Origin of the sequence: Lentibacillus sp. L22, assembly GCF_040812445.1 — a bacterium.
GTDB lineage: Bacteria > Bacillota > Bacilli > Bacillales > Amphibacillaceae > Lentibacillus_C > Lentibacillus_C daqui.
The window spans coordinates 1-57,671 of record NZ_JBFNXI010000011.1 but is presented as its reverse complement, the minus strand read 5'-3'; the positions used below and the strand labels follow the sequence as shown (position 1 = coordinate 57,671).

Annotated in this window: 59 protein-coding genes and 1 pseudogene; 47 read left to right on the top strand and 13 right to left on the bottom strand. The window is 40.3% G+C overall.

What is annotated here, in order from left to right:
- Nucleotides 1-30: 30 nt before the first annotated feature.
- The 5 genes from uraD (at nt 31) to ABRT01_RS07660 (ending at nt 3,953) form a co-directional block, all read left to right on the top strand.
- On the top strand, nt 31-522 hold the full coding sequence (uraD, locus tag ABRT01_RS07680; protein WP_367746737.1) for a 2-oxo-4-hydroxy-4-carboxy-5-ureidoimidazoline decarboxylase: 492 nt from the start codon (nt 31-33) through the stop codon (nt 520-522).
- A 24-nt stretch (nt 523-546) separates the two neighbouring features.
- Nucleotides 547-1,521: a factor-independent urate hydroxylase gene (pucL, locus tag ABRT01_RS07675; protein WP_367746736.1), complete on the top strand. Its 975-nt coding sequence runs from the start codon at nt 547-549 to the stop codon at nt 1,519-1,521.
- Nucleotides 1,518-1,871 (top strand): hydroxyisourate hydrolase, encoded by a 354-nt coding sequence (gene uraH, locus ABRT01_RS07670; protein WP_269411765.1) that lies wholly within the window; start codon nt 1,518-1,520, stop codon nt 1,869-1,871. The genes pucL and uraH overlap by 4 nt, the downstream gene beginning before the upstream one ends.
- A gap of 249 nt (nt 1,872-2,120) precedes the next feature.
- A complete protein-coding gene (locus ABRT01_RS07665) occupies nt 2,121-3,479 on the top strand; it encodes a nucleobase:cation symporter-2 family protein (RefSeq protein ID WP_269411766.1) in 1,359 nt (452 codons plus the stop codon).
- 30 nt (nt 3,480-3,509) lie between these two features.
- On the top strand, nt 3,510-3,953 hold the full coding sequence (locus ABRT01_RS07660; RefSeq protein ID WP_367746735.1) for a nucleoside deaminase: 444 nt from the start codon (nt 3,510-3,512) through the stop codon (nt 3,951-3,953).
- Nucleotides 3,954-4,026: 73 nt separating this feature from the next.
- Here the strand turns inward: ABRT01_RS07660 and ABRT01_RS07655 are convergent, their stop codons facing one another.
- Nucleotides 4,027-5,670 (bottom strand): PucR family transcriptional regulator, encoded by a 1,644-nt coding sequence (locus ABRT01_RS07655; protein WP_269411768.1) that lies wholly within the window; start codon nt 5,668-5,670, stop codon nt 4,027-4,029.
- A 158-nt stretch (nt 5,671-5,828) separates the two neighbouring features.
- Here ABRT01_RS07655 and ABRT01_RS07650 point away from each other — a divergent pair, with 158 nt between their 5' ends.
- Together ABRT01_RS07650 and ABRT01_RS07645 are read left to right on the top strand one after the other, a co-directional pair.
- Nucleotides 5,829-6,806, top strand: a complete 978-nt coding sequence (locus tag ABRT01_RS07650; protein WP_269411769.1) for an oxamate carbamoyltransferase subunit AllH family protein — start codon at nt 5,829-5,831, stop codon at nt 6,804-6,806.
- A gap of 42 nt (nt 6,807-6,848) precedes the next feature.
- Nucleotides 6,849-8,204 carry a uracil/xanthine transporter gene (locus tag ABRT01_RS07645; protein WP_269411770.1) on the top strand — a complete coding sequence of 452 codons (1,356 nt, stop codon included), beginning with the start codon at nt 6,849-6,851 and terminating at the stop codon, nt 8,202-8,204.
- A gap of 65 nt (nt 8,205-8,269) precedes the next feature.
- Here ABRT01_RS07645 and ABRT01_RS07640 read toward each other — a convergent pair whose 3' ends face one another.
- The 3 genes from ABRT01_RS07640 to ABRT01_RS07630 form a co-directional block, all read right to left on the bottom strand.
- Complete coding sequence (locus ABRT01_RS07640; protein ID WP_269411771.1) at nt 8,270-8,836, bottom strand: DJ-1/PfpI family protein; 567 nt, start codon at nt 8,834-8,836, stop codon at nt 8,270-8,272.
- 194 nt (nt 8,837-9,030) lie between these two features.
- On the bottom strand, nt 9,031-10,917 hold the full coding sequence (locus ABRT01_RS07635) for a thioredoxin domain-containing protein (protein WP_367746734.1): 1,887 nt from the start codon (nt 10,915-10,917) through the stop codon (nt 9,031-9,033).
- A gap of 37 nt (nt 10,918-10,954) precedes the next feature.
- Nucleotides 10,955-11,116: a DUF255 domain-containing protein gene (locus ABRT01_RS07630; protein WP_367746733.1), complete on the bottom strand. Its 162-nt coding sequence runs from the start codon at nt 11,114-11,116 to the stop codon at nt 10,955-10,957.
- Between the two features lie 265 nt (nt 11,117-11,381).
- Here ABRT01_RS07630 and ABRT01_RS07625 point away from each other — a divergent pair, with 265 nt between their 5' ends.
- A complete protein-coding gene (locus ABRT01_RS07625; protein ID WP_269411772.1) occupies nt 11,382-12,137 on the top strand; it encodes an acyl-[acyl-carrier-protein] thioesterase in 756 nt (251 codons plus the stop codon).
- A 252-nt stretch (nt 12,138-12,389) separates the two neighbouring features.
- Here ABRT01_RS07625 and betA read toward each other — a convergent pair whose 3' ends face one another.
- Nucleotides 12,390-14,075, bottom strand: a complete 1,686-nt coding sequence (gene betA, locus ABRT01_RS07620; RefSeq protein ID WP_269411773.1) for a choline dehydrogenase — start codon at nt 14,073-14,075, stop codon at nt 12,390-12,392.
- A gap of 32 nt (nt 14,076-14,107) precedes the next feature.
- Nucleotides 14,108-15,577 (bottom strand): betaine-aldehyde dehydrogenase, encoded by a 1,470-nt coding sequence (gene betB, locus ABRT01_RS07615; protein ID WP_269412492.1) that lies wholly within the window; start codon nt 15,575-15,577, stop codon nt 14,108-14,110.
- A gap of 250 nt (nt 15,578-15,827) precedes the next feature.
- On the opposite strand from betB, the gene cudC reads away from it, so the two are divergent.
- Nucleotides 15,828-16,391 (top strand): choline uptake/conversion transcriptional regulator CudC, encoded by a 564-nt coding sequence (gene cudC / locus ABRT01_RS07610; RefSeq protein WP_269411774.1) that lies wholly within the window; start codon nt 15,828-15,830, stop codon nt 16,389-16,391.
- Between the two features lie 33 nt (nt 16,392-16,424).
- Nucleotides 16,425-17,318 carry a glycine betaine ABC transporter substrate-binding protein gene (locus tag ABRT01_RS07605; protein ID WP_269411775.1) on the top strand — a complete coding sequence of 298 codons (894 nt, stop codon included), beginning with the start codon at nt 16,425-16,427 and terminating at the stop codon, nt 17,316-17,318.
- A 61-nt stretch (nt 17,319-17,379) separates the two neighbouring features.
- On the opposite strand, the gene ABRT01_RS07600 is transcribed toward ABRT01_RS07605, so the two are convergent.
- Nucleotides 17,380-17,517, bottom strand: coding sequence for a hypothetical protein (locus ABRT01_RS07600; RefSeq protein WP_269411776.1), 138 nt, complete (start codon nt 17,515-17,517; stop codon nt 17,380-17,382).
- 131 nt (nt 17,518-17,648) lie between these two features.
- On the bottom strand, nt 17,649-18,065 hold the full coding sequence (locus ABRT01_RS07595; protein ID WP_269411777.1) for a YmaF family protein: 417 nt from the start codon (nt 18,063-18,065) through the stop codon (nt 17,649-17,651).
- A 222-nt stretch (nt 18,066-18,287) separates the two neighbouring features.
- Between ABRT01_RS07595 and ABRT01_RS07590 the strand changes: the two genes are divergently transcribed.
- Nucleotides 18,288-18,743, top strand: coding sequence for a flavodoxin domain-containing protein (locus tag ABRT01_RS07590; RefSeq protein WP_269411778.1), 456 nt, complete (start codon nt 18,288-18,290; stop codon nt 18,741-18,743).
- Nucleotides 18,744-18,808: 65 nt separating this feature from the next.
- Here ABRT01_RS07590 and ABRT01_RS07585 read toward each other — a convergent pair whose 3' ends face one another.
- Complete coding sequence (locus tag ABRT01_RS07585; protein WP_269411779.1) at nt 18,809-19,426, bottom strand: C39 family peptidase; 618 nt, start codon at nt 19,424-19,426, stop codon at nt 18,809-18,811.
- A gap of 298 nt (nt 19,427-19,724) precedes the next feature.
- Between ABRT01_RS07585 and ABRT01_RS07580 the strand changes: the two genes are divergently transcribed.
- Nucleotides 19,725-19,952, top strand: coding sequence for a hypothetical protein (locus ABRT01_RS07580; protein ID WP_269411780.1), 228 nt, complete (start codon nt 19,725-19,727; stop codon nt 19,950-19,952).
- A gap of 100 nt (nt 19,953-20,052) precedes the next feature.
- The gene (locus tag ABRT01_RS07575; RefSeq protein WP_269411781.1) at nt 20,053-21,006 is read left to right on the top strand and encodes a DMT family transporter; all 954 of its coding nucleotides are present in this window, start codon (nt 20,053-20,055) and stop codon (nt 21,004-21,006) included.
- Between the two features lie 59 nt (nt 21,007-21,065).
- Here the strand turns inward: ABRT01_RS07575 and ABRT01_RS07570 are convergent, their stop codons facing one another.
- The gene (locus ABRT01_RS07570; protein ID WP_367746732.1) at nt 21,066-22,400 is read right to left on the bottom strand and encodes a short-chain fatty acid transporter; all 1,335 of its coding nucleotides are present in this window, start codon (nt 22,398-22,400) and stop codon (nt 21,066-21,068) included.
- 202 nt (nt 22,401-22,602) lie between these two features.
- On the opposite strand from ABRT01_RS07570, the gene phnX reads away from it, so the two are divergent.
- The 5 genes from phnX to xsc all read left to right on the top strand — a co-directional run bounded on the left by phnX (nt 22,603) and on the right by xsc (nt 28,778).
- Entirely contained in the window at nt 22,603-23,427 is an 825-nt protein-coding gene (phnX, locus tag ABRT01_RS07565) for a phosphonoacetaldehyde hydrolase (protein WP_269411783.1), read from the top strand.
- 57 nt (nt 23,428-23,484) lie between these two features.
- Nucleotides 23,485-24,207 carry a GntR family transcriptional regulator gene (locus ABRT01_RS07560; protein ID WP_269411784.1) on the top strand — a complete coding sequence of 241 codons (723 nt, stop codon included), beginning with the start codon at nt 23,485-23,487 and terminating at the stop codon, nt 24,205-24,207.
- 405 nt (nt 24,208-24,612) lie between these two features.
- Nucleotides 24,613-25,968: an aminotransferase gene (locus tag ABRT01_RS07555; RefSeq protein ID WP_367746731.1), complete on the top strand. Its 1,356-nt coding sequence runs from the start codon at nt 24,613-24,615 to the stop codon at nt 25,966-25,968.
- A gap of 62 nt (nt 25,969-26,030) precedes the next feature.
- Nucleotides 26,031-26,969 carry a selenium metabolism-associated LysR family transcriptional regulator gene (locus ABRT01_RS07550; protein WP_269411786.1) on the top strand — a complete coding sequence of 313 codons (939 nt, stop codon included), beginning with the start codon at nt 26,031-26,033 and terminating at the stop codon, nt 26,967-26,969.
- Between the two features lie 33 nt (nt 26,970-27,002).
- Nucleotides 27,003-28,778: a sulfoacetaldehyde acetyltransferase gene (gene xsc / locus ABRT01_RS07545; protein ID WP_269411787.1), complete on the top strand. Its 1,776-nt coding sequence runs from the start codon at nt 27,003-27,005 to the stop codon at nt 28,776-28,778.
- Nucleotides 28,779-29,098: 320 nt separating this feature from the next.
- Here xsc and ABRT01_RS07540 read toward each other — a convergent pair whose 3' ends face one another.
- Complete coding sequence (locus ABRT01_RS07540) at nt 29,099-30,598, bottom strand: APC family permease (RefSeq protein WP_269411788.1); 1,500 nt, start codon at nt 30,596-30,598, stop codon at nt 29,099-29,101.
- 403 nt (nt 30,599-31,001) lie between these two features.
- Here ABRT01_RS07540 and ABRT01_RS07535 point away from each other — a divergent pair, with 403 nt between their 5' ends.
- From ABRT01_RS07535 to ABRT01_RS07465, 15 genes are all read left to right on the top strand, one after another.
- The gene (locus ABRT01_RS07535; RefSeq protein ID WP_367746730.1) at nt 31,002-31,103 is read left to right on the top strand and encodes a putative holin-like toxin; all 102 of its coding nucleotides are present in this window, start codon (nt 31,002-31,004) and stop codon (nt 31,101-31,103) included.
- Between the two features lie 376 nt (nt 31,104-31,479).
- Nucleotides 31,480-32,694 (top strand): CynX/NimT family MFS transporter, encoded by a 1,215-nt coding sequence (locus ABRT01_RS07530; protein WP_439649452.1) that lies wholly within the window; start codon nt 31,480-31,482, stop codon nt 32,692-32,694.
- 101 nt (nt 32,695-32,795) lie between these two features.
- Nucleotides 32,796-32,960 (top strand): hypothetical protein, encoded by a 165-nt coding sequence (locus ABRT01_RS07525; protein ID WP_269411790.1) that lies wholly within the window; start codon nt 32,796-32,798, stop codon nt 32,958-32,960.
- Nucleotides 32,961-33,247: 287 nt separating this feature from the next.
- A complete protein-coding gene (gene pxpB / locus ABRT01_RS07520; RefSeq protein ID WP_269411791.1) occupies nt 33,248-33,979 on the top strand; it encodes a 5-oxoprolinase subunit PxpB in 732 nt (243 codons plus the stop codon).
- Nucleotides 33,980-34,036: 57 nt separating this feature from the next.
- Nucleotides 34,037-34,789 carry a LamB/YcsF family protein gene (locus tag ABRT01_RS07515; protein WP_439649437.1) on the top strand — a complete coding sequence of 251 codons (753 nt, stop codon included), beginning with the start codon at nt 34,037-34,039 and terminating at the stop codon, nt 34,787-34,789.
- A gap of 27 nt (nt 34,790-34,816) precedes the next feature.
- On the top strand, nt 34,817-35,770 hold the full coding sequence (locus ABRT01_RS07510) for a 5-oxoprolinase subunit C family protein (protein ID WP_269411793.1): 954 nt from the start codon (nt 34,817-34,819) through the stop codon (nt 35,768-35,770).
- A complete protein-coding gene (locus tag ABRT01_RS07505; protein WP_269411794.1) occupies nt 35,767-36,336 on the top strand; it encodes a nucleotidyltransferase family protein in 570 nt (189 codons plus the stop codon). The genes ABRT01_RS07510 and ABRT01_RS07505 overlap by 4 nt, the downstream gene beginning before the upstream one ends.
- 49 nt (nt 36,337-36,385) lie before the next feature.
- A complete protein-coding gene (locus ABRT01_RS07500) occupies nt 36,386-36,880 on the top strand; it encodes a DUF1648 domain-containing protein (RefSeq protein WP_269411795.1) in 495 nt (164 codons plus the stop codon).
- Between the two features lie 189 nt (nt 36,881-37,069).
- Nucleotides 37,070-37,810, top strand: coding sequence for a Cof-type HAD-IIB family hydrolase (locus ABRT01_RS07495; protein WP_269411796.1), 741 nt, complete (start codon nt 37,070-37,072; stop codon nt 37,808-37,810).
- A gap of 206 nt (nt 37,811-38,016) precedes the next feature.
- Nucleotides 38,017-38,202, top strand: coding sequence for a cold-shock protein (locus ABRT01_RS07490; protein WP_269411797.1), 186 nt, complete (start codon nt 38,017-38,019; stop codon nt 38,200-38,202).
- A gap of 363 nt (nt 38,203-38,565) precedes the next feature.
- Complete coding sequence (exaC, locus tag ABRT01_RS07485; protein ID WP_269411798.1) at nt 38,566-40,089, top strand: acetaldehyde dehydrogenase ExaC; 1,524 nt, start codon at nt 38,566-38,568, stop codon at nt 40,087-40,089.
- A gap of 72 nt (nt 40,090-40,161) precedes the next feature.
- The gene (locus tag ABRT01_RS07480; protein ID WP_269411799.1) at nt 40,162-40,515 is read left to right on the top strand and encodes a DUF779 domain-containing protein; all 354 of its coding nucleotides are present in this window, start codon (nt 40,162-40,164) and stop codon (nt 40,513-40,515) included.
- A 123-nt stretch (nt 40,516-40,638) separates the two neighbouring features.
- The gene (locus ABRT01_RS07475) at nt 40,639-41,679 is read left to right on the top strand and encodes a hypothetical protein (protein WP_269411800.1); all 1,041 of its coding nucleotides are present in this window, start codon (nt 40,639-40,641) and stop codon (nt 41,677-41,679) included.
- Nucleotides 41,680-41,855: 176 nt separating this feature from the next.
- Nucleotides 41,856-42,320, top strand: a complete 465-nt coding sequence (locus tag ABRT01_RS07470) for an IDEAL domain-containing protein (RefSeq protein ID WP_269412493.1) — start codon at nt 41,856-41,858, stop codon at nt 42,318-42,320.
- Between the two features lie 143 nt (nt 42,321-42,463).
- A complete protein-coding gene (locus ABRT01_RS07465; protein ID WP_269411801.1) occupies nt 42,464-42,901 on the top strand; it encodes an IDEAL domain-containing protein in 438 nt (145 codons plus the stop codon).
- Between the two features lie 119 nt (nt 42,902-43,020).
- Here ABRT01_RS07465 and ABRT01_RS07460 read toward each other — a convergent pair whose 3' ends face one another.
- Nucleotides 43,021-45,060 carry a penicillin-binding transpeptidase domain-containing protein gene (locus ABRT01_RS07460; protein WP_367746729.1) on the bottom strand — a complete coding sequence of 680 codons (2,040 nt, stop codon included), beginning with the start codon at nt 45,058-45,060 and terminating at the stop codon, nt 43,021-43,023.
- A gap of 329 nt (nt 45,061-45,389) precedes the next feature.
- Here ABRT01_RS07460 and ABRT01_RS07455 point away from each other — a divergent pair, with 329 nt between their 5' ends.
- From ABRT01_RS07455 to nagB, 4 genes are all read left to right on the top strand, one after another.
- Complete coding sequence (locus ABRT01_RS07455) at nt 45,390-45,515, top strand: anti-repressor SinI family protein (RefSeq protein ID WP_269411803.1); 126 nt, start codon at nt 45,390-45,392, stop codon at nt 45,513-45,515.
- A 79-nt stretch (nt 45,516-45,594) separates the two neighbouring features.
- Nucleotides 45,595-45,927: a helix-turn-helix domain-containing protein gene (locus ABRT01_RS07450; RefSeq protein WP_269411804.1), complete on the top strand. Its 333-nt coding sequence runs from the start codon at nt 45,595-45,597 to the stop codon at nt 45,925-45,927.
- A gap of 847 nt (nt 45,928-46,774) precedes the next feature.
- A complete protein-coding gene (nagA, locus tag ABRT01_RS07445; protein WP_367746728.1) occupies nt 46,775-47,959 on the top strand; it encodes an N-acetylglucosamine-6-phosphate deacetylase in 1,185 nt (394 codons plus the stop codon).
- Nucleotides 47,959-48,687 carry a glucosamine-6-phosphate deaminase gene (nagB, locus tag ABRT01_RS07440; protein ID WP_367746727.1) on the top strand — a complete coding sequence of 243 codons (729 nt, stop codon included), beginning with the start codon at nt 47,959-47,961 and terminating at the stop codon, nt 48,685-48,687. The genes nagA and nagB overlap by 1 nt, the downstream gene beginning before the upstream one ends.
- Nucleotides 48,688-48,940: 253 nt before the next feature.
- Here the strand turns inward: nagB and ABRT01_RS07435 are convergent, their stop codons facing one another.
- On the bottom strand, nt 48,941-49,573 hold the full coding sequence (locus ABRT01_RS07435; RefSeq protein ID WP_367746726.1) for a YigZ family protein: 633 nt from the start codon (nt 49,571-49,573) through the stop codon (nt 48,941-48,943).
- Between the two features lie 179 nt (nt 49,574-49,752).
- Between ABRT01_RS07435 and ABRT01_RS07430 the strand changes: the two genes are divergently transcribed.
- The 10 genes and pseudogenes from ABRT01_RS07430 (at nt 49,753) to ABRT01_RS07385 (ending at nt 57,434) form a co-directional block, all read left to right on the top strand.
- Nucleotides 49,753-50,892, top strand: a complete 1,140-nt coding sequence (locus ABRT01_RS07430) for a sensor histidine kinase (protein WP_367746725.1) — start codon at nt 49,753-49,755, stop codon at nt 50,890-50,892.
- A 132-nt stretch (nt 50,893-51,024) separates the two neighbouring features.
- Nucleotides 51,025-51,717 (top strand): response regulator, encoded by a 693-nt coding sequence (locus ABRT01_RS07425; RefSeq protein ID WP_269411810.1) that lies wholly within the window; start codon nt 51,025-51,027, stop codon nt 51,715-51,717.
- A gap of 157 nt (nt 51,718-51,874) precedes the next feature.
- Nucleotides 51,875-52,717 (top strand): DegV family protein, encoded by an 843-nt coding sequence (locus tag ABRT01_RS07420; RefSeq protein ID WP_367746724.1) that lies wholly within the window; start codon nt 51,875-51,877, stop codon nt 52,715-52,717.
- A gap of 326 nt (nt 52,718-53,043) precedes the next feature.
- Entirely contained in the window at nt 53,044-54,444 is a 1,401-nt protein-coding gene (locus ABRT01_RS07415; protein ID WP_367746723.1) for an ATP-dependent helicase ComFA, read from the top strand.
- The gene (locus ABRT01_RS07410; protein ID WP_367746722.1) at nt 54,444-55,127 is read left to right on the top strand and encodes a ComF family protein; all 684 of its coding nucleotides are present in this window, start codon (nt 54,444-54,446) and stop codon (nt 55,125-55,127) included. Before ABRT01_RS07415 ends, ABRT01_RS07410 begins: the two co-directional genes overlap by 1 nt.
- A 62-nt stretch (nt 55,128-55,189) precedes the next feature.
- Nucleotides 55,190-55,438, top strand: coding sequence for a flagellar biosynthesis anti-sigma factor FlgM (locus ABRT01_RS07405; RefSeq protein WP_367746721.1), 249 nt, complete (start codon nt 55,190-55,192; stop codon nt 55,436-55,438).
- 267 nt (nt 55,439-55,705) lie between these two features.
- Entirely contained in the window at nt 55,706-55,918 is a 213-nt protein-coding gene (gene fliD / locus ABRT01_RS07400; protein WP_269411816.1) for a flagellar filament capping protein FliD, read from the top strand.
- A 49-nt stretch (nt 55,919-55,967) separates the two neighbouring features.
- A pseudogene (locus tag ABRT01_RS07395) lies at nt 55,968-56,108 on the top strand (flagellar export chaperone FliS); the annotation flags it as partial.
- A gap of 218 nt (nt 56,109-56,326) precedes the next feature.
- Nucleotides 56,327-56,890 (top strand): ribosome hibernation-promoting factor, HPF/YfiA family, encoded by a 564-nt coding sequence (gene hpf, locus ABRT01_RS07390; protein ID WP_269411817.1) that lies wholly within the window; start codon nt 56,327-56,329, stop codon nt 56,888-56,890.
- 382 nt (nt 56,891-57,272) lie between these two features.
- Entirely contained in the window at nt 57,273-57,434 is a 162-nt protein-coding gene (locus ABRT01_RS07385) for a hypothetical protein (RefSeq protein ID WP_269411818.1), read from the top strand.
- The last annotated feature ends 237 nt before the right edge of the window (nt 57,435-57,671 follow it).

Sequence of the window (57,671 nt, the reverse complement as noted above, 5' to 3'; positions counted from 1 at the left end):
CCGGACAGTAAGTTGAAAGGAATGATAGCGATGTCATTGGATTTGAACGACATTAACAATCTGGATAAACCTGCTTTTGTGCATAAGCTTGGGTTTGTCTTTGAGCATTCACCATGGGTAGCAGATGCTGCCTGGTATCATCGCCCTTTTTCATCACTAACAGAACTTCATCAAGCAATGATATCAGCTGTTGAACATGCCGAATGGAGTAAAAAACTAGATTTAATAGAAGCACATCCCGATTTGGCTGGTAAAGTTCACATGACAAAGGAATCACAAAAGGAGCAAAGCAGTGCTGGTCTTGATCAGCTTTCAGAAGCAGAAAGCAAGGAGTTCCTGGAACTTAATAAAGCATATACAGAGAAATTTAGGATTCCTTTTATTGTAGCTGTAAAAGAAAATACAAAAGATGAAATAAAGCATGCCTTAAAGGAACGGTTGATGAATAATCGTGAAACTGAAATAAATACAGCGCTTCAGGAAATATATAAAATTGCTCGTTACAGGTTAGAGGATATCTAATAATAAAACTGGGAGGTTTTTATGATGGCAAACGAAAGAATGATGCATTATGGAAAAAAGGACGTATTTGTATACCGGACGTATGCAAAACCATTGACAGCAGATCCGATTCCGGAGTCCAATTTTACGAAAAGAGACAACATAATTTTTGGTGTAGATGTTCAGGTGGCTCTATATGGGGATTTTCTCCATAATTACATTGAAGGTGATAATACGAATCTTGTGGCAACCGATTCAATGAAAAACTTTATTCAACGCCAGGCTGGTGAATTTGAATATTCCACCATTGATGGATTTCTGGCGGAGATTGCCAAAAGATTTATTGCCAAATATCCACAAATCAATCAAGTTGTGATTAGCGGCCAGGAAGTGCCATTTGGACCGGTAAATGTTGCCAAAGAGAATGGTATTGAAGAGAGCGGTATTGTGCTGCGTCCTTCTCATACGGAACGTGCAAGGGCTACTGTTACTGTAAAGCGTACTGGTAATGGGGCAGAGATAGTAGATTATGCAAGTGGTATTCAGGACATTCACCTCATTAAAATAACTGGCAATTCATTTTACGGATATGTTCAAGATGAATATACACAGTTGCCAGAGGAAAAGGACCGAAATTTGTTCATCTATGTTGATATAGACTGGACGTACAACGATGTTAGCGACGGAACCTCTCTTGATGCAGTCAATCATGTGCCGGCAGAGCAAGTAAGAGACATAGCGGCGTCCGTATTTCACGATTTGCAAAATAACTCGATTCAGCATTTGGTCTATCATATTGGACTGCAAATTCTGGAACGTTTTCCACAACTAAATGATGTTAAATTTTATACCAATAACCGTACATGGTTAAAAGTGGTAGAAAATATAAGTGATTCGGAAGGCAAAGTGTACACAGAGCCACCTCTTCCATATGGATATCAAGCTTTCTCAGTTACCCGTGAAGATCTTAAAGAAGCAAAAGTAAACCGTAAGCATAAGCAAAGCAGTGTTCATGTATGAGTTTAAGTACACATGTGCTTGATACAGTTAAAGGTGGCCCTGCCAAAGGAATGAAAATTGAATTATGGCGGCTTATCTCACAGGCTAATCGTAAACTGGTTTGCGAAATGAAAACAAATAGTGATGGACGCGTTGATACCCCTTTGTTAACGGAGGAAGAGTCCGAGCCAGGTGAATATGAGCTTGTTTTCTATACGGCGGATTATTTTCGGGAACAAGGAGTAAAATTGCATGCGCCACCTTTTTTGGACAAAATTCCAATCCGTTTTGGCATAGCGGATCATAACAGTCATTATCATGTGCCTTTACTGGTTACACCGTGGAGTTATAGTACCTATCGGGGAAGCTGATAGCATTATAAGTCCTGATTGGAACAAAGGGGGACAGCTTGCCTCTCCAGTATTTTGGAATCTCTTACAATTGATGAGGTGGCATGTCCTCCCACTCCTGACAATGAAAGCGCTTCATGTTATTGCACAAGAGGAGTTAGGTAAAACATAGAAAATAGCTTGCTCACAATAGGACAAGCAATTCGGATGATCTGTGAGATATCTCTTTTGGAAATGAAGTTTTACTCTAAACAATGAGGAGCGTTAATAATGAGCGATGTTAATGAAAAACTAGGCTTTGGAAAATCAGCTGTATTAGGTTTTCAACATGTTGCCGTCATGTATGGCGGTGCGGTAGTAGTGCCAATTCTTATTGGTTCAGCCATTGGCCTTACGCAGGATCAACTAGTCTACTTGATATCGTTTGATCTGTTCACATGCGGTATTGCCACTCTTATCCAGGCACTTGGATTTGGCCGGCATGTTGGAGTCAAGCTACCGGCGTTGATGGCTATTTCGTTTATTGTCGTTGGTCCAGCAATATCAATTGGCAAAGTATATAGTATAACGGGGATATTGGGTGCAGTTATTGCTTCGGGTATCATCGTGACTATACTATCGCAATTTGCCCAAAAACTTGTACGTTATTTTCCGCCAATTGTTACAGGATCAGTTGTATTAATCATCGGTATAACATTGATGCCTGTTGCAATGGAAAATGCTGCCGGTGGAGCTGGAGCAGCTGACTTTGGAAGTTTTAAAAATATTGGTACCGCCTTGTTTACCTTTATTAGTTTTCTGCTGATTAATCATTTTTGTAAAGGATTTATCAAGTCCATCGCAATATTGCTGTCTTTATTCATTGGAACGGTTTTTGCCTATTTCCTTGGAATGGTGGACATCTCTGTTTTCGGAGAGGCTTCATGGGTTAATGCTATTCAGCCCTTTTTCTTTGGACTCCCCACTTTCCATCTATCGGCGATTATCACAATGACATTGATTGCAATTATCATCATGGTGGAAAGCACCGGTGTATTTTTTGCCCTTGGTGAAGTTTCAAACAAGAAAATTGACGGACATGATGTAAAAATTGGCCTTAGGGCAGAAGGTATCGGTACGATCATTAGTGGTATTTTTAATTCCTTTAATCACTCCACCTTCTCGCAAAATGTCGGACTGGTTTTACTTACAAAGGTTACAAGCAGATACGTGGTCGCAGCAGGAGGTCTGATTTTAGTTATCATTGGTTTGGTGCCCAAAGTAGCAGCGATTACTACAATGATTCCATCGGCGGTACTAGGCGGTGCAATGATACCAATGTTTGGCATGCTTATTTCCGCATCATTGCAAATGATGGCAAAAGATGATTTGTCCAAGACATCCAATCAATTGATTGTTGGGGTTGGTGTCGGAATCGGAATTGCAGTGGATGGTGCTGCAAAAGCCTTTGCACAATTTCCAGAGACGATAAGCATGATTTTGGAAACCGGACCGGCCATGGGGGCAATCGCTTGCTTTATTTTAAACTGGTGGTTCAATGGACCTACTGATAACAATGCGAAAAATGAACAAGTAAATAATAGGTTAGAAAGAACATCTAAAGAAGCCGCTTCAGTTGTTAATTCTTAAAAATATTAGTTTTAGTCCATGGAGGTTATGATGAAAATTTTTATGGAAAGAGCTGTCCAATTAGCCTTGGAAAATGTTCGAGATGGTGGACAACCGTTTGGCGCGGTACTTGTGCAAAATAATAAAGTTATTGCAGAAGGTGTGAATACACTGCACAAGACATTTGATATCACGGGTCATGCAGAACTTAGTGCTATCCGTAAAGTACAGCGTGAGCAAAAGACAAACGATCTGTCAGATTTCATCATGTATGCCAGCGGTGAGCCATGTGCGATGTGCCTTACAGCAATGTATTTTACCGGTATTAGAGAGATATATTATTGTTCCTCGCTTGCTGATGCAGTGCATAAAGGGTTCCCGCAATCTGAAGTAATGACTGATCAAGATCTTAAGAAACTAAAGGATTCCATGATTTGTATGCCAGTAACCGAAAAAATAGAAGATCCTATTAAGCTTTGGGTTGAACATTTGTAGTACCTGGAAACCGCATGAAAACCTTTGATCAGTTTTCATGCGGTTCTTGAGGTAATAAGTGTAGTAAAAGTGGTTATTTATCTTCTTTAAGAATGGTTCCGATGATTAAAGAAACACGTATACGCAAGGAGTCATCCGGATCCTGGAAAGAACAATTAAGGAGTTCCTCAGCTTTTTTAATCCGGTATTTTACCGTGTTACGGTGAACAAATAGTTTTCGGGATGTCTCTGATATTTCACATTGGCAATCCAAGTAAACCTCTATTGTCTTTACCAGCTCCTGGTCGTCTTTTGTATTTGGATATGCAAGCATTTTAAACGTGTTCTCATAAAGTGCTTGTAAATCTTTGCGAGGAATGATGTTTAATAACTCTTTTACCTCTTTGGTTTTGTAAAAATTGATAAATCCTTTCTTTTTTAACAAATATCCATTTTTAATGGCTTCAACAGCTTCTTGATAGGCTACAGGAATGTCATTTAGTCGCTGGATTTGATTGCTGATCCCGAATGAAATGGAGAATTCCTCTTGTATGTTGTCCCGGGCAACCTCGATGAAATCTTTGATTCTATTCATTACGGACTCCGTGTATTCGGGAAATTGAAGCAACATAACAAAGAATTTCCCTCTGGTAAAAATAGTTGCGTTTAAGTTGGCGTTCATTAATTCATCCTCCAGCTGATCATAGATGCTGTTATGGAGTTCTGCAATGTTTTTTTTATTAGGGCGCAATGTTTCGTAATTTTCTCCTTCCGTATCAATTGCACATACAATGCAAATACTTTCCATGTCAGTTTTTAACCCATAATAGTTGGCTCTGCTAATAATTTCTTTCTCTGACTGAATTTTCTCTTCAATCAAGTCGGCAAAAAAATTGTTTTTTAATAATCGGGAATTCTCATTTATTGCCTGTTCCTTGATCATCGTAAACGAAAGAACGTTACCTGCTTGTTCGATTGCTATTTGTGAAGATGGATAAGGTAGTGTCGTATAATCAATAATGATCAGCATGCTTGGGTATTTCCGTTTTGTTTGTACCGGAAAAGAAGTTACAGATTGCTCTGCCAAAACAGAGGTTGTAAATGTAGCCCCTTCACGTATATTATCAATATCCTGTTTAACAGTCTGAATAATTTCTTTTTCGGCGATCTTCATCGAATCCTTTTGAAAATCATAGCTGTGGGATATGAAATCGCCTCGGTGGTTTAATAAAATAACCGGACGTTCCAAAAAATGTCCAAGCTGGCCAATTAGTGCCTGCAGATTATATTCTCTAAACATCATGTCGGAAAATTCTCTTTGAATATGAAGTGCATAGTAAAGTTGTTCTGCTTCATGATTGTTTAAAAAGTTTAATATATGTCGTGAAACATCACCAAGTGTATATTGCAACGGCAAATCAATAAGAGGGAATGATAGATTATCAGCCAAGAGTTTTACTTCATCAGGCAGTTCCTTTAAAAATCGTTTAACTTTCATTACCATACCAGAACAATTTAGGGCGTGCATTTGTTTAATTAACTCACACAATTTTTGAGGGTTATCTTTAAACGGATACGCGGTTGTCAGCAGCAAGTGATTTTTGTCCAAAAATTGAATAACGTCAGGAGTATCGGAAATATTAACAAACTGCACATGCCTGGTAAGCCCCCGATGTCCCGCCAAAACGGTGCTATCTTTCATCCCTTCCAAAATAAACAGGTCATTAAGCGCTTTCATTTTATCCTCCAAATAAAAGTTTTTTAAAACATCAAACTAATTATACTATATCGTTAATATAGTTAAAAGTAAACAAAAAGCTACTCGCATTTTATCTGTTGTAGCTAATGACGCAGATTTTGCGTTTCACTATACTATGATTAAAGGTGTGAACTTGTATGAAAAAAAATCAATCTATCGTATCTGTAAAGAGATTAAAAGCATGTATGCTAAGTTCCGGAATTTATGATATTCTTGAATACAAAGTGGCGGGAAAGGTTCATAGTGTATTTGCAACAAGTTTTAATTTGATTTTTGCAGACCAATTGATCCATATCGGCCCGATGAAGCATGGCATCGCACCATTTGGTATTGGTGTGGATTTGCAAAGGTTGCAAAGGTTGACTCGTCGTATTAGCCAAGGCCAGGTGGTAAGATGGGATCAAAATCTTAATAGCATTGTTTTCGCGGATCAGAGTCTTTTGCTTGAATCTGCTAAAGTTATTCACAACTCGCTGATCATAAACCAACTTAATCAGGTAGTACTAGATAGAAATGTAGCGTTTGCAGCACAAAAATTATTTGAACAGGAATGGCAAACAGGTATTGTAAGTGACCATAAAGCAATAAAGAAGATATTTACCAATTTTCTATTCCCGAAAGTCCCCAATGTAAAGGAGTCAACGTTACAGCCAATGCATGATTTATTACGGCTTGCCGGTGACGATCATTTAATTAATGCAGATACGGTCTTTCATTATTGGATTGGCAGAGGACCAGGTCTGACTCCAAGCGGAGATGATATGATAACTGGTATATGTGCGGGGCTACACATTTTTAATCAGTCAGATAGTATTTTCAGTCGTAAATTAAAACATTTTTTGGTGGAACATGGAAAACAAAAGACAACAAAGATTAGTCTGGAATACTTGTTTTATGCAGCTGAAAACCAATTCCACTCCCATCTGATTTATTTATGTAAAAGGCTTGTACAATCAGATGTAAATAAGCTTATAAATGCAATGGAAATCATGCGGCAAATAGGTCATACTTCCGGAACAGATACGTTAATTGGTATATTATTAGGAATAAAGGCCATACGTTGGAAAAAAACGTTTGCGAGAACCATTGATGTTACAAACAATGAAGATCATTAGGAACAAAATCATTTTCCGAATATGAAAAGGTCGGTGGAGGTCATGGACGGACTATTAAAATCTAGCAATTGGTTATCGGGCTTACAGTGGCTCTTTTTTATTTTTACCAATATTGTTGTCATACCAATTACGGTTGGGGCGGCATTTGAACTCCCACAAGAAAAAACGGCTGGTCTGCTGCAACTATCATTTGTCATAACAGGAATCGCATGTATAGTTCAAGGTTTATTTGGTCATAAACGTGCAATTATGGAAGGGAATTCAGGACTTTGGTGGGGGGTGATTTTGACACTTTGTTCCACCGCAGTTGCCCAAGGAATGCCTTTACCTGTCTTGGGTGGCAGTCTGACAGTTGGTGTAATCATCTCCGGAATTCTGACTATTATCATTGGCATTACAGGACTCGGACCATATCTTGCCAAGTTATTTAACCCGGGTGTTATGGGCGTGTTTATGTTTTTATTCGGTGTAAAATTAATCGGGATATTTTTAAAAGGAATGCTGGGAATCCCATTCGGTAATGATGCGGATTCGGCAACCATTGATTTGTCCATCTCGCTATTATCTATTATTATTGCGATTATTGTAACGATCATCAGTATTAAAGCATCGCCATCTGTTAGACGCTATGCACTACTAATTGGGATCATCGTTGGCTGGATTGTATATAATCTAACATTTGGCCAACAAAATACAGTTGAACAATCAGGGTCAGCCGGAATTGAACTATTCCCGCTCGGAAAGCCTGCATTCGATGTGGGTGTGATCATTACTGCGGTTATCGCCGGGCTATTAAATACCGCTAATACATTTGGAGCACTTAAAGGAACCGACAGCATGTATGGTGAGGAAACAACAAAAGGGCAATATCGCCGCTCGTTTACGATTACCGGTATTTTTACAGGCATTGCTGGTGTGCTTGGACTTGTCCCATACGCTCCATATGTGTCGTCTATCGGGTTCTTGAGCCAAACCGGAGTTACTAAACGATTGCCATTTATTCTCGGTGGTTTCATGTTCTTTGTGATGGGGATTATTCCTCCAATCGGACACTTTTTTTCATTATTGCCATTGAGTATTGGGAGTGCTGTATTATTTGTTTCATATTTGCAGTTGTTAAACTCGTCATGGGATTTTTTCAAACAAGTTAAGTTCAATACACTTAATGTCTACCGCTCAGCAATCCCGCTATTTGTCGGAATTATTATTATGACACTGCCATTATCCTATTTTGACTCCCTGCCAGACTTTATCCGGCCAGTAATTAGCAGTGGACTTCTGGTAGGAATTATCCTGGCCTTGATACTGGAAAATGTATTTAAATGGGATCGCATTGGAGAAGTGGGGCGCGTGGACGATTCTTCCCATGTCTCACCAAAACTTGGTAATAGCCAATAAAAGCGCGGAATAAAAAAGAAAGAGGCGTCCAGATTAGGAACGCCTCTTTCCTTTTTTTGAGAAATTTATACTTCAACGTTCGCCTGATTCACTTGTTTAACAAACTCCTTCATCAATCCGGGGAGATCAGGCCAGGCATGACCGGAGACAAGGTTTCCATCCGTATGCAATGGCTTCTCAACATAACTGCCACCAGCCGCTTCAACTTCCGGTTTGCAAGCAATATAGGCTGTCATTTCTCTTCCTTTCAGATATTCCTTAACAGTGGTTAGAACCATGCTGGCATGGCAGACAGCCGCTATCGGTTTGTTGGTTTCAAAAAAGTGGCTAACAATTCCGGGAACATGTTCATTCAATCGGATATGTTCTGGTGCTCGTCCTCCCGGTATAATCAGTCCATCATAGTCTGCTGGATTAATATCTGCAAAGGTAGCACTCGCTTCAATTAGGTAGCCTTCTTTTTCGGTATATGTTTCCCAGCCGATAAAATCATGTACAACCGTATGCAATTGCTTTTTACTGGCAGCTGCAATTGTCGGTTCATACCCTTCCTCCAGACAACGGAAATATGGATAGTAAATTTCCAATGCCTCTACTGCATCACCTGCAAGTATCAAAATCTTTTTTGCCATGTATAAAACCCTCCTTCAAATGTGATTAAATATACTATTCGACCCGCGGATGGAATAGTCCTTCTCATGTAAGGAAATTGTAACAGTGCCGGGCACCCGCACTAATGTGAATATTCAAAACTGTACAGGTGCCAGGTACCTAAACAAATGACAGCTGAATCATCAAAATAGAGTTTATTGGGGGCAGAGAAATCCTACCCCCGTCCATATATCATCTTTAGGGCTTTTTCGATGTCTGTTGTTGGCTGTTGACAGGCGAAATTTTCACATACATAAATTGTTGTCTGATTATCAATTTTTTTATACGCAGCGGCAAATGGAGCAACGGAAGATAACTCTTCTGCGGATTCACCGACAAGTACACTGATATCCGGTAAAAACTGGCCATGCAGCTCAGTTAACAGTTCCTGCCTAGCTGGATCATTCCCTTTACCAACCACAACTACTTCTTTTGTTGGTTGTTCCGTTAACAGAAGACTTTGCAAGAAAAAGGTACTACCTGGTGCATAATGGTTGATATCGTTAAAAAAGATAGCATACATTTCCTCTGTCTTTTCTTGATATTCCATTTCTCCGGTTAAGGATGCTAAACGAACAAGCATGACTGCTGCGACACTATTGCCTGATGGGAGTGCTCCATCGTAAATTTCCTTTTCCCTCGAAATTAGTTCTTCACTGTCATGACCGTTAAAGAAAAAACCACCATTTTTATGGTCCCAAAATAGGTCAATCATTTCATTGGCAAGCGCTTTGGCTTTTTTCAAGGCATCCAATGAAAATGTTGCATCATACTGCTCCAAGTAAGCCCATAGCAAAAAGGCGTAATCATCAATGTAGGCAAGATATCTTACTTCTTCATCCCGATAGCGTGCCATTAAACGATTATCACGAAAAAGATTGGACTCGATAAAACGTAATGCTTTTTCTGCAGCAGCAAGGTACTTTTCCTGCTTGAAAACCTTTCCCGCTTTCGCCAAGGCAGCAATCATGAGTGCATTCCATGATGTTAAAATTTTATCGTCAACATGTGGGTAAACTCGTTTTTCCCGGGATTGTAATAATGCTTTCCGTGCCTTTTCCAATTCTTCTTGTAAAGTCGTTGGGGTTAGTCCAAATTCATCAGCAAAACTGGAACTATTAGTATGAATTAGATTTGGAATATTTTTTCCTTCAAAATTTCCATACGGTGTCAAATTGTAGATGGTCGCATATAAATCACCCAGTTCTTCACCAAGGATTTCGAATACTTCTTCATAATCCCACACATAATATTTTCCTTCTTCACCCTCCGAATCAGCGTCGATTGCCGAATAGAATGCCCCCTCAGAACTGGTCATTTCCCGCATAACAAACGTAATGATTTGCTCAGCTACCTGCCTATAAAAAGGGTCATCCGTAATCTGATAGCATTCGGTAAAAGCCATTAATAATAAAGCATTATCATACAACATCTTTTCAAAATGGGGAACCAGCCAAGCTCTGTCGGTCGAATAACGGGCAAAACCAAACCCAACATGGTCGTAAATTCCCCCGTCTGCCATGGCGTGTAATGTTTTCTCCACCATTTCCAAGGCAGTGGTGTCATCATCGAAGTGATATTTTCTTAATAGAAATAATAAGTTCTGTGGAGCGGGAAATTTCGGTGCCGAACCAAATCCGCCGTACTCCGGATCAAAAAGCTTACCAAGTTGATTGACCGCTTCCTTGACACTATTCAATGTCAGCCGATTGTTGCTTTTGGTTGCGACAGTTTGTGCTAATGCATCTGTTACGCTTTTGATTACCTCATGGATATGGTTAGGATCACTTGTATATTTTTTATAAAGCTGGGTGAGTGCGTCCGTTAGTCCGGGCATCCCATGTTTACTTTTTTTTGGAAAATAGGTTCCAGCGTAGAATGGGATTTTGTCCGGTGTCATAAAAATCGTAAGCGGCCAGCCACCTTGTCCCGTCATCATTTGGCATACTTTCATATAAACGGCATCCACATCCGGGCGCTCTTCCCGGTCAACTTTGATGGCAATATAATGGTCGTTTAATAAGCGGGCAACTTCCTCATCTTCAAAGGATTCGTGCGCCATGACGTGACACCAATGACATGTGCATTAGGACCACCAACTAGCTATACCCAATAGATAAGAAGATGGGTTTACCTTCTCGTTTCGCTTTTGCAAATGCTTCGTCACTCCACGCAAACCAATTTACAGGGTTATACGCATGTTGTAATAGATAGGGTGACTTTTCTGCGATTAATCTATTGGGCTCTCTGTTAGTTGTCATGAGGCATCACCTTCTTTCTTAAAGTTATTTACCACTACTTTACCACAAATCACCCACCGAAATGTATCATAGCAAAATTTTTATTTTCTAAATGACGTAATGTTATAATAACTTTAGTTTAAAAAACTTGTTTATTTCATCAAACAGCCGATCGCTTGTAATTAATTGGCTTCAGTTTGCTTCGACTGAATGGATTCATATTTACTACAAATCACATAACATTTGCTATCATATAGACAAGACTTATTATAGGGAGAGAAATAAAATGGAAGCTGTCACAGTGTTCAAAGAGAATTATCATGTCGATTTACGGGATGTTGATTTTAAAAAGCAACTAAAGCTTAGTACGTTGTTTAGCTATTTTCAGGATGTTGCCAGCCTTGCTTCAATTAATCTTGGATTTGGCATTCATACATTGGAACAAAAATATGGAGTTGCATGGATACTAATGCGAATTCGTGTCGATATGATTCGAAACCCGGTTTTGGACGAGGAAATTACGATCGAAACTTGGCCGTTAGAACCGAAAAAATTGGAATTTGAACGGGACTATATTGTTAGGGATCGTGAAGGAAATATTATCGTACGAGCAGTTTCAGCATGGGTGATTATGGATATTCAACAGCGAAAGTTAAAAAGAACAGAAGTTATCGGTTTTACCTATCCGGAAATTATTACACAACGGGCAATCGATTGCAAATTGGGTAAGTTAAAGCATTCCGGCGAGCTTAAAACTTCCTATAAAAAGGTAATTGGTTATAGTGATATTGACTTCAATGGTCATTTGAACAATTCCAAATATGTTGACTATATCATGGATTGCTTTGATATGGAAGAACATGAGAAGTTCGATGTGAAAACGATTGAGGTCCATTTCATGAATGAGGCAATGCCAGGCAATAGGATTGTTTTATATAAAGATACATCTGAAGGTGCGAATCAGGTATACATAGAAGGGGTGAATGAAAAAGATCAGCGAACCGTTTTTAAAGCAAGGGCGGAGGTTAAAGAGAAAAATTAGTTATCTGGTCATGTAAATAAGCTAATAGGAAGGGAAAAGCAGCTGTTAATCAAGGAGTTCCACTTCATTATTTTCAGGCATGTATTAAATTCTTCTCCGAATTAGCCAGTAACATAACGCAAACCATGCCCACCACCCACACAATTAAAGACTGAACTACTGGATGGAAGCCAATTGTTCCAGTAGTTCAGCCATCAGCAATGTTACAATAATATTTTCATTCCTTCATTTTCTAACAAGCTCATCGTTGACTTACCTCTCTACTGTGCCGGCGACTTCTGAATGTACTCTATGACGGTAATAATCCAGATAGGAAGGTTTCAACGGTTGATTTCCGAGGATGATGTCCGCTGCCTTTTCTGCCAACATCAACACTGGTGCATGGATATTCCCGTTTGTAGTGTGAGGCATAGCTGACGCATCAACTACCCGTACGTTGTCCAGGCCATGAACTTTCATGGTCAGCGGATCTACAACAGCCAGCGGATCTGAAGCGGAACCCATTTTTGCCGTACATGATGGATGGAGTGCCGTTTCGGCGTCATTCGCTACCCACTGCAGAATTTCCTCATCCGTTTGAACAGAAGGCCCGGGGGAAATTTCACCCGAGTTGTAAGGCGCTAACGCCGGCTGAGAAAGAATTTCCCGTGAAACTCGTACCGCTTCCACCCACTCACGCCGATCCTCTTCAGTAGAAAGATAGTTAAATACAATACTAGGATGTTGAAAAGGATCACGCGAACGGATCTTCAGTCTACCTTTGGAGTTGGAGTACATTGGTCCAACGTGTACCTGGAATCCATGCTTTGTGTCTGCTTTTTGCCCGTCATATCGAACGGCAAGCGGAAGAAAATGAAACATCAAATTCGGGTAATCAACATCTTCATTCGAACGGACGAAACCTCCACCTTCAAAATGATTGGATGCCGCCGGTCCAGTACGTCCAAGTAGCCATTGCAAGCCGATCCAAGGCATTTTTGCTTTATTTAGGCTAGGTTGTTCCGAAACAGGCTGCGGACAAGCGTGCTGAATATATACTTCAAGATGATCCCTGAGATTTTCGCCTACACCTGGTAGGTTAACGATTGGTTTAATGCCCAGCGAGCGTAGATAATCAGCGTCTCCTACACCAGACAACTGAAGTAGCTGTGGCGTGTTGAATGCACCACCGGAAAGGATAACTTCGCCCGCGTTAACATGATAGGTTTTCCCATTCTTTTGGTAGGTTACACCGTTGGCTCGGGTATCATTAAAGTCGATATTGGTAACAAAAGCACGCGTTTCCACTGTAAGATTTTTACGTCGCATAACAGGCCGCAAATACGCGCGTGAAGCTGACACTCGTCTGCCGTTATGTACCTGGCTGTCGAATGGGCCGAAACCTTCCTGACGAAAACCATTCACATCGGGTGTTCTTGAATAACCAGCCTCAACAGCTGCATCAAAAAAAGCTTGAAATAAAGGATTCGTGGCCGGTCCGCGCTTTAATTTAATTGGGCCATGGTGACCGCGGTATTCATCGGATGGATCCGCTCCATAAGTTGTTTCTAGTCGCTTAAAATATGGCAGGCAATGCGCATAGTCCCAAGTTTCCATACCTGGGGCAGATCCCCATCGTTCGTAGTCCATCGGGTTACCACGCTGGTAAATCATACCGTTAATGGAACTTGACCCTCCCAGAACCTTTCCCCGGGCATGTGCAACTTGGCGTCCATCCATATAAGGCTCTGGGTCAGAGGAGTAGATCCAGTCATAGAAACGATTGCCTGACGGGAACATCAAAGCTGCTGGCATTTGAATAAACAAATCCCATGGATAATCACTGCGCCCAGCTTCCAGGATTAGAACACTGCGCGATTTATCTGCACTTAAACGGTTGCCGAGTACAGAACCCGCACTACCGCCACCAATGATTACATAATCGTAAGTTTGTTTCATCTGTAAGCCCCCTTGAAGATTGTAAATAGAAACTAAAACCAATTGATCGGCTCCGGTTTTAAGTTATGGAAAATATGTTTCGTTTCCTGATACTCTTCCAATCCTGGTTTTCCAAGTTCACGACCAATACCGGATTGTTTGAAACCGCCCCACGGTGCATGTGGAAAGTAAAGGTTAAAGTCATTGATCCAAACGGTTCCCATACGCATCTTGGCAACACAGCGCTCAGCCTTGGCGATATCCTTTGTCCACACCCCGCCGGAAAGTCCGTAAATTGAGTCGTTTGCCAGATTGATAGCTTCATCTTCGGTTGTAAACTTCTCTACCGTAATGACAGGACCAAATCCTTCATTCTGTACTACGCTCATCTCGGTTGTACAGTTAGTTAGAATGGTAGGCAGATAGAAGAAGCCGTTTTGTAATTCCGGATCTTCCGGACGTTTGGCACCGATTGCAACTGTTGCGCCTTCCGCGATGCCTTGTTCTACATAGCTCGTCACTTTATTTAAATGTTCTTGGGAAATAAGCGGTCCCATTTGCGTTGACTCATCAAAACCATTACCAAGTTTGATGTTTTTCACGCGTCCCACCAATTTCTGAACAAAATCATCGTGAATGCTTTCCTCGACAATTAATCTTGTGCCCGCGGAACAAATTTGCCCAGCGTGGAAAAAGACGGCATTCATTGCTTGATCAACCGCTGTTTCCAAATCGGCGTCGGAAAAAATAACATTAGGATTCTTACCGCCAAGTTCCAGTGCTAGTTTTTTTACATTGACACTAGCCGCTTGCATGATCTTTTTCCCGGTTTGAATCCCGCCGGTAAACGAAATAAGATCAACATTCGCATTGTTGGAAAGTTCAGCCCCAACCGTATCTCCAGCGCCAAGAACAAGATTGGCTACACCCGCCGGCACGCCCGCTTCTTCGATTAATTCAAATACTTTTACATGGGTAAGCGGTGTGATTTCACTTGGTTTGATCACTAATGTATTCCCGGCAGCAAGTGCGGGGGCCAATTTCCAAGATGCTTGCAGTAGGGGATAATTCCATGGTGTGATTTGTCCACACACACCAACTGGTTCTTTGACAACTTTACTAACGGAATTTGGAATGGGAGAGTTTATGATTTCTCCACCATCTTTATCTGCCATTTCCGCATAATAACGGAAAACACCGGCAATATCGTCCATATCTCCACGGCTCTCCTCGATGGTTTTACCTGTATCAAGGGATTCGAGTTCAGCTAATTCCTCTTTATCCCGCTCGATAAACGCTGCGATTTTACCAATGATTCTGCCTCGTTTAGTAGCTGGAGTTGTTGGCCAAGGCCCATGATCAAATGCTTTTCTGGCAGCGGCAATTGCTGTTTTTGCATCAGCAACATCCCCTTCAGCCGCTACTGCGATAACTTCTTGATTAAATGGATTGATAATTTCTCTTGTATTACCAGAGATGGAATCGATCCATTGCCCATCAATATATTGTTGTTTTAAGGTCAACATTATCCCTCCTCATCATTAAGTTTATTTAAAAAAAATTTAATGGATTGAACAAATGTAATGTATCATGTGATTTTAAGTTTGTCAAAAGTGAAAAATATTAAATTTGCCAAACCCTAATGGTTATATATTATTCACCATGTTTTATGTTATTTGATGATTTGACAATTCGTTTTAATCCGGTATTATTAACTTTGTAAAAAAATAATTTAACAAATTTAATTTTTAAATAAGAAATGGAGGTGAACGAATGGCATATGCACAAGAAGATGAAGTTCGAAACAAGCTTGATGAAGCTAAAGATCAGGTGATTGGCGCAATATCTGAAACGATGGATCTTTATGGCGTGACACCATCTGCGGGGAAATTATATGCAATGATGTATTTCAAGGAGCAGATGAATCTGGATGAAATGCGCCAAGAGCTGGGCATGAGTAAGCCAAGCATGAGCACAAGCGTCCGCAAGCTTCAAGATAATGGCATGGTGAAAAAAGTATTTCAGCGTGGATCCAGAAAGCACACATATGTAGCAGAAAAAGATTTCTTCCGTTCATTCATGTCTTTCTATTGTCAGATGTGGGAGCGGGAAGTGAATATGAATATGGAAGCCATCGATCACGCCCAAGTGGATATCCGTGAGATTTTTGAAGATGAGACCGTTCCCAATGACTTGCGAAAAGAGGCTAAAGCAGATTACGACCTGCTCGAATCATCAAAGGTGTATTACCGTTGGCTGGAGCGATTAACAGCCAGTATTCGAACAGGGGAGATATTTGAATTTTTACCGAAAAATCCGGGGGAAGACAATAAATAATTTGAAATAACATGGGGAGGAGAATGTAAATTAATGTCTTTTAAAAAACTGTATATGTTTATTCTATTCATTCTAGTAGTAGTGCTTACAACAGCATGTGGAAGTACAAGTAGTGGAGAGAAAAAGGATTCAGGTGAAAAAGCAGCTGGCGATAAAACAATTGTCATGGGACAGATTAATTGGGCTGAAAATATTGCTGTCACCAACATGTGGAAAGTGATTTTGGAAGAGAAAGGTTACGATTTGGATCTGAAATTGCTGGACATGGGTACACAAATGGCAGCTCTTGCAAGCGGGGATTTGGACATTAGCCCAGAGGTATGGCTGCCTGTGCAGGATGCCAATTATTTGAAACAGTATAAGGATGAAGCCGATTTCTCGGATGAAACCTGGTATGATACAGCAAAAGTTGGACTGGTTGTTCCGGAATACATGGATGATATTAACAGTATTGAAGATTTAAATGCCCATAAAGATGAATTTGAAGGAGAAATTACCGGATTTGATGCCGGCGCCGGAACTATGGAAGTAACCGAGGATATGATGAAGGAATATGATCTTGACTTTGATTTGGTACCAAGTTCCGAACCGGCGATGATTACGACTATTCGTGAAGCGATAAAAGATAAAAAAGCGGTTGTTGCACCGCTTTGGAGTCCACATCGCGTATTTTCCGAAATGGACTTGAAGTTTTTGGATGATCCGAAGAAGGTTTATGGCGATGCGGAGAAAATTCACCATGCAACAAGGCACGAATTTGCAGACGATTATCCCGAGGTGGACAAATGGTTGAAAAATTGGAAAATGGATGATGACCAGGTTGGTGATCTCATGAGTACGGTAAATAAAGCTGAAGATCCCGAGGAAGGTGCAGCCAAATGGGTGGAGGATAATCAGGATTTGGTAAATGAATGGCTGGAAGAATAAATCATACAAAAGGTGTCATATCCTACAAAAGGGTTTGACACCTTTTTTGAAAAATCTTTTTTTATGCCTCATCATCCACTGGTTCCGCTATTTTACTGGCTATCCAACGCTTGGCTATTTCTTCATCGATATCATATTCTTTTCCTGCACGTAATAAATCACCATGGTAGGCGGTTTGCACATTCATTTTTACTCTCATTTTGGTATGGCTCCTTTTACAAAGAATGCAGATAGGTTGTATATTAAAATCACCTTACATAAATTATTATATCGCCCTTCATTGAAATTGAAAATAGGGTTTGTATAAATTCAGATTTGCCTTGATTGTATTCAGCTTTTCGATGGCCTGGTAAATCCTTTAATCGTATGGGTATGCCCATCGTTTTCGGTTGTTCTGATTTCGGCATAATGGGTGTGATAGCCGTCTGGCAAGGATATTGGCGGACTGGTATATGCTTCATAATAATGAATATGTCCATCCTCAAACGTTGTATTTCCCCATATTTTGTGGACATGACCTTCTTTTGTTTCAATTGGTGTACTTGTTACCCCGGGATGTAAATGGGTATGTTTATCATTGCATGATGTTGCTCCAGTATGAGCATGTGTATGCCCTTTTTGTTCCTGTCCCATTGTCTGGGAAGGACTCATTTTTGCACGTTGTTCGGGATAATTCTTCTGTTGCCAGTTTGGATAGACCGGTGTATATGGGGCATAACCAGGAAACTGTCTCATGTCATAATACAATGTATACAACTCCTTTGATTTTTATTGTCATGATAGGCTATGATCATGAATCTTGTACGGTGAAAGAAAAAATTGACTAGATAGAACATAATGCGTCTATTGTCACAGCTTTGCCATAAAAATTTCGCCTTTGAGTAACCAATAAGTATATCAATTGAAAATAATTATCATTATCAAGTAGAATAAAGTTAAGCTACAATTTAGGATGTGGGGGATGACATTATGGCAAAAATTATTTTGTTGGATGCCAGTATGACAGGCAGCACGGAAATAATGGCTGATGCGATCGGTGATTATGTAAAGGGTGCTGGTCATGAGCTGGTACGTAAATCATTTGACTTTGATGATATTGATGTACAGGAATTGCTCGATTATGATGGGATATTGATTGGCTCTTATACATGGGATGATGATCTGCCATATGAAGTAGAGGATTTTTACGATGATCTGGATAGTGTTGATTTGACTGGAAAGCTTGTAGGTGTATTTGGTTCATGTGATTCGTTTTATGATTCATATGGCGCTGCACTTGAGACCATTGCTGCAAGAATCCCGGAAATTGGCGGTACGATGTATGAAGAAAAATTAAAAGTTGAACTGGAGCCAAATGATAAGGATATTGCAGATTGCAAACGATATGCTGCGGAATTTTTGGACCAGCTTGCGAAAATGGAATAACATACGTGTAAATAAAGGTGGTGGAAAGAGGGAAAGTAACAGATCCCCCTCTTTTCAATTTTCTATCATTCGGATTTGTCTACGTCTACCGTAACCGCACGTTTTTTCATGGAGGCCCAATTATGCTCGAATATATGTCTATCATAATGTTCTTCTTTTCCAGTATAAGGATCATTCACAATGACATGGTCACCATCAATCCCAATAATAACAACCGCATGTTCATTACAGTACCAGTCAATGGTGTTGCCAGCCGGATCTTGCCATGATTTACTATGATAGGTTTCATTCTGATTAATGGTGGTCCAGGCCATCACTGGTGTCCCGGAGCGTACAACGTTCAGTAGTACCTCAAAGTCCTGCCCCGTTAAGTCAACGCCTTTCCCTGGCAGAAAGTGATCAATAGTTTCCAGAATCGGTTTTTCAAAAACTCCAAAACTACCATCATCGGTATATGGATCACCAACAAATTGGTCGTTGGGGTTAGCCCCATACCATGTTCCGTCCACAAACCTGACTTTTTCACCCTTTGAAAGCTTCTCGACTACTGCAAATTTACTGACCGTTTTTCCTGCCCAGGTGAGCAACATGGCTAAAGATGTTGCTTCACAACCGGTGGGTAATTCCGGGTGTTGATTAATAGTCGGAACACCATCAATTTTGCATTTATGTTTATTTTCCACCTTATCAAACTCCTTTCATAATTATTATACAATATTGGAAGGCGAGTTGTCTGTCCCGCAAGTTACTTTCCGAAAACACATACGTCAGCCTGGTTAAAATATTGGGAAAGACATAAACGAACAAAATACCCATTCTTGTATTGACGGGGATTTGCTTACAGGAATGCGGCGTAATCATGTCAAGATGGTTGATGCCCGTCAGCCTAGATAAAAATACCCAGATCCGGATTCGTTCCAATGGCACTTGTGAAGGGTATAGTGGCATGATAATTTAAACTTGTTGAGGAGGCGGGGCACGTTGGACAAGAAAATGATAGACAGCTTATTGCAGACCATCACGGATATGACGGACGAGGTAGAGGATATACAGTCAAGCGGGTATCTTCTTAATGAATTCGTTACCGATATAGAAACAAAAATCAACGAAACAGGCCATGGATTAACAGGATTGCAGCGTGATATCCGTGAAATTGATCAAAGTGCTGCCAAAGTGGTCGATAAAATTTTGGAAAAGAAAAACCAATGACGTAAAGCAAATTAAAGCGTGCACAAGCAGGCTTATTTTTTTTGCGTGAATTTTTTGGTATGCTTTTAGATATATTTGTGTTTTCGAGTGGAGGAAGACTATGAAAAAATCAAGTAATTCATTTACGATACTACTCCAAAAAAATAAGGGACTCATGTGGCTGCTGATTTTGACGATTACACTCCTTTGGGGCTATGCATGGGTGTTAATGAAAGAAGTACTTGCATATATGGGACCGTTTACTTTTTCCTCCTTTCGATTTGCAACAGGGTCGATCGCGTTGCTATTGATTGTATGGCTGTCCAAAAAACGATTTCCGCTCAAACGATATTGGAAACCGTTATTAGTACAAGGAATCTTGCAAACATCCATTGTTTTTCTCCTCGTTATGTATGGACTCCGGTTTGTGGATGCAGGGAAATCCTCGGTACTATTATATTCGATGCCAATGTGGAGCAGTTTATTGGCCGGAAAATTCCTCGGTGAAAAATTGACATCAGCAAAATGGGTCGGTTTACTGATTGGGATGGTTGGGCTTTTAACTATTTTGGGCTGGGACATATGGATTGGTCAAAGCATAAAGGTTCTTTTTGGGGAGTTGCTTATCATTATTGCTGCCATATCCTGGGGTGTCTCAAATGTTTATTTTCGTAGGAAACTTCAGCATTTGCCAAAATTGGAAACCAACGCTTATCAAATGCTGTTTGGTACAATCGTCATGATTATTGTCACGTGTCTCATGGAGTGGGGAGAACCAATTGATTTAAACGTACATAGTATCTACTATATTTTGTTTACTGGTATTCTGGCATCTGCGTTATGTTTTACAGTTTGGTTCCTCATTTTAAGTTTAATAGATATGGTGACCGCAACGATTTCCACACTGCTGGTCCCGGTTTTTGGCTTGTTGTTCAGCAGTTTGATTATTGACGAGAAACTATCTGTTGGTGTTTTAACTGGCTCAGGCTTGATTATATTCGGGATTATTGTTGCACAGGTGACGAGGAAAGAAAAAGCACAGAGAGATAAGGCAGATGTCCAGCAAGGCAGGTAAAATTCAAAACCCTCACATTATCGTTTGTGAGGGTTTTGAAGGTTGTTACTTGTTACTCGCTAAAAGAACAGTAGACCAATAGCGATTGGGAAGAAACTGTAGATTAGGATCAAGACACAAAAGCCCATGATATCGCGAACTTTCAAACCGGCAATCGCTAGTAACGGCAATGCCCAAAATGGCTGAATCATATTGGTCCATGCATCTCCCCATGCAACAGCCATCGCAGTTTTCGCCGTATCTGCACCAATTTCCAGTGCAGCCGGTACCATAATTGGTCCTTGAACTGCCCATTGCCCGCCACCGGAAGGAACAAAGAAATTGATGATACCGGCACTAATAAAGGTAAACAATGGCAGAGTTGTTTCATTGGAAATACTGACAAACCATAAAGACATTTGTTCCGATAATCCGGATGCGACCATCATACCCATAATGCCGGCATAAAAAGGAAATTGAATAATGATCCCGCCGGCATTTTTCACCGCACTGGTAACACTGTTCAAAAACCGGCGTGGTGTTTGGTGAAAAATAATTCCCAAGAACAGGAAGGTAAAGTTAACAATGTTGATATTTAAATCAAAACCATTTTTGAAAAAGAAGTAAATAACGAAACAAAGTCCCAGAATACCTGTGAGATAGGAAACGATCCGGCTGTTTTCCAGTCGTTCTGCGGGTGTCAATTTTTCGATATCCACGCTATCTTCCGCTTCATTTTCAGTCATAGATTCCGACTGCCATGATGTTGCATCAGTATTTTGCAATGGTCCTCTCGACTTTATCAAAAACCGGTTAAAAAATGGTAAGGTAAACAATAGCACCAAAACGATAAAAATATTAAACCAACTGAACAATGTTTCGGTTACAGGAATAATACCAATAGAATCTTCCAGAAAATGTCCCGGGGTTGCGATTAATAGCGGAATGGAACCGGATAATCCGCCATGCCACAGAAGAAATCCACTATATGCACTTGCCATCAGTACCCGATAATCCACTGTCGGAACGCGTTTTGCGAGATGAATAGCGTATAATGCACCAACAACCAATCCAAATCCGTAATTGATTAAACAAGCGATGGAGGCAATAAAGGTAACCGCCAAAATAGCTTGTTCAGGCGTATTTGCCAGCTGGCTTAATTTGGCCAGCAGCTTTTTGATGATTGGTGTGCTAGCTAGAATGTAGCCTGTTACTACAATTAAGGACATTTGCATGGCGAAATCAAGTAAATCCCAGAACCCGGATCCCCAGTAATCAATCATCTGGATTGGTGAACTGCCGGTAAAAATGATACCCAATACAAAAACAGCAAACGTTAAAATGATCGCAAATAAAAACGCATCAGGCAAAAAGCGCTGTACCATCCGATCGAAAAAAATTGTGATTGACCGCATAAATTTCCCCTCCTTTTTATGAAATCGGTTTCTAATTATATATTACCAAATGGTTTTTAAAATGGGTATATAATTTATTTTTATTAATTTTAAAATGGAATATATTAATCCAAACATTTACAAAATACTGTGATTCATTATATTATAAAGGTGGATGAAAATCGCTTTGGATTAATTATGAAATGACAAAGGTGGAATCTGGATGAATGATCAATCTCTGCAACATGTCAAGGCAGTATTTATGGATTGGGCAGGAACAATGGTTGATTATGGTTGTTTTTGTCCGCTGGATGTATTCTTGGAAGTCTTTAATAAAAAAGGTATTGAAGTTTCACATGAAGAGGCACGTGAACCAATGGGACTTCCTAAGCGGGATCATATTAAAAAAATTTGCGAAATGGATAGAATTGCAAATGCCTGGGAAAAGAAGTACGGGCGATTTCCCAATGAAAAAGATGTGGATGGACTATATGCTGATTTTGAACCGGCTTTGTTGTCTATTTTACCAAGTTATAGCACACTTATTCCAGGTGCTGCTGAAACTGCCCAATGGTTACAAAAGAATGGAATTAAGATAGGATCAACAACAGGATACACAAGGGATATGATTGATATCGTGGTCCCGTCGGCAAAACAACAGGGATACGATCCCGACTCAGTCGTTACATCTGATGAAGTTCCAGCCGGACGTCCAAACCCTTGGATGATTTTTCGTAACGCTATGAACCTAGGAGTCTACCCATTAAGTCATACGGTTAAAATTGGTGACACGTTAAATGATATAAACGAAGGAATAAATGCTGGAACGTGGGTTGTAGGGGTTGTAAAAGGAAGTAGCGAACTGGGCATGACTGAAAAAGAGGTAAATGAATGCGATCCAGATATACTCCTGGAAAAAATGGAAGCGATTAAGAGGCGTTTCAAGGGAGCGGGTGCGGACTATGTTATTGAATCAATTGGGCAATTGAAAGAGGTAATTCCCAAAATCGATCTCCAAATATCTCAATTAGAAAGGGAATTTGTATAAAGTATTTGGACTCTCTGGAACCCCAAAGATTAAACAACCTGTAGAGAGGGGGATATCATGCAACTCGACTATTCAAATTCCATCCCATTGCATATTCAATTGAAAAAAATAATTGAAGCTCAAGTGACGGAGGGAGTGCTATCTGAACAAATTCCAAGCGAACGACAGTTTATGGAAGATTATAATATTAGTCGCAGTACGGTTCGTGAGGCGATTAATTTGTTGGTCAGAGAAGGTATATTAGAAAAACGACATGGGAAAGGGACCTTTGTTTCGCTAAAACCGATTCATGATTGGTTGGGAAATTTAAGTAGTACGACGGAAACAATCCGCAATATGGGTATGAAGCCGGGGGCAAAACTTATCACACATTATCGCACTACACCATCTGGCTACATACGGGAGATGACCGGCTTTACCGAAGCATACTTTATCAAACGAATTCGCTATGCAGACGATATTGCTATTGGTGTGGAACGACATTATTATCCGGTGCCAATCGGGGAGCGGTTAGCTCAGTATGATCTTGATAATGCCACACTTTATGACTTGATTGAAAACGAGCTCGGTATTCAGTTTGCTGAGGCGAATCAAACGATATCCAGTGGCCCATTATTAGTAGAAGATCAAGAGTATTTAGGGGCTTCAGCCAATCAACATGTGTTAATTGCGGAACGGATTATTAAAGATCAGGCAGGTAATGTTATCGAAATGGAAGAGGCGTTCTACCGCAGTGATATGTACAACTTTAAAATTAACTTATCACGAAAATTTGGCTAAACGGGCTGTAATCATTTATAAATAGGTTAAATAAAACTTATTGTGTTTTTAAATATCAAAATTTAATAAAAACATTGAAATTTACCCGTGAGTTAGAATATACTAATTATAAACCTAATTCAACTGGTACGGACGTCACGATCTTGAGCAACGTCTTGCAGTAGTTATTTTTTGAGTTGGGAGTAATTATAGCGGGCATTGAGGTCTTACACAAAATTAAGAGGAAGAAAAACAGTCGGGAATGTAAGCGATTTCCCGGGGCTGTAAATATCGAGGTGTTTGCATGAACGGTAACTGCCTTTGATGAAGGTTGATTTATAGGTACCAACGAGCACACTGAAGAGGGTACTTTTTAGGGTGCTCGCCCATAATATGTATCTACTATTTTCGAATGGAGGCATTGATATGAAGACTGAAGTGGAAAAACATGCTGTATCAGAACAAACAACATCACATTTGTGGAATGCTATGCATAAATACAATCCGGATGCTCAGGATATGATGGCGGTATCCGGTAAAGGGTCATGGTTTAAAGATGAGAATGGCAAAGAGTATCTCGACGGTGTATCAGGATTATGGTGCTTAAATCTTGGCTACGGTCGGGAGGAGATTGCTGATGCAGCTGCAGAACAAATGAAGAAACTGACTTATTTTCCATTAACTATGAATCACCCGCCTGCTGTTGAATTAGCTGGGAAGATCAGTCAGCTCTTGGATGCAGATTATCAAACATTTTTCTCAAATAGTGGTTCCGAGGCTAATGAGACAGCGTTTAAAATTGCCCGACAGTATCATAATCAGACCGGTAATCCTGGAAAGTATAAATTTATCTCGCGTTACCGGGCATACCACGGGTCAACCCTTGGTGCATTAAGTGCAACCGCACAAGCGAATCGACGTACGAAATATGATCCCGGCGCACCAGGTTTTTTACATGTTTATCCACCCTATAGCTATCGCTCCGTTTTTGAAGGAAGTCCGGAAGAATCGGACTTGAAAGCAGCGCAAATGCTGGAAGAAATGATTAATTGGGAAGGGGAGGAAACGGTTGCAGCAGTGATTATGGAGCCGATTATCTCTGGTGGAGGAGTCCTTGTACCGTCACCGAAATATATCCAGCGTGTTGCTGAGATTTGTAAAGAGCATAACGTACTTCTAATTATGGATGAAGTTGTCGCCGGTTATGGTCGAACAGGAAAAATGTTTGGTTTCATGCATGCAGAGGGTGTTCAACCTGATATTGTTACGATGGCTAAAGGTTTGACGAGCGGTTATTTACCACTGGGTGCAACATCAGTTAAAACGGAAATTTATGATGCCTTTAAAGAGGCGGGAAAAGATAAACATTTCCGTCATGTTTCCACGTATGGAGGTCATCCGGCTGCATGTGCGGTTGCACTTAAAAACATTGAAATTATTGAGCGGGAACACATCGTGGAGCGTGTACAAAAACTTGGTGAAACCAAACTGGCTAAGCTTCATCAGTTGCAAGACCACGAAAATGTTGGTGAAGTTAGACAAAAAGGATTTTTAGTAGGAATAGAAATGGTTACAGATAAACAGTCCAAAACACCAATTGATGAGGCAACAATGGGCGAAATCGTAGGGAGGTGTAAACAAAAAGGCCTGATCATCGGTAAAAATGGCGATACTGTACCAGGTCAAAACAATGTGATTATTATTGCACCGCCACTTTCTAGTACAGAAGAGGATTTGGATTTTGTTGTAGAGACGGTTGAGTCTGTTATTCGGAGTATCTAGATTGTGAACTTCTACTTCCTTGGGAACAGGGGGAATGGAAGTTAGATGGGAAGGTAATAGATTTGAATTATGAACGATTAAAAACGTTTATTGCTGTTGCCGAAAAAAAGAGCTTTTCAGAGGCCGCCAAAATTTTATATGTTACGCAACCAACGATAACATCACAGGTAAAGGCTTTGGAGGAGGAACTGAATACCAAGCTATTTGAACGAACAACGAAAAAGGTAGCGATGACGCAATCTGCACACATTTTATTGAAATTTGCCAAGGAGATTGTTCGTTTGAGTGACTCAGCCCAAAAAGAAATTTCACAAATGGAAAGTACAATAAATGGCGATTTGCGGGTGGGATGTAGTCTGACTGTTGGAGAATATATACTTCCAGAGTTTTTGAAGCGGTTCAAAGATGCATTTCCACATGTCCGAATGAGTGTGGAGATCGCCAATTCACATCATATTGTCGAGAATATAAAGGATCAGGTTATTGATGTGGGTTTAATCGAGACTCCGATTGAGGATCAAAAAATTGTGAGCGACCCTATCCTGGAGGATGAACTTGTTTTAATTACGAAACCGGATTACTTTTCAAGTCATGAACTGCAAATTTCGCAGGAAAAATTAAGGGAAGTACCACTCATTATTCGTGAACAGGGGTCAGGAACCCGATCTGTTGTGGATCATTATCTTAAACAGGCCGGGCTTTCGTTAGACGATTTGAATGTGGTGATGGAGCTTGGTAGTACCGAAGCAATTAAGTCAGCAGTAGAATCTGGATTAGGAGTCTCATTTATTTCCAAAAACACCATAAAAAAAGAGCAAAAGTTAAAATTACTGAAGACGTATCAGGTGAAAAATATCTCGTTTTACCGTTATTTTTATATTGCCTTTCGAAAAGATCATGTTTTAAAAACAACAACGGAGTTATTTATCAAAGAACTGGGAGACATTATTCAGGAAAAGGAAGTAGGTAAGCTAATTCCGTTACCATCAAGCAATTGTTGATGATAGATTGATAATTTTTAAGGAGGAATTCAAATGGTAAACCAACAAGCAGAATTGAAGAAAGCAACAAATCAAAAAGTGAAGATGACACCTAGTGAGGCAATCGTCGAAACATTAGTAAAAGAAAATGTCAAAGAAGTTTATGGAATAGTTGGCTCCGCATTTATGGATATGCTTGACCTGTTCCCGACTGCCGGGATCCGTTTTATACCGGTACGTCACGAACAAAGTGCCGGTCATATGGCGGATGCGTATGAGCGGGTTACAGGAACTGCCGGGGTGATCGTCGGTCAAAATGGTCCCGGGATTACAAATATGGTAACGTCCGTAGCAGCGGCCAATCAGGCGCACAGCCCGATGGTAGTTATTTCTCCATCTGCAGGGACAGGATCTGTTGGTTTGGATGGTTTCCAGGAAGCTAATCAGGTGTCCATTTTTGAAGATATTACCAAAGAGACTGTACGCGTAACCAATAAAAACCGTGTAGCCGATTGCCTGAGAACTGCCTTTCGAATTGCGTATGCAGAACGTGGGCCGGTGTTATATGATATACCTCGCGACCTGTTTTATGGAGAAATAGAAGATTATATCCTCGAGCCAAGTCAATATCGCACAGACAAGCGCGGCAGTGGTGATCCGGCATCAATTGAGAGGGCTGTTTCCCTATTAAAGGATGCGAAAAACCCTGTTATTATTTCGGGTCGCGGATCTGTAGATGCAGATGGTATTGATTCAGTTGTAAAAATAGCAGAACATTTGTCAGCACCTGCTGCTTGTGCATATATGCATAATGATGCTTTTCCAGTCGATCATCCACTTGCTGTTGGGCCAATTGGTTATATGGGATCCAAGGCTGCCATGTATACACTAAAAGAGGCTGATGTTGTGTTAGCCATTGGAACACGTCTATCACAGTTCGGAACGCTTCCTTGTTATGATATTGACTATTTCCCTAAGGATGCCAAAATCATTCAAGTCGATATCAATCCACGGCAAATTGGGCGTACACATCCGGTTGAAGTTGGTATTATTGGTGATGCCAAAGCAGCCAGTGATGAAATTTATCGTCAGCTTCAGTCAGCTGTGCCATCTCCGGTGAAAAATTCGGCACGTTTAGCAGAGGTTAGTGATTTGAAAGAAAAATGGGAACAGGAATTAGTTGATCTGGCAATGGTGGATGGCGATCCAATCAATCCAAGACGGGCACTATTGGAATTGACTAAAGCACTTCCAAAGAATACAATCATCTCATCCGATATTGGTAACGTTTCATCGACTGCAAATGCCTATTTGAAATTTAATCAAACGAGACGTCATATTGCCGCGTTAACATTTGGCAATACAGGTTTTTCTTATCCGGCAGCACTTGGCGCCCAGTTAGCCGATCCTGATGCACCAGTTGTAGCGATTGTTGGCGATGGTGCATGGGGCATGAGCCTGCATGAAGTAAGCACGGCAGTTGAACAGAACATCCCAGTTATCGCTTGCGTGTTTAACAATAGATCATGGGCAGCAGAAAAGAAAAATCAAGTTGATTATTATGATGATCGTTATGTTGGATCGAATATTGAGGGCCCTGATTTTGCCGAAGTTGCCAAGTCAATGGGGGCGCTAGGCTATACGATTGACAAAGCAGAAGATATCGGTCCAACTGTAAAAGAGGTATTAAAACAAAGAAAGCCTGCCGTTTTGAATATCTATGTAGATGGGACTCAGCTGGCGCCACCATTTAGAAAAGATGCATTACACATGCCTACTCGCTTGTTGGATAAATATAAACACCTTGATTATAATGAATGGAAAAAATAACATATAAGTGCGTGTTCAAAAGGAGGATAAAAAGGACCGAGAAGTTCTAGGCGGCGCAGCTTTGAGCACCGGAGTGTACATAAAAGGTACATGAGGAGCGGAAAAGCAAGTCAACGACGAAATTCGAAGTGTCATTTTTACCGGACTTTTTGAACATCCTCTATAAACTGAAAATGCTCCGTACCAGTATCATTGGTATGGAGCATTTTTTTAAAGACACCAGACGACGAATTAATAGTTCCATTTAGCGTGATTCAGAAATAACTAGCAGCAGACAATAAAATTGGGACAGAAGCATTATCACCTGTCCCGATTTTATCTTATTCGTTTCCTGCTTCAACCCCCGGAGTATTCAACTCTGTTTTATTTTCTTCAACTTTAATCTGTTTATTTCCAAGGATCAAATAATTTAACTCCTCTGTGGGGATTTGGTTAAATTCTTTTCGTTTAGCTAAATAAAATACTACCCCAAGAACTATCCAGGCGATTAGGGCAATTCTTGACTGAATACCCAGGAACGCCGGAGAACCAGGGATAAGTAGAAGTAAGATAAACGTTATACTTGCCAGCATCCCTACAAGTGAAAAAAGTTTCTTTAGAGGTGCAATCACATGTTTACTTGGGTTAAAGCTACTGTCCATCGACCATTTAAAAATGATATATGCGGTATAACAAGTATACAGATAGGCAATGGATACCCCGATAGACGACATGTCAACGACCCAAGTTAATGCTTCACGCCCAAACCATGGGGCGAACATTGACAGTATGACTGTAAAAATAATACTGACGTAAGGCGTTTTGTATTTCGGATGGACTTTGGAAAATATCTCAGGCAATATTTTGGCACGTGACATGGCGAAAAGCAGGCGACTTGATGAAATAATAAATCCATTTAAGCCGGTGAAAATCCCCATACAAAGCGCAGTCACGAGAATAACCAAGCCAAATGTACCGAGTACGCCGGTAATGGCATTCGCTGTACCCCAAAGATTGTTTTCCGCAGCAAGCGCGTCCCATGGGGTTGCCATTGCCGTGACGCCTACCATAAATACATATAATAACCCGGAAAAAAATAGAGCCAAAACAATGAGACTAAATGCTTTTTTGGTAGAGAAGTTAAATTCCTCAGCGGCTTGCGGGACATTGTCAAAGCCAACAAAAGCCCATGGTGCAATGGCTACAATTGAGATAATCGCGGCAAATGATGTGGTGCCTGTTGGAAATAATGGTTGCATGTTCGCAAAAGATGTTTCTGGGCTTCCACCAACCAATAGTGTTAATGCTAAAACACCTGCAAGCATAATACAACAGAAAATAAATTGCATTTGACCACTAAGGCCGGTACCGCGGAAATTCAAGTAACCGAACAAGATCAGTACTAAAGTGGCGATGATAACCTCCGTTCCATATACATCCCAGCCGGCAATTTGATACATATGCAGATTCTCAATAAATTTCGGGAACACAAATTTAAACATTAAGGTAAACGCGGATGCATTAAGTGCAACGATACATATATAGCCTAGGGTCAGAAACCAGCCACATATAAAGGCATGTGTTCGTCCAAGGCTAACAAAAGCGTAGGCAAATTCTCCACCCGATACGGGGAAACTCTGAATTAAAAATCCGTAGCTGACTGCAATAAGCATCATGAGTGCTGCTCCAATGGAAAATCCGATCATAACCCCCAGTGGACCACCATCTTTCATCCATATGGTCGGCTGGACAAACGCACCCCAGCCAATCGATGATCCCAAGGCAATCGCCCAGACCCAGTGTGGTTTTAGCGTCTTTTGCAGTTCTTCACGCTCTGCCATATACAAAATCCTCTCCCTCTCTTTTTGTAATCGCTATCATAATTATTGATATAACATTTATCTATTATTTTAACTGGTTCGCACCAGTATAATCAATCAATTTTACAAATTTAGATTATTGCAATATAAAATAAAGCTTATGATAAATTCTTATAGGGCAGGAATACCCAGCAGAAGTAGAGGAGATTTTCCCATATGGAAATGCCCCCAATGGTTTGTTGTATTTCATAGCGTACAACAAGTAGCTATCATGGGTGGCCGTCCGGGTTGCTACGTAGGAAAAATGGTTCATTTGGCAAACAAATGTTCTGTTTATGTGGTTATTTTAGCAAAGTTTGTGCTATACTAAAACTAAGATAATGTTCTTTTAGGGATTGGTCGGCTAGCCCTTTATAAGGTGGTGATGCCATTGAGCATTTTCGAGGCTTTGATCGTAATGTTTACATTCGGCACGTTTTTGCTGGGTCTGTTTACTTTCATCCTGGATTTGATCAATAAAAAATAGACCTCCCTATTAACCCAAAACAGTCGAAACGGGAGAGGTCTATTCCTGGATAGCTGATACCCTGGGGGAACCGCTTATCGCAAGACCACAGTTGCAGCTGTGGTCTTTATAAGTATATGCATATTTCTACCTATAGTATACCATATAAAAAGGGTTTGGAAAGGGAAATAACTCTGTAAATAACATAGCTTGGCTAGTTACCATTATCTACCATAAATATTGCTATCGAACAATATTTACGCTGTAATTGAAACAGTATTTTACCTTCCAATATACGGGAGATGGTAATATGCCACACTATTCAAATGTTATCCGTTCAACCGATTAATGTGCTATCATAGGAACAGTGATTTTGAAAGTGTGGAGGAATTGTATGATGGATGTAGATAGTTCGTTAACAAAAAAAGATACCAATCGGATGTATCGTTTTTTAATATATGCTGGAGTCATTATTGCGGCATTTAATTTGCGCCCATCCATTACGTCAGTAGGTCCGGTTATTGGGCTTATTCGCGATGACGTTGGGCTGTCTAATTGGAGTGCAGGGATCATTACAAGTTTACCACTGATAGCATTTGCACTTATTTCGCCGGTTGCACCCAAAGTTGGTAATCGTTTTTCCAATGAACGGGCATTGCTAATCGGCCTGATTTTGTTGCTTATCGGGATTAGTATTCGATCGATCACCTCTGTTTCCTTGTTATATATCGGTACGTTACTTGTTGGCATAGGGGTGGCCTTTTGCAATGTGCTCCTGCCCGGTGTAATAAAGGAGAAGTTTCCCAACAAAGTGGAACTGATGACCGGAGTGTACTCTACCGCAATGGGTGCACTTGCTGCTACGGCGTCTGGATTAAGTATTCCGATTGCGAAAGGACTAGGATTGGGATGGCAAATTGCTTTATTGATTTGGGCGGTGCCGGCAATTATCGGAATTCTTATTTGGGCCTATCTTAGTAAAGGTAAAAAAATGGAGAACCAGCAAGAATCGCAATTTGTAACATCATCGAATAACCGTATTTGGCGATCCCCGTTAGCGTGGCAGGTTGCCTGTTTTATGGGATTTCAGTCATTTTTATTTTATGTTACTATTTCCTGGCTGCCGGAGATCATCCATGATTACGGTGTTAGTATTGCAACGGCAGGCTGGATGCTCTCATTTATGCAGTTGATCGGCTTGCCGTTTAGCTTCCTGGTGCCTGTGCTTGCCGGACGTTTTAAATCGCAATGGTGGCTTGCCTGGCTGCTTGCCTTATGTGCGATTGGCGGGTATAGCGGCTTACTGCTCGGTAGTGGGTTCGTTATTATGATTATTAGTGTCATTTTAATTGGGATTGCACTTGGGGGCGTCTTTCCATTAGCATTGGCATTTTTGGGTATGCGCTCACGAAATGCCAGGCAGGCTGCTGAATTATCCGGGATGGCGCAATCATTCGGTTACTTATTGGCAGCTATTGGACCAATATTTATTGGATATTTATATGATCTGAGCCATAGTTGGACGATACCATTAATAACGTTGATCGGTGTAGGATTTATTGTTATTATTTTCGGTTCGTTTGCCGGACGGGATAGGTACGTATCGGATTAATAGTTAGTAAAAAATAGATTGATATAACCATGCACTTATTTGATGGCAGACCAGCCTGTGATATATGAAAAAGCCCGGTTAGAAATAAGGAGAGTGAAGACGTGCGTTTGTTAATTGAAATAATGGGCTGGATACTTGCAGCAATCGGAGCCTATTATATATCTGAAGAAAATACGATGGTAATTCATTATATACTGTTAATCGTCGGGATTGTTATTTTGTTAATGACACTACCGTTTAAAAGCTATCGCTACAAGAAACGATAAATTGAAAAAAGAAATGGAAGTGACACTATTATTTTGATTGGTGTTACTTCCTTTTTTGGTACATAGGTTAGTTCTGTGATTCAGGACGGAGTGGTTCTGCATATCCGCCAGAAAATGGGAATGGCTAATATATTATTTGAAATCGCTGATATAAATGTGGTTGTTGTTTGAACATACTATAAATAGATAATACATTCCAATGCCAATTTCGGATGGAATGTCCAAGCCAGAATCTATTTATGTTTTGTGCTACAATTTAGGAAAATGTCTTGGCAGGGAGGCTTTGTATGGGTAATGTTACGATAAAACCGGTTGGTGATACGTCGTTGAAAGTGGAGTTTCATGAAACAGTTTCACCGGAGTTAAATAGGAAGATTCGTACTTTTTGTCAGAAACTGCAAGAATTGTCTTTAACAGCGGTGGAAGAATGGGTGCCAGCGTTTGATTCGGTAACTGTTTATTATCAGCCGACACATATGACATATGAAAGCATTCGGAAACAATTGCAACAAATTGTGTTAACTGGAAAGGATGACATAACGCTAACATCCAGATATATCTATGTCCCTGTTTTATACGGCGGAAAACAGGGACCTGATTTAACCCGTGTTGCAAGCCATAACAGGTTAACAGAGAATGAAGTAATCGCGATTCACCAAAGGAATGAATATCTTGTCTACATGCTTGGATTTTTGCCGGGATTTCCTTATCTTGGTGGCATGGATAAACGTATCGCTACACCTCGGCTGGATGAACCGCGAAAGAGGATTGATGCAGGTGCCGTTGGGATTGCCCATGAACAAACAGGAATATATCCACTGGCTTCTCCTGGTGGCTGGAATATTATTGGAAAAACACCACTTCAACTGTTCCAGTCTGATAAGGAAAATGATGCTTTTTTATTTCAAGCAGGTGATGTCGTGTGCTTTTATGAAATAACTGCAGAAGCGTTTGCGGAAATCGAGCTGCTTGTGAAGGAAGGCAGCTTTCGTGTGAATGAAAAGTTTAAACAAAGATAATACCGTGGTAATGAAACTGGTTGATGTGTACGGTGAAATAAGGGAGGATGGATGAACATGGATAAGCAAATTGATTTGAATTGTGATATGGGGGAAAGCTTTGGCAGGTATACTATTGGTGCAGATGCGGACATGATGGCATATATTACATCGGCAAATATCGCCTGTGGCGGACATGCTGGTGATCCGGAAGTCATGGAGCAGACCGTTCGTTTAGCCAAACAACATGGTGTTGCCATAGGTGCACATCCTGGCTTTTTTGACCTGGCTGGATTTGGGCGTCGGATGATTGATTGCTCGGCTGCAGAAGTTTACCGGCTGGTGGTTTACCAGGTTGGGGCACTTGCTGCCTTTTGTAAGGTTAACCAGGCAAGGATGCAACATGTGAAACCTCATGGTGCATTGTATAATCTTGCGGGTCAAAACCGACAGATCGCAGATGCTATTGCTCGGGCTGTTCATGACATTGATCCATCGTTAATATTATATGGCTTGGCAGGCAGTGAATTGTTGCAAGCGGGTGAGGATCAAGGGTTACAAGTTGCTTCCGAAGTTTTTGCCGATCGAACCTATCAGCCAGATGGACGCTTAACACCAAGAAAACATCCAAATGCGATAATTGAACAGGCTGAAGCGGCTGTACAACAAGTGGAGCAGATGGTGAACCATGGTGTTGTTGAGGCGGTTGATGGCACCCAAATTAAGATTCGCGCCGATACCATTTGTTTACATGGTGACGGAGTGAATGCTGTTGCCTTTGCAAAAAAACTGCGAAGGAAACTGGAAGATGCTGAAATTAACGTAGGATAAGTTTAGGACTGAATTGGAGGTGCTGTAATGGCAGGTCAAAAAATATTTACTGTGAACAAGCCAGGAGTTATAACTTCTTTTCAGGATATGGGACGTACAGGATATCAACGGTTCGGTGTGCCGGTCGCAGGTGCGATGGATGTATTTGCATTTCAGATTGCCAATATATTGGTGGGAAATAAGCGCAATGAGGTTTGCTTGGAAGTTACACTCATTGGCCCGCAACTGGAGGCGCACTACCCCATTACTTTAGCCATAACAGGTGCTGATTTACAACCATCTGTAAATGGAAAGTCGGTTCACATGTGGGAGACGTTTACAATGGAGGAAGGGGACCAATTAACATTTGGCAAGCTTCAATCAGGGGTGCGGGCATATATTGCAGTAGCTGGAGGGTTCGCTGTACCCGCCATCTTTGGAAGTAAATCAATGGATATGAATAGTGGTTTAGGGTATATGCTGGAAAAGGGAGAGGCAATCGAGGGAAATCCTGTTGCAAGTCGTTCCGGGATTGGTCTTTCCAGAAAGGTTATTCCCATTTATCAAAAGGAAATTGATGTAGCCATCATTGAAGGACCGCATACCAATCTGTTTACAGAGGCGGATCGACAACGTTTTTACCAAACAACATTTATCGTTGGAGCTAATTCCAATCGTATGGGATACCGTTTGGAGGCAGCCGATTTTCAAATTACTCCATCAGGGGATATCTGGTCGGATGCCACGCCATTTGGAGGAATACAGATACCACCAAATGGTCAGCCAATTATATTGATGGCAGACAGGCAAACGACTGGTGGCTACCCGCGGATTGGTACGGTCATTTCTACTGACCTCCCAAACATTGCCCAGCTTCCCCCGCAAGGGAAAATCCGCTTTTATTCCATTTCCGTGGAAGATGCACAGCAACGACTAGTCAAAAGGGAAGCATTTCTGGAGCGGTTGGAAACCTTTCGTGTCGGTTTGGAGATAGGGAGATGAAGTGGCTTACGGAACAGGACATTGTAGGTATGATACACGAAGATGTATGGATGATGGAGGCATTACAGGCGGCAAAAAAATTACAGTTACCGGATTGGTGGATTTGCGCAGGTTTTGTTCGGACTAAAATTTGGGATACATTGCACTATTATGAGGAGAGAAGTCCACTTCAAGATATTGATGTTATTTATTTCGATAAGAATGACTTGAAGGAAACAACAGAGAAACGTTACGAAACCATATTGAAAGCTGCTGCACCAGAATATCCCTGGTCAGTAAAAAACGAAGCGCGGATGCATATCACAAATCAGATCGCTCCGTATATATCTTCGGTTGACGCCATTGCCAAATTCCCGGAGACGGCAACATCGCTTGGTGTCCGTCTTAATGAAAAAGACCATATTGTACTTACTGCTCCGCATGGAATAAATGATTGTGTACAATTGACAGTCAGACCAACACCTTTCTTTTTATTGGATAAACAGCGCATGGGTTTTTACAGGAAACGTTTATCTCAAAAGAATTGGCAGGAAACCTGGCCAAAATTGACAATTAATGAAACCTGAGATCCGCGTTTAACGTATAAACGTAAAAAAGCAAGGGGGCGAATATGTTATGCGCGATCGTCCAAAAATAGATCTTCCACCTTCTAAATGGGTGCAATTTTTAAACCTGATAGCTATGCTTATGCTGCTTAGTTCCATTGTTTATGTAGTGCTAACTTATCGCAGTCTGCCGGAAACAGTCCCTACGCATTTTAATGGAAAAGGGGAAGCAGATGGCTGGGGACATAAGGGAACTATTTTTCTTTTGCCTGTGATTGCAGTTATCTGTTATATCCCGCTTTATTTTTTGAGCAAGGTACCACATACCTTTAATTATACGGTAGAAATAACCAAGGAAAATGCACCTCGTTTGTATCAGTCAGCACGCTTGTTTATGACGATTATTAATGCCGAGACTGTAGCTATTTTTTCTTTTTTAACATGGGAGACAGTACGCGCCGCGAAAGGTTATGATACATTTGGTGTATGGTTAATCGTTGCGATCATAGTGGTACCATTAATTACGATTATTGTCTTTATGGTAAGGATGAACCAACTTCGGTGAACAAGAAAATCCCAATGGGCCATAAATGGTTTCTTTATTATTATTGGCCAGCCTTTGGTAAAATAGGTAATAGATAAAATTGCGTCATTCAAGGCGTACAATTGGCACTGGTGTTAATTCCGTTTTTAACAATACGTTTGTAAAATCGCGATATTCGAAACTCAAATATATTGGACAGGGAGCGTACATATGGATAACAAACATGAAATCAAATTGGTAGCACTAGATATGGATGGAACGTTGTTAACGAGTGAGCAGAAGGTATCAGAACGTACACAAGAAGCAATTAAACAGGCGCTTGCCAATGATGTACAAGTGGTATTGAGTACGGGACGGTGGATTAGTTCATGTCACCCGTTTGCTGAAAAACTAAATCTTACATCGTATTTAGTGACCTGTAATGGCGGGGAAATCTGGACGGTACATAAAGAATTAATTGAGCGGCACTTGCTTGATACAGAATTGATTGAAATGATGTGGGAACTTGGAGCCGAAAATGATATGAACTGCTGGATGATCTCAACGGATGATGTCTGGTATGACGCACGTCCGGATAATTTTTATGACCATGATTGGCTTAAAATCGGCTTCGACTCCCATAACAAAGAGAAATTGGATGACCTGGTGGAAAAACTGTCCTATCACAAGGGCTTGGAATTATCAAATTCTACTCCAACCAATATTGAGATCAATCCGGCCGGTGTTAACAAAGCAACGGCCATTACCAAGGTATGTGATTGGCTGGGGATGAGGATGGATAACGTCATGGCAGTAGGCGACAGTTTGAATGATATCAAAATGATCCAGGAAGCCGGGATCGGTGTGGCCATGGGAAATGCCCAGGAAGCGATCAAGATGGCCGCCGATTTCGTAACGGATACGAATAATCAGGATGGAGTAGCTATGGCAATAGAACGTTTTGTATTGTAATAAGGGCAGTTTTAAGATAACACCTTAGAATGGCTTAATCGATTTAAAAAAGTCAATAAAGTCAATCCCGGGATGATACAAAGTTACATGGCTAAATTGTCGTATTTTAACTTGTATTGTCTAAAAGCATCCAGAAAATTGCCAGCCCTTTCTTTGTCTGACGGAAAGGGGTATAATGGTAATAGTACCAGAAAGGGGTTGCTATCATGTCATTTTCACGCGGACCAAAAGAACCGGTTCCAGAGGTGGAAACCAATGTATGGTCATGTACTAGTGAAGACTGTCAGGGTTGGATGCGCGAGTCCTTTAGTTTCGAGCAGGAACCAAAGTGTCCGCTCTGTCATTCATCGATGAAGCGGGAAGTCCGTGTACTTCCGGAATTGGAAAGTTGATCATACGGCTGATAAATCATCAGTTGAACAATTTTACATGAGTTGATACATGACTTTTTTTATGTTCATATTTGTGGAGATGTCTGATCAGCGGCTTTTGTTTAGGGAAAAAAATAACTGAATTGAGCAATTGGAAAACAGGTTCCACCCTTGGAATGTGTTTTCTTTTTTTGTCCTCCGAAAGCTCCCATACATCTACATAGTGGAGGACTGGACATATAAAACGTGAAAACAATCACGTATCAAAGTATTGGAATAATTGGGAACCTCCTGTTATACTCTTAATAGATGATTTTGTCTATATGACTTCATCAATTAACTTTTGCAAGCGTTAACAAAAGGGATTGGGGAGGAATGATCGTAATGAGGTATGCTAATCCAAACACGGAAGGTGCCAAGGTATTCTTTAAAGAACGGTATGACAATTTTATTGGAGGTGAATATCGAGCGCCTTCGAGTGGAAAGTATTTCGAAAATGTTAGTCCTGTTACCGGGAAAGTATTTTGCGAGATTGCCAGATCTAATAAAGAAGATGTGGAAGCGGCCGTAGATGCAGCCTATAAAGTGAAGGATGAGTGGGGAAAAACATCGCCTGCACACCGGGCAAACATACTAAATAAAATTGCTGACCGGATAGAAGAAAATCTGGAAACACTGGCAGTAGCAGAAACATGGGACAATGGAAAGGCGGTTCGGGAATCACTTGCTGCTGATATGCCGCTTGCTGTCGATCATTTCCGGTATTTTGCCGGTGCAATTCGTGCTCAGGAAGGCGGCATTAGTCAGATTGATAATGATACGGTTGCCTACCATTTCCATGAACCGCTTGGTGTCGTTGGGCAAATCATCCCATGGAATTTTCCGATTTTAATGGCCACATGGAAACTTGCTCCGGCATTGGCTGCGGGGAACTGTGTTGTATTAAAGCCTGCAGAACAAACGCCGGCGTCCATTCATGTTTTACTGGATCTGATTAAAGACTTGCTTCCTGCAGGTGTGTTAAACATTGTCAATGGCTTTGGTGTAGAAGCCGGAAAACCATTGGCAACCAATAGCCGAATTTCCAAGGTCGCTTTTACCGGTGAAACAACAACTGGAAGATTGATCATGCAATATGCTTCAGAAAATATCATCCCGGTCACACTTGAACTCGGCGGTAAATCACCGAATATTTTCTTCCCGGATGTGATGGATAAAGACGATGCCTTTCTGGATAAGGCTGTCGAGGGATTGGTTATGTTCGCATTGAACCAGGGTGAGGTTTGTACTTGTCCATCACGTGCACTGGTGCATGAATCGATTTATGATGAATTCATGGATCGTGCTATTAAGCGGGTCAAAGAAATCAAAATCGGTCATCCGCTTGATACCGACACAATGATGGGCGCGCAGGCATCTCTTGAACAAATGGAGAAAATCAAATCATATTTGGATATTGGTAAGCAGGAAGGAGCCGATGTACTTGTTGGCGGCGAAGTCAATCAATTAGACGATCAATCACTAGCCGATGGTTATTATATCCAGCCAACAATCTTTAAAGGAAATAACAGCATGCGCATTTTCCAGGAAGAAATTTTTGGACCGGTTCTGGCCGTTACAACCTTTAAGGACAAAGAAGAGGCAATGGAAATCGCCAATGATACCTTGTACGGACTTGGTGCTGGTGTCTGGACCAGGGATATTAATACAGCATACCGGTTTGGCCGTGGAATTGAAGCGGGCAGGGTATGGACCAACTGCTATCACCAATATCCCGCACATGCAGCATTTGGTGGCTACAAAAAATCCGGAATTGGCCGGGAAAATCATTTAATGATGCTGGGTCACTATCAGCAAACGAAAAACCTGTTGATTAGCTATGGTGAAGGAACGGCAGGGTTATTCTAATAAAATACTTACGATGGTCGGGGGGGGGGGCATATATTTTTGTTCCTTGTCCATTAGTAGGGGGTGTGAAACATGGTTGAACGGGTGACGGCTACGGATGAGGCATTAAGTTTGATAGAAACATTGAAAGATATCCATGGGCCACTAATGTTTCACCAATCCGGCGGCTGTTGTGATGGCAGTTCTCCAATGTGTTTTCCCAAAGGTGAATTTATTGTTGGTGATTCTGATGTGCTGCTTGGCGAAATCGGTGGTACCCCATTTTATATGTCAAAGGATCAATATGAATACTGGAAACATACCCAGCTTATTATTGATGCGGTTGATGGTCGCGGTGGTATGTTTTCCCTGGAAGGACCTGAAGGAAAACGATTTTTGACCAGGTCAAGGGTGTTTACCGAAGAAGAGCGGAAAGAATTAACCTAAGTTCTGAAAAACAAGGCCATGCGGAGATACAACTCTGCATGGCTTTGTAATATAAAAATTTTGCACTTATCCTGGGCAGGGCGCATATAATGAAATTAACCATTTTTATAAAGGGTGTGTCAGATGCCAAAAAGATACTACACAACCGGTAACACCTCAGAGGGCTTTGTGAATTTTACCTATTCAAACATAAAGGATATAAAACGTGTTATTGTACTTAAACATGATTCGAATAAGGTGAAGACGAGTGTAATTGATCAAATTATAAAAAAATATGAAGCATCAGACCAACTGGAGATAATATTAAGTCCACTTGGCGGCAAATATCGTGACGGTGTAATATGGAGGGATAAAGGAATTGCAATCATCACCGATCAGATAGCCCCAAACAAGATGGATATTGAGATTTGTGATTTGGAGAAAATTTTCCCGGCAAATATCTCACAGCATGAACTACAGCAACAAATCGATAGCGCAACCCAAAAGGCATATGAAAATTTTGCAACCGGACTCTCTATCCACGATAAATTGGAAAAAATCTATGTCGATCAAATGGATTTTAACCGTGCCAATGAACTTGCGAGTCATTTTATACAAAATCTGCTAGTAAACCAGCCTGACAGTCAAGTGAAAGGGAAAATACGCACGCGTCTATTTGGTACCAACACGCCGGATGGTGCAGTCAATGTGGTTCCGGAACTTATTAAAGATATTGCCAATGTATGCTATATAAAAGGGCGTGCGGGTACAGGAAAATCAACGTTTATGAAAAAAATAGTTAGCGCATGTACGGCAAAAGGATTGGATGTCGAGTTATACCGATGCAGTTTTGATCCAAGTGGACTGGATATGGTCATTGTCAGGGATCTTGATTTCTGCATATTTGACAGTACAGATCCACACGAATATTTTCCACAACGTAAAGACGATCAAGTCCTTGACCTGTATGACGAGACAGTGACTCCCGGTACGGACGAAAAATTTGCGGTACAAATCAAAAAATTGACGGCTGAATATAAATCGTACATGAAACAAGGAATTAAAAAACTTAAAGATGCGGATGTTTACAGAGAACAAATGGAAAGGATGTACTCAGTACCAGACGAAAATGAAATGAATAAACTAGTGAACAACTTCATGCATTTGGATACGAAAGTTGAATAAATATTGTTGGTAGAGACAGCCAAACGGGGGTTTAAATTGCATATATATTAACCTTTGTTTGGTTGTTTTCCATATAAAAAATAAAATTCTAAAGTTTACCACTTGAATTTTTTTCAAATATCGTGTAAAATTAATTAACTGAAAATTTGGAGTATGAAACGAAAGGGGGATGTATGATGGTTACCGTTAAGATGTTAAAGCCATATTATATTAAAGCGGATGATGAGTATGTGCGCGTTATCCTAGCATATCAATATTTTTCTGTGTTTATCCACGATCAATTGTATCATTTTGTACCAAACGAAGCAAAAGAAATCCGGATTAACCGGAGAACACGAACGGTTGATAATATTGAGGCCCAATTTGCTTTCCAAAAGGGCAAGAACATTATCCGCATTCCAATGACGAAACTTGTGACCCTCCCTGATTTTCAAACGGAATTACAAAAAATTATTGATCCATATATAAAGAGTCAAGAATCTATCAATATAGCAGTAAATGAAAACGTTAACAAAAAAATCATTGAAGAACTTGAACAGCAAAATTTGCGAAGATTAATTGATAAAGCGTTAGACGATCGGGATGAGAGACAATTTTATGAATTGACTTCATTACTTCGACAAGACCGAACCAACGAGTAAAGTAGCAACTAAGAAAATACAATATGATAAAGGGAGACATTTTAGTGCAGCTTTCCTGTTATCAAATGTCTCCCATGGCAAGCAGGTTTAAAGATGTGTAATAGGGGGAATTGTATAAAAATTAGCCAAAGGTGGTGAAGTAAATGGTTACCGTCAAAGAACTGAAACCTTATCACATTAAAGTAGACTCGGAATACATTCATATTATTTTGGCCTATCAATATTTCAACATTAGTATTGATGAATCCGTTTATAAGTTTGTTCCAGTGGATGCCAAAAAGATTACAGTGAATCGAAAAACAAAGCAAATAATGAATATGAAGGCGAAATTTGCATTTCAAAAGGGGAAGGAAATCATACATATTGCCATGACCGATCTGATATTTATTCCTGAATTTTTGATACAAATTCATTTGATTGCTGATCCGTATTATCTCGAAGACTTACCAACGAAAAAATCTAATGATGAAATTACGGAAATTATCGATGAATTAGAGCAACTTAATGTGAAAAGACTCATAGACCGTGCGTTGGATGAAAAGGATGAGACAGCATTCCGTCAGCTTGTGAAATACCTTTAAAATTGTGGACATCTTTCAGGTAAAGAATCGCCCAGAAACCTTACTTACAGTTGATTTGATCAAAAACAAGCTCTCCAGATAATCATTCATCCGGAGAGCTTTTCTTCAATTATTTTCAATTAATTATGAAAATCCTTTAATAGTTCCGCGGTTTTTTTCGCAACGATTCCGCTGCCGCCATCTTGTTTCTCAGTATGCTCCATCATCATGGCAATCAATATATCCGGATCTTTGGTAGGGTAGCCGACAAACCATCCATTTTCCGGACCTGATTTTTCGTCTGCTGATTTTTTCAATTCTGCTGTGCCAGTTTTTCCGGATACGGCGAAGTCTGATATATTGGCCATCTTTCCCGTTCCTTTAGGCGAACTGACTACTTTACGCAGTGCGTCCTGGATAACTTTGGCCTGATCACTTGTAATTATATCCTTTTTCCACACCTGTTTTGTTTTTTCATTAGCGAGCAATGTCGGTTTAAGCATGTTTCCATCATTTAAAAATGTTGTGTATGCTGTTGCCAGGTAAAGTGGGCTAACCTGAACTTGGGCTTGGCCATAACTGGAATTGGCTAATTGAACCTCACTATCAAATTTCCCATTTGAAGATATAGTTGATTTTTTAATTGGGTAGTCAAACGGAAAATCTTTTTCAAAACCAAATCGCTTTAAGCCTTTTGCGAACGTATCACTGCCCATATCGATTGCTTTCATGGCGAAATAAATATTGTCAGAACGGATTAAGGCATCGGCGATATCCACTGGCCCGTCGGAAGGGGAAACACGGCGTACCTTATAATCACCCCAACCCTTACCGTTACTCCACTCCAAACCATTGATTTCAACACCTTCACCTGGAACAATATTACCTGCTTTTAAACCAACAGCGGCGGAGATAGGTTTCATAACAGAACCTGGTGCAAATGTTTGCGAAAATCGATTGAGTAGTGGTTGTTTTGGATCATCTTGCAGTTTTTTCAGTTCATCCCCACTGATACCATTCATAAAATCGTTCGGATCGAAGGCGGGACTGCTGACAAGCGCCAGAGATTCACCGGTTTTTGGATCGATTGCAGCCGTTGTTCCCGCTTCACCATCATAAGCCTTGTAAATTTTCTCTTGAAGATCGATATCAATGGTTGTTTGAATATTTTCTCCATCTTTTACCGGTTTTTCCGCCAGTACCACCGGATCATTATTTTCCTCGTCCTCATTGGATATGGTAATGGTTACCCCCGGTTCACCTTTTAGTTTATCTTCATAGAGTTGTTCAAGCCCGCGTTTACCAATCATATCGTTTGCAGTATACGTACCAGGGTCTTGTTTTTCCAATTCCTCGGCGTTAATCTTGCCAATATAACCAACCAAATGTGCTGCTGCCTTTCCAGCAGGATAAACCCGTCCGGTAACATCACGACTCATTACTGGATCCAGCTCCAATAGTTGTTCCAGATTATCTTTTTTAGAATTGGAAATCTCTTTTAACGGAACATAAACATCAGGTTCAACCCAGTCAGCGTCCAAAGCCGTATTAATTTCATCTACTGACATGTCCAAAAGTTCGGCAATTTTCTCTTTCATTTGGTCTGGGTTGTCTCCCATTTTATTGGGAATAATGCCAATTTCACTGATCGTATCATTAAGTGCTAATGGCATTTTGTTTCGATCACGTATTTCCCCGCGTTTAGGCTCTTTGGTTTGGATATGTATCTTTCCGCCGTCTTTCATTTGCGGGAAAATATATCCGGGATCCCATTGCACAAACCAATTTTCCTCATCATTTTTTTCTTCTTTGACTAAAGTGGCCTGATAATCAAAAGAAATTGGACCGGCAATGGTATTCATTTTTACGGTTATGGGAAATGTTGCTTTTCCATTTTTCTTCGCATCTTTGAGCTCTTTTTTGCTTAGCTTTTTATAGGTAACTTGTAAGTCTGTTCCCCCAAGATCTTTATAAATTTTCTTGTAGCGGTCAACAAATTGCTCAGATTTATAGGTTTCAGTTGATTTATCCGAAAGCAGGTTATACATCTTGTCAAAGTTTTGTTCATTCCACTGCTTTACATATGAATCCATCTGATCCTCTGGTGATGCTCCATCTGAACAAGCACTGAGAAGAAATAAAAACAAGAGACTGAACATAATCACTGTTATCTTTTTCATAGGACTCCCCCTAGATAAATAAATCTTACTTTATTTTAACACTTTTTCTGACGGACAAAAGTAAAAAGTTTAAAAAAACACGAACAAAAATCAGTGCATAAATTACCATATGTATGGAGATGTCATTTTTTGTAGAATACCGTATAGTCGGTTACAAAACTAGTTTCAATTCGACAAAATAAGCCATCCATTTACAGGCGGTTTTATAGTATATTATTCATAAGCAGAGCCTTGTTAAGGGTAAAATTTACCAGGTATATATAACTACTAATCTGTAGTACCGAATTATGCCAGGTCTGTTCGGTAATATAGTGAAGGAGATGGCGGCTATGTTAAAATTTGTTGGGAAACGTAAAATGGATGTTGAATGGGTTCGGTTAATTATGGAAGCGAAAATGATTGGCATAACCAAAGAGGAGATCCGCTTATTCCTTAAAAGTCAAAAGAAAAAATAAAATTTTCAAGAATTGTGCTTAATATAGAACCATTCACCTTTCCTATGGTATAATCTTCTAAGAAAGAAGGTGTTTGGGCTTGATCGGTGAGAAAATAAAACAATTACGACAAAACAAAAAAATGTCCATATCGGAGTTGGCTGAAAAGGCGGGCGTAGCAAAATCCTATTTGAGTTCCATTGAGCGCGGCCTGCAAACAAATCCATCCATTCAATTTATCGAAAAAATAAGTGTAGTACTAGAAATTTCCGTTAACGATTTGGTAAGAGAAGACGATGTGCCTACAGCAGAAGAACTGGATGATGATTGGTTGAAAATTGTCCAGGAAGCTATGGAATCAGGTGTCACCAAAGAGCAATTTCGCGATTTCCTGGAATTTAATAAATGGAGAAACAAGCAGAATAATAGTTAATAAATTGAACAACTCACTTTTGTATGCGGTTTATCATTTGAGTGAATGATCAAGGGGACTCCTGCCAAAATCAACGCCTGCGATCCTTTTGCGCACACACTTCTGCACATTCATTTCATATGTTGAATGAAAGGGCAGGTCAATGTTAAGGAAACAAGCTGCCCTTATTTACAATGTTTTTATAACAGATAGTTAATTCTGCTGCATGGGGCTTAACAAAAAGTGATCGAAGGCGACAAAAATAATAAAAACATAACGAATTATATATAGCAAGTTCCATTATTAGGCACAACATTTGCGGATTTTGTAGTATAATTGACTTATGGATCGAATTTTTGAAAAGGGCGTGAATAGATTGTGGGAGAGCAAGAGCAATATAAAAAAATCCTGAAAAATATAATTGATCAAGCGGAAAATCTCAAAATCCAGACGTCTGAACAATTGATTCAGGTTCTGGTAAATGAACTTAAAAGCAGCGCCATTTCAAGTGATAGTTTGGTCAACAAATAAAAAAAATGTAACTACACATTGCCGAATCTGGCGGGTGTAGTTTTTTATTTGAACGGCCGTATAGGTTGAGAAGCTCTGTGCTATGTTATAATGGATACATATTAAGGATGTTCAAAAAGTCCGGTAAAAATGACATGCCCCTTCAAAAGGGGTATGCCGACATTGGGCGCAAAGCCCGTTTTTAGTCGGCCTTCCTTTGAAGCTCGTTGGCTTGCTTTTCCGCTCCTCATATACCTTTTATGTACACCCCGGTGCTTAAAGCTACGCCGCCTAGAACTTCTCGGTCCTTTTTACCCTCCTTTTGAACACGCATTATTAGTAGAAAGGATGGCACAGCATGCAGCGTGATATGTTACTTTACATAAAAAATGCCAATATCTATACAGAACAAGGTTGGATCTCAAATGGATCTTTATTGGTTGAAAATGGAAAAATTGAGAAAATATATGAAGAAAAAGAATTTCCGAATCATCTCCCTGAGACTGTTGAAATAATAGATGCCCAATTTAACAATCTCATTCCGGGTTTTATTGATGGGCATATCCATGGGGCGAACGGGGCGGATGTGATGGATGCAACGGAAACAGCTTTAGATACAATGGCGCTAGTTTTGCCTGAGGAAGGAACAACCAGTTTTTTGGCGACGACAATTACCCAGTCACCAGAAAATATTGATCGTGCATTAACCAATGTAGCAAACTATGCCAATAAACCAGGCCAAGCGGAAATAATCGGTGTTCATCTGGAGGGTCCGTTTATTGAAAAAAGCAAAAAAGGTGCACAACCACTGGAATATATTAAGGAACCAAACCTTGAACAATTTCAACATTGGCAGGAGCTTTCCGGAAACGTGATTAAAACCATTACCATGGCTCCGGAACATGATCAAGACGGAGCGTTTATTTCTTATCTTGCCCAATCAGGTGTAAATGTTTCAGCGGGACACACTGGGGCAAATTTTGCAGAAATAAACAAAGCGGTTACTTATGGCGTGCGACAGTTAACCCATTTATGTAATGCGATGTCAGGGATTCATCACCGGGATATTGGCGCGGTGGGAGCCGCCTTACAGCTGGATGAATTACGTGCGGAGTTAATTGCTGATGGAATTCATGTTTCACTGGAAATGCTACAGCTAATATATGATAATATGGGTAGTGAACGATTAATGCTTATTACGGATGCCATGCGGGCTAAATGTTTACAACCTGGTGATTATGAATTGGGCGGACAGCCGGTAAAAGTGACAAACGATCGGGCTCTATTGGATGACGGTACATTGGCTGGAAGTATTTTAAAAATGTATCAAGGCGCACAAAATATGTTGCATTTATCCAATGTTGACATGGAAGCAGTGATCAAAATGACGGCTGTAAATCCGGCCAAACAGTTACGGGTATATGATCGTAAAGGTAGCATCGCTGTTGGCAAAGATGCAGACATATTACTCGTTGATGATGCGCTAATGCTTGAAATGACAATGTGTCGTGGTGTGATAGCTTACAGGAAGGGGAATAGATAATGAAAATTTTAAAGGTGAAAGATTATCAGGCAATGAGTGAGAAAGCTTGTCAATTAATTGTGGATCAATTAAAACAACTGGAAGAACCAGTTCTGGGATTGGCAACCGGGTCCACGCCAGAAGGTCTATATCAGCAATTGATCGAACAACATGTCAAACACGGAATCTCATTTAAAAATACTACTACGTTTAATTTGGATGAGTATGTTGGATTGGCAAAGAGCGATCCGAATAGTTACCATTTTTATATGCGTAATAAATTGTTTGATCATATTGATATTCCACAAGATCAAACCCACGTGCCAAATGGAGAGGGCAAAGATTTAACTGCTGTTTGTCAAGATTACGAGGATGCAATAAAGGCAGCTGGTTATGTAGATATACAGGTGTTGGGAATCGGTTTGAATGGACATATTGGTTTTAATGAACCAGGAACATCTTTTTCCAGCAGAACCCATGTTGTCACACTGGACGAATCGACAAGAAAGGCAAATGCCCGATTCTTTGCTTCGTTGGAGGATGTTCCGACAAAGGCTATTACAATGGGGATTCAATCAATTTTGGAAAGCAAGCAAATTATTCTGCTAGTCTCCGGTGAGAAGAAAAGTGATGCCGTTGAAAAGTTGGTTAATGGAGAGGTTTCTGAAGACTTTCCTGCTTCCGCTTTAAAGCAACATGATAATGTTATCCTGATTGCCGATGAAGCTGCACTTAAAAATGTGAAATAATACAGCGAAACTTCATTCAATGGGACTTCGTTGAACAAAACGTTCTAATATGAGTTGTATAGAACAAGACATAAAGACGTAGCAATTTCGTCTATGTTCCTATATGGTTTTTTATGACTATTCCCCCATCTCCTTCGTTTTGGTTTACGTGCATGTATAGATGGGGGTATTACAATCCGCCAACTTTGATAAGAATATAACAGTCTATATCCAGCTATCTTAAGATGAGCGCTTGTTCTTAATTTTACATACGTTATACATCAATCTCAAAGTAGCGTAGTTCAGTCTGTTTTATGATGGCCTGATCATTCGTTAAATTAATCATCCATTCCATAAATGATTCTGTAGCTGCTTTTTTTACATAAATGATCAATTCCGCCTTTTCGGAATAGTGAATGGTGGATAAAATATATTCAGAATGACGTATTTCGTTCTCAAGCCTGCCTAACATGGTATAATCAACAGTAACAGAATACCCTTGTGTCAATTGTCGTTTAACGATGCCCGTTGTTTGGACAGCTTTTGATGTCGTACTGCTGTAGGCGCGGATTAAACCGCCAGCACCAAGCTTGATACCACCGAAATAACGCGTGACAACAACAGCAGTATCTTTTAAGTTCTGCTTTTTTAAAACTTCCAGAATAGGAACTCCCGCAGTTCCCGTAGGCTCACCGTCATCATTAGCCTTTTGAATGTGATCATGTTCGCCAATAAGATATGCAGAGCAATTATGTGTAGCGTCGGAATATTTCTTTTTTATTTCCTGGATAAATTCAAGTGCAGCATCCTCACTTTCAACACGTTTGACATGGCCAATAAAACGCGATTTCTGGATGATTTGTTGATCGGATCCCTCTCTTTTTACGGTGAAATAAGTAGACAGCATTATTTTATACCTCCCGGGTCAATATGATGATAGATTATCAAATTAGAAAAAACAGCTGATTCGACACTGTGAAAAATGTGTAGTAAAAAGGATAATCTTTCCTGAAAGCGTGTAAAAAGACCCTATAAAAACAAATAGAGCTTGCGAACAATTATAGCATAGGTTGGTGGTTTTACAGAATGGTACTGAAAACTTCTGAAAAGGCGTTAGACACAGTTATTGATGAAATGATCGATGTAGTGGAAAATAGCAAGGATGAGATTTTTAATATTAGTGAGGCTGCACGCAAGGACTATGAGCAGTTACAAAAAGAATTGGCAATAACCAGGAAAAAAGTTGTGAAACACATCGATGATGGAGATAAGCTCCAACAAAAAGTACGTTTTTCCAGACAACGTCTATCTGAAGTGAGTAAATACTTTGATCGTTATTCTGAAACGGAGATACGAGAAGTATATGAACGTACACATAAAATGCAAACAGAGTTGGCAATGCTTCGCCAGGAAGAAAAAGTACTGCGCGAGCGTCGGGACGATTTGCAACGCAGACTAATCTCGCTTGACCAGACAATTGAACGTGCCGAGGGGCTTGCCGGAAAGATTTCTGTCATCCTAACCTACCTAAATGATGATTTTAAGCAAGTAAACGAAATGATTGAAGAAGCAAAGGAAAAACAAGAATTTGGTTTAAAGATTATTGAAGCGCAAGAGGAGGAACGCCGTAAAATATCCCGCGAGATTCATGATGGTCCTGCGCAAATGCTTGCAAATATATTACTACGTTCGGAACTAGTTGATCGGATCTTTCGGGAAGGAAGTACGGAGAATGCCTTAAAGGAAATAAAGAGTGTTAGGGAAATGATTCGCTCCTCCCTTTACGAGGTACGCCGGATTATTTATGATCTCCGTCCGATGGCACTGGACGACTTGGGATTGGTACCAACATTAAAAAAGTACCTGTCTACAATTGAGGATTATCATGCTGTTAAAACAGAATTTATTTCGCTGGGTAGTGAAAATCGACTACAGCAAAAATATGAAATTGCCATCTTTCGCCTGGTTCAAGAAGCAGTCCAAAACGCTATTAAACATGCGGAGGCAACTTTGATCAAGGTGAAAATGGAGATTAATAGAAACCTTCTCGCTGTTACGATTAAAGACAATGGGAAGGGTTTTGACACGAAAGTGAAAAAGGATAAATCATTCGGACTGATGGGTATGCGTGAGCGCGTGGAAATGCTGGAAGGCACCTTGGAGATAAATTCCGTTATCGGCGACGGAACCACCATTTTGATCCATGTACCATATAATCTGGAATAATTTTCGGGTTGGCAGATGAAGTTCACTTTATAATCACTTGATTTAAATTTGTATAAAGAATAAGATAAATCTATCATAGTAACGATTATGGGGTAATAGACGGAGTATTCGATATCTGGGAGGAACCAAGGCATGAGCAAAACAGATTTAACGAAAATCATATTAATCGATGACCATAAACTATTTCGTGAAGGGGTAAAACGAATTCTGGAATTTGAACCAACGTTCGAAGTTGTTGCTGAAGGCGATGATGGTGAGATTGCCAAAGAGCTTGTAAAAGAGCATCGCCCTGATGTGGTCTTAATGGATATCAATATGCCAAATATGAATGGTGTACAGGCTACAGCGGATTTGGTAAAACATTTTCCGAAAACACGTGTGATTATTTTGTCGATTCACGATGATGAGAGTTATGTAACACATGCATTAAAAACAGGGGCACAGGGATATTTATTAAAAGAGATGGATTCTGATGCGTTAATTGAGGCAATAAAGGTTGTCAGTGAAGGCGGGTCTTATCTCCATCCAAAGATTACTCATAATTTGGTGAAGGAATACCGTCGTTTGGCACACGAAAATATGAAGAGTATTGCCGAGTATGGTATTGAATACCGCAAACCGCTTCATTTATTGACGAAGCGGGAATGCCAGGTATTGCAATTGCTGGCAGAAGGAAAAAGCAACCGGGCTGTATCGGAAGCGCTGTATATCAGCGAAAAAACAGTCAAAAACCATGTAAGCAATATTCTACAGAAAATGAACGTTAATGATCGTACGCAAGCAGTCGTATCAGCGATTCGCAAAGGATGGGTAGAAGTACTATAAAGCTAATTATATATTGTTCATAAACGTGCCCAGCAACCAAGCTGGGCAGCTTTATACCAATCACCTATAATAGAAAGGTGTTTTTTGCTGTTATCCAGTAAATAAAACCAGCTTTTTACATATATTTTTACTACGATTAAGAGAGGAGGGAAAGATTATGAAGATAGCTGTCATGACTGATAGCACAGCATATATACCTGCTGACACCAGGGAGGAATTAAATATTCATATGATTCCGCTTAGTGTCGTTTTTGGCGATACCTCTTATCGGGAAGAAATTGATATCACAACGCAGCAATTCTATGAAAAGGTACGAAAAGCTGATGAATTGCCAAAAACATCCCAACCATCGATTGGCTATATATCCGAAAAATTAACCGAACTCGCGAAGCATTATGATGCAGTAATTTCGATTCATTTATCTAGTGGTATTAGTGGAACCATGAATGCTGTCGCCAGTGCAGGTGAAATGGTTGATGACATCGCTGTTCATACGTATGACTCCGAGTTAAGTTGTGCGGGACAAGCCTTCTATGTTTTGGAAGCGGTAAAAATGGTTGAGGAAAACAAAACACCGGAAGAAATACTTAAACGATTTGATGAAATGAAACAACATATACGTGCTTATTTTATGGTAGACGATCTGAAGAACTTGCAACGAGGTGGCAGACTGAATAGTGCCCAAGCAATTGTCGGCAGTCTATTGCAGGTGAAACCGATTCTTCATTTCGTTGATAAAGTTATTGTTCCGTTTGAAAAAATACGCACACGAAAAAAAGCGTTAAATCGGATTGTTGGTATGATGGAAGATGATCTGGAGAAAGGTAAATCATTGAAAGTTGTTATCATCCATGCCAACTGCCAACAAGCAGCTGAAGAATGGCGAAATCGAATAAGTGCAAACCACCCCGGATTGGACATCTCCATCGGATATTTTGGTCCAGTTATTGGCACCCACTTGGGAGAGGGAGCAATTGGTATGACGTGGTATGTCAAATGAAGATTCGATAAAGTGAAACTGTATTCATTGGAGGGTTCCTTTCCTCCCCAATGTTCCAGGGGAACAAAGGCTAAATTCGCAACGTCCTGTTGCAACGCCTTTGTGACCTGCTTCGTACAGGCCCGAACGAATGCGTGATAAATATTGACCCTGATTTAACTTCATCAATAACCTCCGAACTAACCTTTGAAGACAAGGTTAGTTCCTTCATCATATTGTTTAAATCCATTCATTTTGAACCTAGTTAACTACAGGTTTTTTATCCGTTGAACTAACCGTTACCAATTTCTACTTTTACTATATATAAATAATAGGAGCGTGAAAAAATGGCTTCAGAAACTACAAATCAGTTAGCCTATCAATTTGCGGGGAAATTATTATTACGTAGTGAAATTCCATTGAGTGAGGATGTGTTTCAACATTGCGTTTCATCAGGAAATTTTACGGCGGTATCTTCCATCAGCAAAAATCTATTGTATTGCCAATGTAATCGATGTGGGAATAGGGAACCCGGTTTATTTGCCAAAATACCCTGCCAAATCTGTCGTAGAGAACACCATTATTGTCGTAAGTGTATTGAAATGGGCAGGGTTATGGAATGTGAGCCACTGTATTACTGGAATGGAGATCAACCCAATTGGCCGACCCCAGCTGATCCTTGTTCCTGGGATGGAGAGCTTACCGATAAACAACAGTTGGCAGCTGATCGTATTACCCAAGCAATTGTTTCACAGGAGAAGGAACTGTTAATTTGGGCGGTTTGTGGGGCGGGGAAAACGGAAATGCTTTTCCCAGGGATTACAAAGGCGCTTCAGTCAGGTAAACGTGTATGTTTAGCAACGCCAAGGGCAGATGTAGTACGAGAACTGTTACCGCGATTTAGACAGGCATTTGCCGGGGTATCAATTCAGGGGTTGTATGGTGGCAGCGATGAAAAGGAAAAAGTTGCCCAACTAATCCTTTCCACAACCCATCAGTTGCTTCGATTTCGTCAAGCGTTTGATGTCTTGATTATTGATGAAATTGACGCCTTTCCTTACCACAAAGATCCCTCCCTATCATTCGCTGCCAATCGTTCCCGAAAGCAGATCAGTACAATGATTTATTTAACGGCTACTCCCAGGAAAGAACAACGTAGAAGAATGCTCCAAAAACAACTGAACCACATGTTTGTGCCGACCCGTTTTCACGGTTATCCACTTCCTGTACCTTCTCTGAAGATGTGTCGAACATTAAAAAAAGATTTGGCAAGACCCGCACCACCGAAATTGTTAACGGAATGGCTAAAACAGCGTGTAAATCCTGAACGCCAACTTTTGTTATTTGTACCAACAATTGAACTGGCCGAAAAATTGGAAATGGTGCTTGCCAGGAAGTTCATCCAACTTGGGTGGTTGCCTAGCAAACAAGCTATCACGTTTGTACATGCATCTGATCCGGATCGGGAAGAAAAGGTGCAACAATTCAGACGGAAAGAAACTTTTATGTTACTTACCACCACGATTCTCGAACGTGGCGTTACCTTTCCTTCCGTAGATGTTGTGGTGCTGGATGCCGGGCATGATGTATTTGATGAAGCGGCGTTAGTACAAATAGCCGGTCGTGCAGGTAGAAGTTCCGATGACCCAACCGGAGAAGTATTGTTCATTCATGACGGTAAAACGGACGCGATGGTTGAGGCAGTTTCATCCGTTAAAGCTATGAATAAACGGGGAGGCTTTCGCTGATGTTTTGTCTATGGTGCAATCAACAGATCATTCTGGATTTGAACTGGAGCAAGTTGCTGTTTTTATCCAAGCAGAAACACCTTTGCCAGACATGTCAACAACAATTAAAACCACTGACCGGAAAGCGTTGCAGCCGTTGCAGTCGAATGTGTGATGATCCAGTATGTAATGACTGTAAACAATGGGCAACGTACTATTATGATAGGGATGTTTTAACGAGAAATTATTCTGTCTTTGTTTATAATGACGTCATCCAGGACATCGTGACCAAATGGAAATACCGGGGAGATTATGTGTTGGGAAACATTTTTAAACAGTATATCTATCAAACATATAAACAACATAAATCTTCATTACCGGATCAAATAATAACTGTGCCAATCCCACTAAGTGGACAGCGACTGCTGGAGCGAGGATTCAACCAGGCAAAAATGCTGGCAAATTTTCTCCCGTTAAAGCAGGAAGAGTTGCTTCATCGACTTCATGGTGAAAAACAATCAAAGAAAACGAGAAAAGAACGCTTATCATCAAAAAATCCTTTTTATCTGTTGAAAAAGGTTAACAAACCAGTTCTGCTTGTCGATGATATATATACGACAGGAACAACATTGCGTCATGCAGCAAGTTTATTAAAGCAAAACGGTTGTCCTGATGTATATGCGTTAACATTAGTTCGCGGGTAAATCTGTTTATATAAAGCGAAAAGTGCCGATCATAGATAAGTCAGAGGAAAGGCGGGATAGCGGTGAAAATCCATGGTTCGAATCATATCAACTTTAATACGTATCAACAGCAAATGCAAGAACAAACTGTGAATTTTGAAATATTGAATCAATCCAAGCAGCTTCAGAAAAATAGCCAGCCAGGTGCCAAACGCGCAAAATATGTTCAGGATATTAAACAAACTATCGATTCCGGCGAATATCGTGTCAATCCCCAAAAAACGGCGAAAAAGATGATAGATTTTGGAAAAAGCATCAATAAGGGAACCTGAAATGCGAATAGGTGGATTAGCTTCGGGTATGGATATTGATGATTCAAATAAAACGTTTGGGGAGCTTCTGGATGAAATGCCTGAGTTAAGGTGGGGAAAACGCGAACTTCAATTATAACGGCATTAAAACATAACTTTCAAAGATAATTCATACACATTAAGTGACATTACGTACCAATTCAAGGATGTAACGGCAGGAAAGGTAACGCTAACGGTTACGAATGATGCCGACGCTGCCTTTTATTCCATTATGGAGTTTATTAACCAGTGTGTCAAAGCTGGTATGTCAATGTGGAAACCGGTGGCGAGATTACTTCCTTTGGTAAACGGATGAAACAGTTAAACAAACAAATTGATACGTTTCAGGACCGGTTAACCCAAATCGAGGACCGGTATTGGCGTCAGTTTACCGCAATGGAAAAAGCAATCTCACAAATGAATGAGCAATCTGATTATTTAATGCAGCAATTTGGTAATTGAAGGAGAAAAAACCATAACGAGACACAAGAAGGGGTGATATGTTAAGCCTTATCAGAATAATGCGATTAATACAGCATCCGGCGGTGAATTGACACTGATGCTGTACAATGGCTGTATTAAATTTATCAAGCAGACCATCAATGATTTAAACGAAAAAAATGATGAGGCGAAAAACAAAAATATTCATCAGACGTATATAAATCCATATGTCAATGTCGGTACAATGGACGGTATGTTTTTGGATCGAAAAAAATAGCTGTTTTGAACATATCCTTAAAGGGAAAGTGCGTGTTTGGCGCAGTCCGACAAGATGCTATTAAATTTTCCCGACTATTTATTTGTTTAGGCAGGAATTAGGAAGGGTATTGTAGAATAAGAAGTACATAAGAATAAAAGGAGGACACTTTTATGAATTACAACATTCGTGGTGAAAATATTGAAGTGACTGGGGCCATACGTGACTATGTGCAAAAGAAAATTGGTAAGCTGGAACGATATTTTGATACACCACCAACATCAGAAGTGCATGTTAATTTAAGTGTCTATCATGATGAGCAGCGCATTGAGGTGACCATTCCAATGACGGATTTATTACTTCGTGCCGAGGAGCAACATGTGGATCTGTACGCTGCCATCGACCTTGTAGTTGACAAACTGGAGCGTCAAATAAGGAAATATAAAACAAAGGTAAATCGTAAATCCCGGCAAAATGGTTCACCAAAGCATATATTTGCCGAAATGGAAAAAGAAACGAAAGCAAATGAGTTCGATGAAGATGAAGATGATAATGAAATAGATATTGTCCGAACAAAACGATTTAATCTTAAGCCTATGGATTCAGAAGAAGCAGTCCTGCAAATGGATATGCTTGGCCATGCATTTTATGTCTTTACAAATGCGGTTTCCGGTGATACAAACGTCGTTTACCGGCGTAAAGATGGGAAATATGGATTAATCGAACCAAATAGTTAAACTGGATAGTAAAAAGGCTGACAAAGGAGTCAGCCTTTTTTTAATGGGAAAGAAAGGATGAATTTTTGGTTAGTATTGTTTAGCAGGACGGAAAAAATCGGACCCCAAGGGAGATTTTTAATTTCTGTTTTCTGCCCTACTGCTGCAGTTTTGTAAAGGAATAAGAAAAAATGTCGCAATTTGTCGATCAATACACTGAAATTTTGTTTTGGGCATGAAAAATGAAGCGGAAATCGAGTTTTTATTGAAAACACATGTCGAATTTTGTTGTTTTTTAGCAAAAAACTGTCGAATTGAATGCCAAAATTGAAAAATGGCAATTGGTCTATTTGTTCTTTTTCATGGTATAAGTAATATACAGAAATGCGAAGGAGGATTACATATGAACCATCAAGATTCGATTGCGTTTGATGCGCTTGTTGTAAAAGTACAGCAACACGAAGAAACGATTACTCAATTAATGGAAATGGTGGCGACGACAAACCGGAAAATGATGGAACTATCACGTAAGTATGATAAAGAACATCACTATACACTCTCATGAGTTCCACGCAACACCAGCCTCTGATTTTCCACTATGTTTCCTCGAAAGGTATCTTCACGAACAAAAAACAGCCCGGCACCGGGCTGTTTTTTGTTTTCATAGGCGCCCAAACATGCAAATGACGAACATATGATAGACGATTCAGTTGTCACTTTTATGAAGAAAGTGTTATTATCTCATCTTTGACAGTAAAAATCACAGAAACGTCCTCATATTAGGCGCAACTGTGATTTTTTT

Excerpts from the sequence above, each read along its gene's own strand:
- uraD (WP_367746737.1), top strand. The coding sequence starts at position 31 with ATGTCATTGGATTTGAACGACATTAACAATCTGGATAAACCTGCTTTT.
- pucL (WP_367746736.1), top strand. The coding sequence starts at position 547 with ATGGCAAACGAAAGAATGATGCATTATGGAAAAAAGGACGTATTTGTA.
- uraH (WP_269411765.1), top strand. The coding sequence starts at position 1,518 with ATGAGTTTAAGTACACATGTGCTTGATACAGTTAAAGGTGGCCCTGCC.
- ABRT01_RS07665 (WP_269411766.1), top strand. The coding sequence starts at position 2,121 with ATGAGCGATGTTAATGAAAAACTAGGCTTTGGAAAATCAGCTGTATTA.
- ABRT01_RS07660 (WP_367746735.1), top strand. The coding sequence starts at position 3,510 with ATGAAAATTTTTATGGAAAGAGCTGTCCAATTAGCCTTGGAAAATGTT.
- ABRT01_RS07655 (WP_269411768.1), bottom strand. The coding sequence starts at position 5,670 with ATGAAAGCGCTTAATGACCTGTTTATTTTGGAAGGGATGAAAGATAGC.
- ABRT01_RS07650 (WP_269411769.1), top strand. The coding sequence starts at position 5,829 with ATGAAAAAAAATCAATCTATCGTATCTGTAAAGAGATTAAAAGCATGT.
- ABRT01_RS07645 (WP_269411770.1), top strand. The coding sequence starts at position 6,849 with ATGGACGGACTATTAAAATCTAGCAATTGGTTATCGGGCTTACAGTGG.
- ABRT01_RS07640 (WP_269411771.1), bottom strand. The coding sequence starts at position 8,836 with ATGGCAAAAAAGATTTTGATACTTGCAGGTGATGCAGTAGAGGCATTG.
- ABRT01_RS07635 (WP_367746734.1), bottom strand. The coding sequence starts at position 10,917 with ATGGCGCACGAATCCTTTGAAGATGAGGAAGTTGCCCGCTTATTAAAC.
- ABRT01_RS07630 (WP_367746733.1), bottom strand. The coding sequence starts at position 11,116 with ATGACAACTAACAGAGAGCCCAATAGATTAATCGCAGAAAAGTCACCC.
- ABRT01_RS07625 (WP_269411772.1), top strand. The coding sequence starts at position 11,382 with ATGGAAGCTGTCACAGTGTTCAAAGAGAATTATCATGTCGATTTACGG.
- betA (WP_269411773.1), bottom strand. The coding sequence starts at position 14,075 with ATGAAACAAACTTACGATTATGTAATCATTGGTGGCGGTAGTGCGGGT.
- cudC (WP_269411774.1), top strand. The coding sequence starts at position 15,828 with ATGGCATATGCACAAGAAGATGAAGTTCGAAACAAGCTTGATGAAGCT.
- ABRT01_RS07605 (WP_269411775.1), top strand. The coding sequence starts at position 16,425 with ATGTCTTTTAAAAAACTGTATATGTTTATTCTATTCATTCTAGTAGTA.
- ABRT01_RS07600 (WP_269411776.1), bottom strand. The coding sequence starts at position 17,517 with ATGAGAGTAAAAATGAATGTGCAAACCGCCTACCATGGTGATTTATTA.
- ABRT01_RS07590 (WP_269411778.1), top strand. The coding sequence starts at position 18,288 with ATGGCAAAAATTATTTTGTTGGATGCCAGTATGACAGGCAGCACGGAA.
- ABRT01_RS07575 (WP_269411781.1), top strand. The coding sequence starts at position 20,053 with ATGAAAAAATCAAGTAATTCATTTACGATACTACTCCAAAAAAATAAG.
- ABRT01_RS07570 (WP_367746732.1), bottom strand. The coding sequence starts at position 22,400 with ATGCGGTCAATCACAATTTTTTTCGATCGGATGGTACAGCGCTTTTTG.
- phnX (WP_269411783.1), top strand. The coding sequence starts at position 22,603 with ATGAATGATCAATCTCTGCAACATGTCAAGGCAGTATTTATGGATTGG.
- ABRT01_RS07560 (WP_269411784.1), top strand. The coding sequence starts at position 23,485 with ATGCAACTCGACTATTCAAATTCCATCCCATTGCATATTCAATTGAAA.
- ABRT01_RS07555 (WP_367746731.1), top strand. The coding sequence starts at position 24,613 with ATGAAGACTGAAGTGGAAAAACATGCTGTATCAGAACAAACAACATCA.
- xsc (WP_269411787.1), top strand. The coding sequence starts at position 27,003 with ATGGTAAACCAACAAGCAGAATTGAAGAAAGCAACAAATCAAAAAGTG.
- ABRT01_RS07540 (WP_269411788.1), bottom strand. The coding sequence starts at position 30,598 with ATGGCAGAGCGTGAAGAACTGCAAAAGACGCTAAAACCACACTGGGTC.
- ABRT01_RS07535 (WP_367746730.1), top strand. The coding sequence starts at position 31,002 with ATGCCATTGAGCATTTTCGAGGCTTTGATCGTAATGTTTACATTCGGC.
- ABRT01_RS07530 (WP_439649452.1), top strand. The coding sequence starts at position 31,480 with ATGGATGTAGATAGTTCGTTAACAAAAAAAGATACCAATCGGATGTAT.
- pxpB (WP_269411791.1), top strand. The coding sequence starts at position 33,248 with ATGGGTAATGTTACGATAAAACCGGTTGGTGATACGTCGTTGAAAGTG.
- ABRT01_RS07515 (WP_439649437.1), top strand. The coding sequence starts at position 34,037 with ATGGATAAGCAAATTGATTTGAATTGTGATATGGGGGAAAGCTTTGGC.
- ABRT01_RS07510 (WP_269411793.1), top strand. The coding sequence starts at position 34,817 with ATGGCAGGTCAAAAAATATTTACTGTGAACAAGCCAGGAGTTATAACT.
- ABRT01_RS07505 (WP_269411794.1), top strand. The coding sequence starts at position 35,767 with ATGAAGTGGCTTACGGAACAGGACATTGTAGGTATGATACACGAAGAT.
- ABRT01_RS07500 (WP_269411795.1), top strand. The coding sequence starts at position 36,386 with ATGCGCGATCGTCCAAAAATAGATCTTCCACCTTCTAAATGGGTGCAA.
- ABRT01_RS07495 (WP_269411796.1), top strand. The coding sequence starts at position 37,070 with ATGGATAACAAACATGAAATCAAATTGGTAGCACTAGATATGGATGGA.
- ABRT01_RS07490 (WP_269411797.1), top strand. The coding sequence starts at position 38,017 with ATGTCATTTTCACGCGGACCAAAAGAACCGGTTCCAGAGGTGGAAACC.
- exaC (WP_269411798.1), top strand. The coding sequence starts at position 38,566 with ATGAGGTATGCTAATCCAAACACGGAAGGTGCCAAGGTATTCTTTAAA.
- ABRT01_RS07480 (WP_269411799.1), top strand. The coding sequence starts at position 40,162 with ATGGTTGAACGGGTGACGGCTACGGATGAGGCATTAAGTTTGATAGAA.
- ABRT01_RS07475 (WP_269411800.1), top strand. The coding sequence starts at position 40,639 with ATGCCAAAAAGATACTACACAACCGGTAACACCTCAGAGGGCTTTGTG.
- ABRT01_RS07470 (WP_269412493.1), top strand. The coding sequence starts at position 41,856 with ATGGTTACCGTTAAGATGTTAAAGCCATATTATATTAAAGCGGATGAT.
- ABRT01_RS07465 (WP_269411801.1), top strand. The coding sequence starts at position 42,464 with ATGGTTACCGTCAAAGAACTGAAACCTTATCACATTAAAGTAGACTCG.
- ABRT01_RS07460 (WP_367746729.1), bottom strand. The coding sequence starts at position 45,060 with ATGAAAAAGATAACAGTGATTATGTTCAGTCTCTTGTTTTTATTTCTT.
- ABRT01_RS07455 (WP_269411803.1), top strand. The coding sequence starts at position 45,390 with ATGTTAAAATTTGTTGGGAAACGTAAAATGGATGTTGAATGGGTTCGG.
- nagA (WP_367746728.1), top strand. The coding sequence starts at position 46,775 with ATGCAGCGTGATATGTTACTTTACATAAAAAATGCCAATATCTATACA.
- nagB (WP_367746727.1), top strand. The coding sequence starts at position 47,959 with ATGAAAATTTTAAAGGTGAAAGATTATCAGGCAATGAGTGAGAAAGCT.
- ABRT01_RS07435 (WP_367746726.1), bottom strand. The coding sequence starts at position 49,573 with ATGCTGTCTACTTATTTCACCGTAAAAAGAGAGGGATCCGATCAACAA.
- ABRT01_RS07430 (WP_367746725.1), top strand. The coding sequence starts at position 49,753 with ATGGTACTGAAAACTTCTGAAAAGGCGTTAGACACAGTTATTGATGAA.
- ABRT01_RS07425 (WP_269411810.1), top strand. The coding sequence starts at position 51,025 with ATGAGCAAAACAGATTTAACGAAAATCATATTAATCGATGACCATAAA.
- ABRT01_RS07420 (WP_367746724.1), top strand. The coding sequence starts at position 51,875 with ATGAAGATAGCTGTCATGACTGATAGCACAGCATATATACCTGCTGAC.
- ABRT01_RS07415 (WP_367746723.1), top strand. The coding sequence starts at position 53,044 with ATGGCTTCAGAAACTACAAATCAGTTAGCCTATCAATTTGCGGGGAAA.
- ABRT01_RS07410 (WP_367746722.1), top strand. The coding sequence starts at position 54,444 with ATGTTTTGTCTATGGTGCAATCAACAGATCATTCTGGATTTGAACTGG.
- hpf (WP_269411817.1), top strand. The coding sequence starts at position 56,327 with ATGAATTACAACATTCGTGGTGAAAATATTGAAGTGACTGGGGCCATA.
- ABRT01_RS07385 (WP_269411818.1), top strand. The coding sequence starts at position 57,273 with ATGAACCATCAAGATTCGATTGCGTTTGATGCGCTTGTTGTAAAAGTA.